This is a genomic window from Bacillus sp. FG16 (assembly GCF_057809515.1).
The window spans coordinates 1-57671 of sequence record NZ_JBMDKC010000007.1; the positions used below are offsets into that span (position 1 = coordinate 1).

Here is a 57671-nt window from a genome sequence, read left to right on the forward strand (position 1 = left end):
CCATCTTATAAATGATGGTCTTATTTTTTTGTCTTTCTATCTTTTATTTAAAACTTCCTCTCTCTTTCACTCTATGTTCACACAGAGGTCACATCTCCCTTTTATAGTATATGTATCGAAGTTGTTCCTCCCTAATTTACAAGACATTCCCCAGTGTCTTTGAACAGCTTCCATCCCTAATTAAATTGACATAAATTGTCCCCTTCCTTGACCATCTTATAAATGATGGTCTTATTTTTTTGTCTTTCTATCTTTTATTTAAAACTCCCTCTCTCTTTCACCCTATGTTCACATGAGAGTCACACCTATCTTTTATAGTATATGTATCGAAGTTGTTCCTCCCTAATTTTTAAGACATTCCCCAGTGTCTTAAAGCAACTTCCATCCCTAATTAAATTGACATAAATTGTCCCCTTCCCTAGACCATCCAATGTGATGGTCTATTTTATTTTCCAAACACAAAATCAATCTATCTGTACTTAAATAAAAAAACGAAAAATTCAGAAAATATTGTCAAATTAGGTATTTTTTCGGTATAATTACTTTAGGAAGGAATTTCGCAAAAACAAAAGGGGGGATTTTATTGAAACAAACAAAAGCAATCTTAATCGCATTATTTCTAGGTCTAGTTGTCGGACTCACTCTAAATTTAGCCGCTCCATCTATCTTTGAGCCACTAAATCAATATGTGTTCAACCCAATTGGTCAATTGTTTATTCGACTTATTAAAATGCTAGTTGTTCCTGTTGTGTTCATTTCTATCGTACTTGGTGCTGCCGGCCTTGGAGATCCGAAACAACTTGGAAGAATCGGTTTAAAATCAATTTCATTCTTTCTCGTAACAACTGCGGTTGCCATCACTATAGCGGTTACATTTGCACTTATTATAAAGCCAGGAGCTGGCGGTAATTTTAAAACAGAAGGTCTTAAGTATGAAGGGGCAAAAACTGAAACATCTTTCGTCGACACATTGCTAAATATCGTACCAGATAACCCAGCAAAAGCGATGGCTGACGGAAACATGTTACAAATCATTGCCTTTGCCGTATTGATTGGACTCGGTATAGCTATTTTAGGAAAACGAGTTCAAGGTATCCATTCATTACTTGAACAGGGCAACGAATTAATGATGTATCTTGTTAATCTCGTTATGAAATTAGCCCCAATTGGAACATTCGGTTTGCTCGCTTCATCCGTTGGTAAAATGGGTCTTGCAGGCGTCGCTGCGATGTTCAAGTATATGATTGTCGTTATGTTAGTACTCATTATTCACGGGGTCTTTGTATATGGCGGCTTATTAAAGGTATTAGCAAAAGAAAGTATTGTTCGTTTCTTTAAACATTTCGGACCAGTAATGGCAATTGGATTTAGTACATCTAGCTCTAATGCATCGCTTCCTTTTGCAATGAAAACAGCACAAGATAAGCTTGGCGTTCCAAAAGCGATAAGCTCATTTGTACAACCACTAGGGGCAACTATTAATATGGATGGTACTGCCATTATGCAAGGGGTAGCCACTGTATTTATCGCTCAAGTATACGGAGTTGAACTTACATTACCGCAATTAGCTATGGTCGTATTAACTGCTGTACTAGCTAGTATCGGTACTGCTGGTGTGCCAGGTGTTGGACTTGTAATGCTTACAATGGTTTTAAATCAAGTAAATCTACCAGTAGAAGGTATCGCTTTAATTATCGGTATTGACCGTATTCTAGATATGTCTAGAACAGCTGTAAACATTTCTGGTGATGCAATTTGCGCAATGATTGTCGCAAAATCAGAAGAAAAATATAATACTGATCAATCGGCAGCATCGTAAATCAAAAAAGGAGTGAATATATTCACTCCTTTTTTGATTTACTCCCTTTTTTAGAACGATATTCTTTCCCTTTATTATCATTACCAGTTTCAAATTCAGTGCTAAATTCCTGATTAAACTGGCCGGACTTTGGTGACCCTTGATTACCGCTCCCTTTACTACCGTTACGATTCGTCATACTTCTCCCCCCTTCCTTGTATTAGTAGTATGGCGCTCTATCTTTTTTCATACACATTTTATTTTTTAACATCTATTACACACGAAAGAAGACCTTCCATATATAAGGAAGATCTTCTCTTTCATTACGTAAGCGTTTTCTTGTTTATTATCACTTAAATAAGTTTTTTGGAAATCGAAATCATTACATTCATTTCATCTTCTGAAAGTGTAGAGAATCTTTCTTGTAAATATTGTTTTTTCGCATCTTCCATTTTCGCAACTAAATCTTTCCCTTGTTCTGTAATCTCTAAATACACAACTCGGCGATCTGATGTAGAACGTGAACGAGTTACAAAACCTTTATTAATTAATTTTTCTGTAACAGCTGTAATATGACTATTCGACACATTTAATTCATTTGCTACACGCGATACCATTTCTTTATTCGTACGATTTAATATTCTCAGGACGATGAATTCATTCCACGGTATGTAACCACCGAATATTTTTCCGATATCATTACGCAATGTGCGAAACATAGCAAACACATTTGTCGATAGTTCTTCCATTAATTGCTCTCGATTTTGAGACAACTTTGACAGCTCCTTTTATTTCATTTAGTTAAATAAAAACCTTATTAATAATTTTACATGAAATCTTACTTTTTGTCACCTTATTTTCCCATAATTCGTAGTTTTTTAATATGTATTTCATGATAAAATGAAGTTAACTTCCAGAAAAAGGGGGTATTTTAATGCATGAGGAGGAGAAATTCTCAAATCTCAGCCTAAAAGATAAAACGATTATCATTAGTATTATCGCTCTTTTTCTCATTATAATTTTTGCATTTATATTTTTTGTATATGTAGGAATCTTTCAAATTACAGGTATAGAGTATAGTTCACGTACTGCGTTACTTCTCTTTTTTTTATTAATCACTTTCTTAGACAGTATTACATTTTTCATCTTCAGTTTCTTCAAAGCGCTGCTATATCCACTGACACAAAACATGCCAAATTGGATTTCTATTACTCTTTTCTCATTCATTGAAATTACACTAGATTGGTTCGTCATTCATACTGCTGATGATTGGATAGAAAGCGTACAAATGTCCAACATAGCTGAATTATGTGTCGTACTATTCTTTTTCCTCTTAAATAAATTATTAAGTGACGAGAAAGAGTAAGAATACAAGCTTTTCTATATAAAAATTGGTACAATGAAAGCAAATCTTACTAAAGAGGTGTTAATTATGAACTTACAACAATGGGCTGATAAAGGTATGTCCTTTGATACATATGTGAATGAAATGCAAGTAAACCAATACGAGCTACTACACATTTACAATAACTTTTTAATTCCAAATGAATTACTTCCTGTATTAGAAGAACGTCAAAATGACGGCTGGCGTGTTATCGTATTAACTGCTGATTGGTGTGGCGATGCTCTTTTATGCGTACCTGTTATGAAACGAATTTCTGAAGTTGCAAATATTGAAATGAGTTTATTAATTCGCGACGAAAACTTAGAATTAATGGATCAATATTTAACAAATGGAACAGCACGTGCGATTCCAATCTTTATTTTCATTGATAAAGATGGAAATGAACAAGCCGTCTTTGGACCACGCGCTCCAAAAGTACAAGAATTAGTAACTTCAATGCGCGCTACATTACCTGAAAAAGAAGATCCAACATTCGAAGAAAAACAAAAAGAAATGTATGCTAATTTCCGTGCTACATTAGCTGATGATACTTCTCTTTGGGAGCATGTAATGGAAAATATAGTGGAAAAAATAGTAAAATAAAAAAACCTGCCGAGCTCGGCAGGTTTTTTTATTACATAATGAAGAAATAGAATACCGCAGCTAAAATGAAACGATAATAAGCGAACGGTGTTAGTTTCACACGAGATAATAATTTCAAGAATGAAACAATTGCAAGCATCGCAACAACGAATGCAGTTATAAACCCTGTTACAAATAGCGTTATATCTGCTGAGCTTAATACATCCCAGCTTTTAATTAAATCTAATCCACTTGCAGCTACCATCATCGGTACCGCTAAAATGAACGTATATTCAGCTGCCGCTGTATGCGACACGCGAGCTAATAAACCACCACTGATTGTAGAACCAGAACGAGAGAATCCTGGCCAAAGAGCTAAACATTGAAACATTCCAATTGTAAATGCCTGTTTATATGTGATTTCATCTAACGTTCTTGCTGTACTTGGTTTTGAAAACTTCTCAGCAACAATCATTAAAATACCACCGGCTACTAAGCTAATAACAACTGGTCCTGGACCAAATAAAACCTCTTTAATAGTGCTATGGAATAATACGCCAAGTATCCCGGCAGGAATCATCCCGATAATAATATGTAATAAATTTAACGATGGTCCGTCTGTTACTTTACCTATTCCAACTAACGACCATAGACGCTTCCAAAATATAACAACAACTGCTAAAATCGATCCCAATTGGATAACAACTTCAAAAACTTTCGCTCTCTCATCGTCAAATCCAATTAAATGTCCTGTTAAAATCATATGTCCTGTTGATGATACTGGTAGAAACTCTGTTAACCCTTCAACAGCACCCATGATTAAACCAATTAACCAATCAGCCACAAGTAGTGCCTCCTTAATAACAAATAATATGTAATTTTTTCACACCTTATCATAATACCTTATCCCTTTTCAAAGTGCATCCTTTTTTTATTGGTTTCATATGTTGTAGGCGCGTATTTCTTTTCTAATCTTTGATTAAATTGTATGATAGTAAGAGTTTGTTTTTTTATATGGAAAGGGGATTTTATGAAAGAAACTACTTCATTTTCACAAAAGTTAAAGCAATTTGTATTACTATTTTTTCCGATTTTCGTAACGCAAATGTCATTATTTGCGATGAGTTTTTTTGATACAACAATGTCAGGACATGCAAGTCCAACTGATTTAGCAGGTGTTGCAATTGGAACAAGTATATGGCTTCCAGTTAGTACGGGATTAACAGGAATTTTAATGGCTACTACTCCCATTGTTGCACAACTCGTCGGATCCAAGAAAAAAAAGGACGTTCCCCACGTTGTCATACAAGCAGTTTATTTAGCAATTTGTGCTAGCTTCGTTGTTATCCTCATCGGTTTCTTCGTCGTTTCACCTATTTTAAACGGCATGCGCTTAGAAGAACCTGTGGAACGAATTGCAGCTCAATTTTTAAGTATTATCGCAATAGGAATTATACCTTTATTCACTTACACTGTTTTACGTGGATTTATTGATGCATTAGGAAAAACTCGCACAACGATGATTATTACATTACTATCATTACCAATTAACGTAATATTAAATTACCTATTAATTTTTGGTAACTTCGGTTTCCCAAAGCTTGGTGGTGTCGGAGCAGCAATTGCTTCCACTGCAACATATTGGTGCATTTTAATTATTACAGTCATTATTATTCAGACGAAAGAGCCTTTTGCCTCTTTCAACATTTTCAAACAATTATATCGCCCTTCTCTTTCGAGTTGGACAACATTCTTAAAGCTTGGCGTTCCTATCGGATTTGCTATCTTTTTTGAAACGAGTATTTTCGCTGCGGTAACGCTCATGATGAGTAATTTTAGTACGACAACTATTGCAGCTCACCAAGCAGCTATGAACTTTGCTTCCTTGTTATATATGACTCCGCTAAGTTTAGCAATGGCAATGACTATTGCAGTCGGATTCGAAGTTGGAGCAAAACGTTACGATAATGCAAAACAATACGGACTGATTGGAATTGGATTAGCCCTTGCCTTTGCTTTATTATATTCAATTCTTCTCTACTTCTTTGATAATCAAATTGCTTCTATTTATACGACAGATGCAAAAGTTCATCATTTAGCAAAAGAATTTCTTATCTTTGCGATTTTATTTCAAATTTCAGATGCAATTGCAACCCCTGTACAAGGAGCTCTGCGTGGGTATAAAGATGTAAATGTTGCTCTAATTATGACTTTAATTGCTTATTGGATAATAGGTCTACCACTAGGTTACATATTAGCAACATATACAGAATGGGCCGCAAAAGGTTATTGGATCGGTCTTATTATCGGTCTAGCATTTGGCGCTGCCTTCCTCCTTATCCGTCTCTTTCAAGTACAACGAAAATATACAACACAAAACAGCCGCTAATAATAAAGCGGCTGTTTTCTTTATGCATATTTTTTCTTGTAACGTATAATATAATGAAAAAGAAAGGTGGGTACATATGGACGACAAAGAAAAAAAGCAATCATTCAATGAAGAATTTGCCCCTGAAATTTCACCTGGATATCGGCAAGATGTACATAAGCCACCTAAATATAAAAACACTTCGTTTTTAATGGGCATTACCATTTTCGCCGCTGTATTACTCATACTTATCATTTTCGTTTATTTTTGATGAAAGGTGGCCTATTATATGAAGAAACAAAATTCCAATCGTTCCAAAAGAACTGTTAAAACACAAAAAGGATATGCAGGCGATTCTGTTCATACACTTAAACAAGTGGAGCAAGGAAATTTATATATTGCTCAAAAAGAACTTGGTCAACAAAATGAAAATCTTTAAAGGTCCTTGATTCCTTGAGGGCCTTTTTATTCCGCATTAAGTAGTACACCCCCAAATGATCTATTGAGCAATGAATTTCCTTTATTGTACGCGCTGCTTTTGTTCTAGCACCATAAATATATTATTAACCTTTACAATTTTCACTTCATAATTCAATTTCATTTCGCTTCTCTTACCATTTTCAGTACCCGCAACGTACGCTACAGCTTGATAGAGAAAACTCTCATCTGTCTCTTCACGTATCTCCTCGTTTGTAAATTTATACTCTAAATCTTGAAAACGATTGGGATAATAATTTTCTATTAATTGTTCATACCCTCTATTTAAAAATAGTTCTTCACCTTTTCGTTTCACATCTTCTTTATTATTAAACTCAAACACGGATAGTTGCTCGGTCACAAAATGCTCTCCTACCTTTTTCATTTCATTATGAGTTAAATTTTCTATACTTTTGTTCTTTAATTCCTTATTTAACTCGTACTGATCAATCGGTTTAAAGGTAGCAAAAACCTCCTCTTTATATGACCAAAACAATACAAAAGCGATACATAGAGAAATGATTAACAGTCTTTTTTTCGTAATACTCCCGCCCTTCTTCATAATGATAGCTATATTTTAACATATAGAAAGAAGATTCTGATATCATAAAATAGAATAACTTAACTCAGAAACGAGGAACAATTATGGACTCTTACAAACATTATATAAAAGAAGCTTTGCCTAATCTTTCTATACATTCATATAAACAAAATGAAGAAGGGTGGGATAATGTAGCAGTTATAGTAAATGATGAGCTACTATTTCGTTTCCCGCGAAAACAGGAATATGCAATGCGAATTCCGTTAGAAAAAGAACTATGCACAATTCTCACTCAATCACTACAAGAAATCAAGGTTCCACAATATCACCTAATTTATAAAAATGAATCTGATGAGATTCCTCTTTGTAGTTACTATACTCTCATTCATGGTGAACCATTAAAAACAGAAACAGTTGCCAAGCTGGAGGATACAGAGCTGAAAGCAATTATTACACAATTAGCTACTTTCCTTGCGGCACTACATAGTATTCCTTTAAACGAAGTTACAACGCTATGTTTCCCTATTGAAAAAACATGTACCTACTGGAAAGAGCTACAAACAAAATTAAACCAATATCTTACTACTAACCTTACTTCATTACAGAAACTAGCCTTAAATCGCTTATTTGAAAATTTCTTTGCATGTTTAGCTACATCCACTTTTCAAAACACAATCATTCACGCTGATTTTACACATCATCACATTTTATTTAACAAGCAGAACAAAAGCATTTCAGGTGTTATCGATTTTGGTGATGCGCAAATTGGCGATCCTGCTTTTGATTTTGCAGGGCTATATTATGATTTCGGACATGAGTTTACTACATCTGTATATGAACAGTACAGTACACTTATTCCTCATCATGATCCATTACTCATTCACCGCATTACTACCTTTTATCAATACAGTCCTTTACTACATAATATTATTTATAACTTTGAATCAGAGAATGAACTCGAATTCATTACAGGTACAGAACAGCTAAAAACGATATTACAGGGATGAGATTACATTCTCTCCCTATATACTCTCTCCTCATACATCATTAACTTTTTATCCATTTCAACAATAACTTTATACAATTGAAATGCCTGTAGGATTTGCAGTTGAATTTCAAAAGGAGCATTTTGTTCTTTTAACCATTGAAATACTTTCGTTTCATCTTTCATTGATTATTCCTCCCTTTATCCCGCTATTTGCGGGTAGCCCGATTGACCCCCACTGATTAAAGTTTCACTTTATTAAAATCTGCTACAAATATACCGTAAATGATGAAAAGCTTTTCATGTCAATAACAAAAAAGGATGCAAAATTGCATCCTTTAATGTACTATATTTTTCTTCTGTTTCGCTTCTTTCTTTACTTCTTCCCCTTGGCATTCACTACGAAACGCACAACTTATACACTCAGAACGAAAATGACGCTCTGTATAATGCTCAGGTTGCTGTAACATTTCTTTCATTCTAGATAAATCAGCCATTCCAGTTATAATATCTTCCTGTTTCGGAATGTACTCATACTTAGTTCCTTCTATTAAATTAATAACTTCAATTTTTCCTGGAAGAACGCCGAAAGCTTTATAACTGAATACTGTCATTAGCTTCTGACAAAGAGCAAGCATTTCCTCATCCGCATCGACAACATACTTTTTAATTACAAACGACTCAGCATTCCACTCACCAACTTCAAATGTCAATGACATGTGGACACCTAACTCTTCCATATATTTTTGAAACTTCTCGTATAAAAACAATGGTGGTGTCTGACTATCATCCCTTTCAACAAACTGTAATAAGTGATCCGTTAGCTTCGCTAATACAATATAGTACTCCGTCTTCGAAGCAAACATATTAATCCTTACTTTTTTCCAATACTTTTCTATTAATATTAAAAGTACAATTTTCGTTTGTTGACCCGCAGGTAGCGTGTAATACTCGTTAATAATTTGATTCACAATCATTTGCGCTATTTGTTGCCATTCAAATGAAGAAGGTTCTCTTCTTTTTATATGACGAAAATAAAATTTATGCGGACACCGCATAAAATCATACAAATGATAATCTGTCATCGTTTTGATTGAGATTTTCTCATGCACTTGCTCTTCAGCTCCCTTCTGCCATTAAGAAAGGTGTTTTACAAATTCAGCTCCAAACTGTAAACATTTTTCTACATCTTCATCTTCTGGCGTTAATTCTACTTTTAGTCCTTCTAACACAACTGCTGCCCCGCGCTCTTGTAGCTTTTCTATTAAAATGTCAACCGCCACTCCGTATTTCGGATAAGCCGAATCACATGATCCGAATACTGCCGCTTTTTTCCCAGTTAAATCAATAGAATCCATTGCATCATAAAAATCTAAGAAATCATCAGGAAGATCACCATCTCCCCAAGTGTATGCACCTAAAATAATTCCATCATACTGTTCCAATATAGAAGCTTCTGGTGAATCCATAATATCAATAACTTCAATTTCATTTTCTGTTTCACGAATTACGCCGGCAATATGGTCAGCCATTTCCTCTGTATTTCCACTCATACTTGCAAAAATCATTACTAACTTACTCAACTGAACCTCTCCCTTTACTTTGTATCTCTTTTTCTGTTTGAATGCTCTTCTTCTCATCTACATATTCAGACCGAATTACATTTCGTTGCCATTCCATATGCTGATCAACATCTTTATTTTTATCTTTTAATCCCCTCCGTAGAAGGTGAAATTTTTTTCTCATTAACATGTCGCATCCATCCTATTGATAATAATTATCAATTTCAACTATATTTAGATTAATTGACATTGATTATCAATGTCAACAACTATTTTTAAAAAAATGATTAAAATGTACAAGCTTGTCCGTTAGCTATTCATATACTATGAATGAGCATAGTTCTTTCTCAGCCCTCTCTGACGGAAAGAAATAAAAGCAACTGCGATAGAGCGCAGTTGCCTTTTTTTGTTTTTCTATGATTTTAGTAATCTTATAGTAGTCTCTAAAAATAGCTCCACTCCACAAATTAATGCTGATTCATCCACGTCAAATTTCGGATGATGATGTGGATAACAAGTATATATATTTTCATTACCTGTTCCTAATTTAATGAAACAACCGGGTGCTTTTCTTAAATATGCTGAAAAATCTTCCCCACCCATAGAAGGTTCAAGCTTCACAACACGCTCATTCCCAAACAAATGTAGTGCACTTTCTTCTACTATTTTCGTAATATATTCATCATTAATAACCGGATCATATCCATATCGATACGTATATGTATACGATCCTCCATGTGCTTCTGTAATTCCTTTCACAATTTTCTCGATTTTCCCTTCTGCTTCCACCCTCAATGCTTGATTAAATGAACGAACAGTTCCCATTAAAGTTGCTGTACTAGGAATAATATTGTCAGCCACTCCCCCATGAAACTGCGTAACTGAAACGACTCTTTGCATGAAAGCACTTGTATTTCTAGATACGATATGTTGTAGATTTGTAATAATCTGCGCTCCGATAGCGATAGGATCAATCGTTTCTTCTGGCCGCGCCGCATGCCCTCCTTTGCCTTGGATCTCAACTGTAAATACGTCTGGTGCTGCCATCATCGGTCCATATACAATTCCTACATTCCCACTTTCCAAGCCAGACATAACATGTAAACCTATTACATAATCAACACCGTCCATAACACCAGCCTCAACCATTTCTTGTCCACCACCAGGGTATACTTCTTCTGCATGCTGAAAGAATAGACGAATTTCTCCTACAAACTCTTCCTTCATATTATTAAGCACCTCTGCAGTGCTTAATAAAATAGCTGCGTGAGCATCGTGCCCACATGCATGCATCATTCCTTTTTTCACAGATGTATAAGATTTACTTGTCTCCTCTTGAATTGGCAAAGCATCTATATCAGCTCGAATCGCAATTACTTTCCCTTGCTTCACACCCCTTTTAATTGCTAGTACACTATACTTCGTCGGTCTCGTTACTTCAAAAGAAGAAAATGAGCATAGTGTATCATATATAAATTGCGAAGTTTCTTTTTCATGAAATGATAATTCCGGATACTTATGAAAATGCCTTCTCCATTTCACGATATTTTCTTCCGAAATTAGACTCTTCCACACTCTATTCATGATAATTTCCTCCTTTTCAAAAGAACTAGAAATTTTAAATTTTACTCCGTCTTAAATGATTAATAAAAACAAATACTGCATTTTTACGTATTCTTATAGTCCACTTTTATGTATTCACACAATCCACTTTCTATTTACATGTCAAACCCATTACAAATTCATGCTGAATGTAATATAATTGCTAAGTTAGGGATTTTCTTTTTTAGTATTTAGTGCTAATATCAGAAAAGAGCCTTTTGACTTATTTTTACCTAAAATGTGGGATTTTGTTTTTTTCACAATAATGTAGGACATGATACCTACAAAGAGCTATTATTTCATTAAGAGAGGGAAAGACATGGAAAGATTAAAAGAGATATGGTCTCGACCACTCACACAATGGGTTGCAAAGACGGTTTATTATCTTGCAATTTTATTTGCATTACTTTGGTTGTATGGATTCCATGATACAAACACAAGTACATTTATTTACAATGAATTCTAGGGTGGGAACGTTATGAAGTTATTAGAACAAATTGAAAAGTGGGCTATTGAAACGCCTGATCAAACCGCTTTTGTTTGGCGAGATGCGAAAATTACGTACAAACAATTAAAGGAAGATTCTGATGCGTTAGCACATTGGATTTCTTCTGAGTATCCAGACGATCGTTCACCAATTATGGTGTATGGCCATATGCAACCTGAAATGATTATTAACTTTTTAGGATGTGTAAAAGCTGGACATGCTTACATTCCTGTAGATTTATCTATCCCAGCTGATCGTGTACAACGTATCGCTGAAAATTCTGGTGCGAAATTGCTTTTATCGGCAGCAGAAGTAACTGTAACTGATTTGCCAGTTCGCATCGTAAGTGAAGACAACTTAAAAGATATTTTCTTTACTCATAAAGGGAACACTCCAAATCCTGAACATGCGGTAAAAGGTGATGAGAACTTCTACATTATTTACACATCAGGAAGTACAGGTAATCCGAAAGGGGTTCAGATTACTTATAACTGCCTTGTTAGCTTTACAAAATGGGCTGTAGAAGATTTCAACTTACAAACAGGGCAAGTATTCTTAAACCAAGCACCTTTCTCATTCGATTTATCTGTTATGGATATTTACCCATCATTAGTAACAGGTGGTACGCTTTGGGCAATCGATAAAGATATGATTGCGCGTCCAAAAGACTTGTTTGCTTCTTTAGAGCAATCGGATATACAAGTATGGACTTCCACACCTTCTTTCGCAGAGATGTGTTTAATGGAAGCATCTTTCTCTGAGAATATGCTACCAAACATGAAAACATTCTTATTCTGCGGTGAAGTGTTACCAAATGAAGTAGCTAGAAAATTAATTGAGCGTTTCCCAAATGCAACAATTATGAATACGTACGGTCCAACAGAAGCTACTGTCGCTGTAACAGGTATTCACGTGACAGAAGAAGTACTTGATCAATACAAATCACTTCCAGTTGGCTACTGTAAATCAGACTGTCGCCTTCTTATTATGAAAGAAGATGGTACGATTGCACCTGATGGTGAAAAAGGCGAAATCGTAATTGTCGGTCCAAGCGTAAGCGTTGGATATTTAGGAAGCCCTGAATTAACAGAAAAAGCATTTACTATGATTGACGGTGAGCGCGCCTATAAAACAGGCGATGCTGGCTATGTTGAAAATGGTCTTCTATTCTATAATGGTCGTCTTGATTTCCAAATTAAGCTGCATGGTTATCGAATGGAATTAGAAGAAATTGAGCATCACCTTCGTGCGTGTTCTTACGTAGAAGGTGCAGTTATCGTTCCAATTAAAAAAGGTGAGAAATACGATTATTTATTAGCGGTTGTTGTTCCTGGGGAGCATTCGTTTGAAAAAGAATTCAAATTAACATCTGCAATCAAAAAAGAACTCAATGAGCGATTACCAAACTACATGATTCCACGTAAATTCATGTATCAATCTTCTATTCCAATGACACCAAATGGAAAGGTAGATCGCAAAAAATTATTGAGTGAGGTTACAGCATGACCGCATATGGATCATTTTATTTTTTCGCTATAGTGGGCATTTTATTAATACCTACTATCATAGCTGGATTAAAAGGTAAAATGTTGCGTAAATATAATGCCGTTTTAACATTAGTCATGCTTGCTATTATCTTCTCAGATAAACCAAAGCAAGCAATGATGTTAGCTGCATTTATTATTTGGCAATATGTCCTTATTAAAGGCTATTTAATTTTAAGAAAACAAAATAATAGTACATTCACATTTTGCATAGCTGTTATTTTATCGATTTTGCCTCTTATTTTGGCAAAAATCGCACCATTTGCATCGTTATTACCTGAGTTAAAACTTGTTGTTTTTCTAGGTATATCTTACGTAACATTCAGAGCAGTTCAAATGGTATTTGAAGTTCGTGATGGTTTAATTAAAGAGCTTTCTTTCTTTAACTTCTGGGAATTCGTTTTATTCTTCCCTGCGATTTCAACAGGACCTATCGATCGTTACCGAAGATTCCAAAAAGATATTCAAAAGCCACCTAGCGCTGAAGAATATCAAAATTTACTATATACAGGACTAAATCGTATTTTCCAAGGTTTCTTGTATAAATTTATTATTGCTTACTTAATAAAACAATATTGTATGGATCCAGCATTCGCTCAACACGATACAATCTTTTCAAATATGATTTACATGTATAGCTATAGCTTATATCTATTCTTTGATTTTGCTGGTTATAGCTCTTTTGTAATTGGTGTAAGTTATATGATGGGAATTAAAACGCCAGAAAACTTTAATAAGCCCTTCCTTAGTCGTAATATTAAAGACTTCTGGAACCGCTGGCACATGAGTTTATCATTCTGGTTCCGTGATTTTATTTACATGCGTTTCGTCTTTTTTGCAACGAAGAAAAAGTTAATTAAGAACCGTTACACAATTTCGTATATCGGTGCATTTTTAAATTTTTTCATTATGGGAATTTGGCATATCCAAGGAAGCGCTGTTGCGCAGTATATTATTTATGGTCTATATCATGCCGCACTGTTTATTTTATTCGATATTTTCGAACGAAAAAACAAGAAGCATAAGTTTTGGCCCAACAATAAATTTACACGCATCCTTGCGATTGTAATTACGTTCCACGTTGTATGTTTCGGTTTCCTAATCTTCTCTGGACACCTTAACAGATACTTTTAATGCACCCTTCTTATTCCATTAAGAAGTTGCACATATAATATATTTCGGATATAAAGGAGATTTTAAAAATGGCAGAATTCAAAGAGCAAGTATTAGATATTTTAGAAGAAGTATGTGAAAACGATATTGTGAAAGAAAACTTAGATGTTCAATTATTTGAAGAAGGTATTCTTGATTCTTTCGCTGTAGTATCTTTATTAGTTGAATTCCAAGAGCGTTTAGATATTGAAGTTTCTATTTCTGATTTTGACCGTGACGAGTGGGCTACACCAAACATGGTTATTAAGAAGTTGGAAGAAATCCGATGAACAAAGCAAAATTTGGTCCGATGCTTTTAGCATTGGCCCTTTTTGCTGTATTCTTACTTATTCCAACGCGCTTTCTACTTCCACTTTTAAGTGATGAAAAAGTAGAACAAGCTGCTACTTCTTTAAAAGAAGAAAAGATTCAAAGTATGATTTTACAGCAAAAGATGTTAGCAGATCCAAAATATCTTCCGATGTACGGTTCATCGGAATTCGCACGTATGGATGCTTTCCATCCATCTAATTATTTTAAAGTAAAGCCTGAAGGATTTACGCCATTCCTTCTTGGACGCGGCGGAACACAAGACCTTGTACATGTGTTAAACTTCGCATCTACAATGGATCAATTGAAAGATAAGAAAATGGTATTCGTTCTTTCTCCGCAATGGTTTGTACCACAAGGTATTGACGAGACGCACTTTGCACCTAACTTTTCAAAACAACAAGGTTACCACTTCATTTTCAACAATGATTTAAAACCTGAAATGAAAAAACAAATTGCAAAGCGTTTATTAAACTTTGAGATTGTAAAAAAAGAAACTTTATTAAAAATTTCGCTTGAAGGTATCGCTTATGATGATACGAAGTATAAAGTAAAAGCACTTGCTGCTAAACCTTTCGCTTATATTTATCGTAATATTTTAGATCGTAAAGATTTATTTACAGCTATGTTTAATATTAAACCGCACAAAGAAAAGCTTGATCCTTCATTAAAACAAATGAACTGGGAAGAGGCTCGTAAACATGCGGATCAAACAGGTGCAGTAGAATCTGGATCTAATGAATACGGTATTGAAGATGATTATTTCAATAGCAAAATTAAGAAAAAATTAAAGCAACGTGAAGGTTACTTAAAAAATGATGCTTATGACCAATCGCCAGAATATGAAGATTTACAAATTGTACTTGATTTATTAAAACAATCTGGTGCAAAACCACTCTTCATTTCTGTTCCTGTAAAAGGTCCTTGGTACGACTACGCTGGCTTCCCGAAAGAACGCCGCGAAGCATACTATAAGAAAGTTCATGAGCAAATTGAAAAAGCTGGTTATCCAATTGCCGACTTCTCAAATCATGAATACGATAAATACTTCTTAAAAGATCATATGCACTTAGGTTGGAAAGGCTGGGTTTACATCGACGAAGCCATCCAACAATTTTATAAAGCAAACTAATGAAAAGGCCACTTGAATTACTCAAGTGGTCTTTTTGTATATATTTTGTAATTGCTCGATTGCATTCTCCGCTTCTTTCATAACTCGCTCCACTACATGCTGAGCTGATTCGATTCGTGCCAACGATGCTGCCTGTCCTGCCCAAAGTGACATATATTCTTCCTTATTTTGCTTCGCTGCCTCTTGGCGTATTTTAGAAGTTAATACGTTTTGCACTGGATACATTGGAAGCCCTTCTTCTTTTCCTTCATGTCTCTCTATAAATTCATTCCGGATACCCCGTGCATATTTCCCGGAAAACGCACGAGTTACAGTTGTGCTCGTATCTGTACTATGTAAAACCGCTTCTTTATACACATCGTGCGTAACACTCTCTTCACTTGTTAAAAAGGCCGATCCCATTTGAACACCTTCTGCTCCTAGTGCCAATGCCGCAACAAGCCCTTGCCCGCTCATTACAGCACCTGCTGCGACAATTGGGATATGCGGAACAGCTTCTACTAACTGAGGTATTAACGCAAACGTACCAATCATAGCATCTCGTTCTTCCCCAATAAACGTTCCTCTATGCCCTCCTGCTTCGCTACCTTGCCCGATAATAATATCTACTCCTAGCTCAGCAAGTACTTTCGCTTCCTTCACATGGGTAGCTGTTCCGATAACTTTTATTCCACTTCTTTTTAAAGCATTTATTTCTTCTTTTTCTAACGTTTGAAATGCAAAACTAACGACCGGTACTTTTTCATCTAATAGCACTTGTAATTGTTCCTTATAGCTTTTTGGAAGCTTTAACGTCCCCTCTACTTCTATACCTAATTCTCTATTCACTCCACTTAGTAATACTTTCGCCTCATTTATCTTCTCTTCTTCTATTTGTATCTCTTTCGTTACAAGTAAATTAACACCGAAAGGCTTATCTGTTAGTTCTCTTATTCTATAAATCGCTTCACGAATTTGTTCTGGGCTCATATAGCCCGCTCCAAGCGTCCCTAATCCTCCGCTATTACTTACTGCTGCAACAAGTTCTGGCGTCGTAATCGCGCCTGCCATACCGGCTTGAACGACTGGATACTCAATTTTTAATATGTCTGTTACTCGACTTGTAAACATCATTTTCCCTCCTATTTCCTTTATATCTTCTTTATTTGATAAGCTTTCCCCTGCTTTTGCAAGGGTTGGACCTCAAATGAAGCGAATATATTGAAAGAGAAGGAGGCTGAGCTTAATGATTTATCCAAATGCATTAAAACAAGGTGATACAGTAATGATTATTGCACCATCTGGTCCACCTACAATCGAAAATGTATTAAAAGGTGTGAATGTATTACAAGAGATGGGGTTATCCGTAATAATCGGGAAGAGTGTTTACGAGAAATATGGATTTTTAGCCGGAAGTGATCAAGTTCGGCTTGACGATATACATGAAGCATTTACAAATAATGAAGTGAAGGCAATTTTTTGTGCACGAGGTGGTTATGGAAGTGCTCGTCTTCTTCCTCACATTCAATATGAAGTTATTAGGCAGAATCAAAAAATCTTTTGGGGATATAGCGACATTACAGCTTTACATACTGCTTTTTCACGTTATGCAAAGCTTATAACATTTCATGGTCCGATGATTGAAGAACTAGGAAAAGGTATTGATTCCCTATCTTTATCCTCTTTTAATCAGCTATTCCATCCGTATTCAACCATTTTATCTGCATCAGAATGTATCGTACCTAGCTCTCACAGTACAGTTACAAGTACGTTAGTTGGAGGAAATTTAGCTGTGTTAACAAGTATAATTGGTTCGCCCTACGAGATAAATACGGACAATACACTTTTATTACTTGAAGACATTGGTGAAGAACCGTACCGCATTGACCGTATGTTAAATCAGCTACTTTTATCTGGAAAGTTTAATGAATGCAGGGGCGTTATTTTCACAAGTTGTCACGACTGCACTCCTTCAAAGCCATCTCAATCATTGCAAACAATATTATATGAATATTTCGCGCCATATCATATACCTGTCCTATTCGATTTACCAATTGGACATATAAGTCCAAACATCGGTATTCCACTTGGAGCTACAGCGACAATAAACACGAATAATAAAACAGTCTCTATTTCTTCTGGTATAGCCACTCCATATTCAAATTAAAAAGGAAAAGCGATTACGCTTTTCCTTTTACTTATAATAATTAAAAATTCGTCCAGATGCGATATCTGCAATTTCTTCTGGAATAAATGTTTTACTTATATCAGTGCCAACATTTAATACAGCTGTAGCATCTTTCTCAATGCTACCAAATAACTCTTTCCCACGTATCGTAATAAGGGGCGTTCCTTCTGGCAACACATCTTTTACAAATTCCATTTGTGTAAAGAACGGAACGATCCATCTACCTTCTCCTTGGAAATGACGCAAACGAAGTATTCCTTCTGTTGCCCCGTCCTCTGCTTCTAGTGAACCAGCAACATAAAACTCAGTAGATAAGAGCAATTCATAAAATTCCTTTTGCTTCTGTTTATCATCCCCTGCTACAACAAGTACCTCTTCTAATTTCTTTACTGAAATTTGCTCCATATGATGCCACCCCTATTTTCAAAATGATTGTACTTAGATTATACGAAATATTCTTATTTTTTTCTACATAATTCGCAATTATTTTCTTAAAATAATTTTAATACTTCTTTTGTCTTCACAATCGTAGCAAACTCTTCATGTAAATTTACAAGTGTCATATTGTGAATATCCTCTGCACTATACTCCTTACCATCTAAACCTTTACGGTTAAAAGTAGCCGTTGCATCACTCACTAAATATGTTGTAAATCCTAAATTCCCTGCCATTCGTGTCGTAGTTTCCACGCAATGATTTGTCGTTAATCCTACAACCACTACTGCATTACATTTGTTCTTTCTTAATCGCTCTTCTAAATTTGTCCCAATGAACGCGCTGTTAACGAATTTCTGAATAACCACTTCACCAAGTAGTGGTTGCACTTCTTCTTTAAAGTTTACCGTTTCCGCTCTCTCATAAAACATTGACTGAGCATTTTCTTTATTTACATGTTGAATATGAAAAACTGGTCGTTTCCTTTTTCTCCATTCTTCTAACAAAATTCTCATGTTTTCTTCAGCAAAAATATTATTTCTCTCGCCCCAATCTGGTAATTGAAATGCCTTTTGTACATCGATCATGATAAGTGCTATTTGATTTGTCATCATTTCCCCCTTAATTTGGCTGTAATTGAAATAGAAAACCAAGTTGTTGTGACGCAGTAATAAAGCAAACATAGGCGCAAAGCTCTACAATTTCTTTTTCTGTCCAATATTGTTTTAATGCGTGAAACATAGTATCATCTATTGCTTTTCGGTCATGAACAAATGTATGCGCAAAAGTAACGGCTACACCAATCTCCTCTGCCTTTTGCACATCATCTGGTCTTCCCTTTGCCATACAGTACGGACATTCATTCCCATACGCTAATGTTCTTCTCACTTGCTCCTTCAACTCTGCTGAAAGAGTTCCTTTATTGTACAGTGTATCTTCTAACTTACTCCACGAGTGTAATATATCCGAATTATGCCCTAATAACTTTTGAAACTTTGTATCTCCTACATTTGATAATGAAATTCTCTCCATCATTTCCCCTCCTATTTCCTTCTGTTTTATTGTAAAATAAATAACGTTCACTTTACATTTCATATGAATCTTAATTTATATTTTCCCTTTACAAAAATCATTATTTTACTGGAGGTATATTTACAAATGCAATTAGACCGTGTTGATCGAAAAATTTTAAATGAATTATATAATGATAGTCGCCTTTCGATGCGTGAATTGGCTAAACGAGTAAACTTATCTGCTCCGTCTACTTCAGAACGTGTTCGTAAGCTCGAAAGCGAAGGTGTTATTCAAAAATACACAATTGATATTGATTATAAAAAGGCAGGACTAGTTTTAGATTGTATTTTAGAAATCACCTTAAAGAATGGTGATACAACACGTATGCAACAATTTATTCAGTCTTATCCATCTGCAAGTTTTTGTTACCGAGTAACAGGAAGCTTATGCTACATTGTAAAAATTTCTGTTCCTTCACTCGTTGAACTTGAAGAATTTATCAATGATGTTTCTTCATATGCAACGACAGTTTCTCATATCGTATTATCAGAAGTATCTCTTACTCCTGATATTGAACATATCTTCCCAGAAGATTAATTTATTTTTATTCATAAAATATAAAAAAACCCCTTACAATAAGAATAAAAATAATATATTATGTATTAAAATACATAAAGTTCGAGAAAGGGGCTTTACATTGAAAATCTGGTTTTATGAAAAAACGGCACAATTAGATGACTTGCTTGGTATTTGGGATAATGTTCCAACCATCCCGCGAATTGGTGAAAAAGTGGAGATTTTAAAGACGGTCCGCACTGTTACAGATATTAAATATGTAAAGAACGGTAATAATTTTCGTGTAGAAATTATTACAAATTAAAAAGTAGCTCCTAAGAGCTACTTTTTAATTATCTATTATGTGCTTTCTTTATAACGATTTTATCTTCTTCTACAGATACTGTTACATAATCACTTTCTTCTAACCGAAGCTTATTTACAGCCTCATCTGGTAACTCTATGGCCATCAATCTATCGGTTACGATCACTTGACTATACACTTCATTTTCATGTGATGCACTCTCTACTTTTTGCTCATTTATAAAACGTACTGGTGGCACGCCAACTTCTTTTACTATACGCCATTGTTTCCAAACATAAGGAATTAACCATAGTAATCCAACAACTGTAAGACCGATACCAATCCATAAATTACTTTGCACTTGTAATTCAGTAATTGAGATTGTACCACTTTCTTCTCCACCGAAAAATTGCATACTTGTTGCAATCAAATTATTTAGAGCGTGCACAGCTATATTCGTCCATATATTTTTTGTCTTTATGTATAAAAGACACATAACGACACCAAACATGAACGCACCAATAACATCAAAATGTCCTAGGCCAAAAATAATTGAAGATATAATTACAGCTTTTTTAATTCCCCATTTATGAGCCATTCGCTGTAAGAAAAATCCCCTAAAAATAACCTCTTCCATAATAGGTGCTAACACACATGCTGAAATGAAAGTAAATATCGTCATATATACGTTACTCGTATTAATAACATTTCCGTCTTCTAGCATAGTAACTAAGAAATTCGGTAACGTATGTGCTAATATGTAAAATTGAATCTGAGATATGCCAACTGAAAAAATCATCCCCATTATCGTTGCTAATACAATTAATCCCCAAGATAAACGTCCTGGCTTATCAAAAAAACTGTTAAATACAACATTATTTTTATTTGTTTTTACGTATAGCCAAAGTAACGGAAATACAAAAAATACAGTTATTTGTGAAATAACCTCCATCGTATTCTCAGAAACATTTGCTAGACTTAATGGAATCATTGTAAGGAACACCCCTATAATCATCCATCCAAAAAAACTACGTAGTCTTATACGTGAAAATGCATAGTGCATATGAAACACCCCCAAAGATAGTAAAAAATAAAGTAAAACTTGAATCAATATTTTATAGGCGTCCTTTCCTTATAAATAATTGGATAACTAAATTGCAATATGAATCTAGTTGAAATTCTTCCTATTTTTCTCAAATCATTTCAAACAGCATATCTCTTAAAATAACATATCGCTATTCTTCAAGTTGCAATCCAAGTGAAATTTATGTAATAAAAATCCCCGTTTTTACAAGCGGGGATTTCTTTTATTATAATACGTCACGTTTTTGGAATAATGCACTTGATGCTACAAGTAACACAACAAAGTATGCCGCTACAAGTAATAATGAAGTTGTAAACGTAAATTCTGTAAATGTTGGTTCCATTCCACCATTGATTAATTTATTGCTATCGTAAGCTCTTAAATCCAAATGGTTGAATACTACAAACTTCGCTACACCTTTTGCAAACATTATCAATACCATATTAATTGCACCTTGTAAGAAGAATAGGAACATCGTAATAATTAATGGTAATACAGACTTTCTAAAGACATTTGCTAGGAAAAATGCAAGTGTTGCAAAAAAGAACGGTGAAAGTAGTTGATATAAAGTGGACTTCATTACGATTCCTAACGTTAATTCTGTTTTACTACCATCCATTACAATACCGCCAATAATCATTGCAATTAGCATACCAGCTAATACGATAAATAACATTGCTAATAACACTGTAATATATTTAGAAAATAAAACTGCAAGTCTTTTTCTTGGACGGATTAACAATTGTTTAATTGTACCTTTTTGGAACTCATCAGTAATAGTACGGGCAGCAAGTGTAATCCCAAAAATCGTTGTAAATAAAACAATTAAGCCAATCTCTGAGTTTGCATAATCTAAATATGATCCCTTAAACTCATCACCTTTTCCCCACTTCAACATTGCTAAAGTACCTAAAATTTCGAGTGCCGCAATGACACCAATTAAAATATACATACCTTTTTTCGCATGCAACTTTAAAAATTCATTTTGAATTAATTTAAACATTACGCTTTCACTCCCCCAGTAATCGCTAAGAACTCATCCTCTAACGTTTTATTTTGAACAGTAACTCCGTATACAAGCACATCAGCATGCACAAGTTTTTTTACGAGTTGCGGAATGTTGTCTTTTGTTACAGATGCTACAATTACATTCCCTTTTGCTTTACCTTTAATGATTTCATTCGCTTTCTGAGCTTCATCTACTTCAAACGCTACAACGACTGCCTCATCATGTTTCACTTTTTCATGTAAGTTGTACTCTTGTACAAACTCGCCTTGTTTAATAATAACAACGCGATCACACATTAATTCAATTTCACTCAATAAGTGACTTGATACGATTACAGCAATATTCTCTTCTTTCGCTAAACGTTGTAAATAATCACGAATTTGGCGAATACCAGCTGGATCTAATCCATTTGTCGGCTCATCTAAAATTAAGATTTTCGGCTGATGAAGTAATGCCTGTGCAATTCCTAAACGTTGTTTCATACCAAGTGAATATGTTTTCACCTTTTTATGAATCGCATGCTCTAATTCAACAAGCTTTACAATCTCAGCAATCCGCTCTTTACTAATTGGAGTAATGGCCATGTTCGCAAAATGCTTTAAGTTTTGCATTCCTGTCATATAATCATATAGTTCAGGATTTTCTACAATCGCTCCAATTTGCTCTAGTGCCTTTTCACGCTCCGAGCGAATACTATGTCCACAAATTGTAATATCGCCCTCTGTCATTGAAATAAGACCTGTCATCATACGGATCGTCGTCGTCTTACCGCTACCGTTCGGTCCAAGGAATCCGTATACTTCTCCTTCACGAACCTCAAATGATAAACCACGAATAATTTCCGTTCCACCAATCCTTTTTCGAACATTCTCTAACTTTACTACTACGTTTCCCAATGCTGATTCCTCCTTTAGACTTCTAGTTTTTTATCGACTATGTGACCTGTAACTACTAGTAATATAATTGTTAATAAACAATTAAAAAATAGATTTAAAATTGTAACCTCTGTACCAGAATAAAATGATGTATTTAAAAAACCATTTTGATCTATAAATCCAATATTATTTATAGCAAACACATACTTTTCTATTTGCTGAAAAATATACGTTATTCCTCCATTAAATGCGGTAAAAATGACGAATAAAACTAAACAAGCAACTTTATTCATCGATGATTTCACATTTAATAGCTTTACAATTACTATAATAAAATAAATAGAAACTAGCATATTAAGAAAATCTAGTCCCCATAAGAAAATAGATAACATATGATGTAATATTCCATAATTATATAAACTGTGTATTGCTTGCTGAATACCTAAATTAGTTTTTCCATTGTAAATATTTAAAGAAAAATAGTATAGAAAAATGATTCCTATTCCTAGCAAAATCATAAAGAGTAGTACACAGAATAAAATATTTGCACATATATACTTTTTTGCTGAAATAGAAGTATAACGTAGCATAGAGTCTTTTAACATTTTCCGAAAAGACGATATACCTGTTAAAAGAATTGCAAATCCATTTATACCTAGTACGATAAAGAATATAATAATTATTATATCTTGCCTACCTGAAATTCTAACTCCTGAAACTCCTTTCATATTAAATAAAAGAATTAATGAAACTGTAATAAAACCAAAGTAAATAATGGCTATCTTTCTCTTATTACAATTATACAGATAAAGAAAAAGCTGACTCATTTCTCATAGGCCTCCTTAAACAGCTCATGTACTGCTTTACCCTTTTGAAATCGTAGTTCTTCCACATTTTCATGCAATATTATTTCTCCATCTTTCAAAAAGATTACTTCATCGAATATATTTTCGATTTCTCTTATTAAATGAGTCGATATAAGTAGCGTACAATCTTCACGATAAAATTTAAGTATTAGCTCAAGTACATGTTCTCTAGAAACAAGATCTATCCCGCCCAATGGCTCATCCAGTACGTATAGCTTCGCTTTTCGAGAAAATGTTAAAATAATTTGCAGCTTCTCTATCATACCTTTTGACAATGCTGTAATTTTTTCTTCTAACGGTATTTTAAATTCTGCAATCGTATCTACCGCTTTTTGAATATCGAAGTCTTTATAAAAATCTCGGTAGAAAAATAAAGCGTCTTTTACAGTCATCCAATCATCAAAGACTGGCTTATCGGACATAAATGAAACGATTTCTTTCGTCTGTAATCCTACCTTTTTACCATCTATTGTGATACTACCTTCAGAAGAGTGTTGCAAGCCTGCAATCATTTTCAATAACGTCGTTTTCCCGCTCCCGTTATCTCCAACAAGCCCAACGATTTTCCCTTCCGTAATCTCTATGTTTAATTCACGGATCACTGCTTTTAATCCGTATCTCTTCCATAAGTTTTCTATTTTTAATAGCTCTGTCATTGGCTCTCCTCCCTCTTTTCATGTAATGAAGAACGAAGAATTGTAAGAATTTCTTCTTCTGAAAAACCTAAATTGTCCATTCCATCTATAAAAGAATGAAGTAATTCTTTCGCCATCTCTTTTCGCAGCTCCATAATTTTCTCCCCTTCATTCGTTACATACCGTCCCATTCCTCTACGTGTTACAACAACTCCATCCCGTTCTAGCTCTTGAAATGTACGCTGAATCGTATTTGGATTCACTTGTAATTCACTCGCTAATTCACGGACAGAGGGAATTTTATCACCAGGCAATAAATGTCCTGTTACGATCTCTTTTTTTATGTATTCCATTACCTGAATGTAAATTGGTATATTTGGAGAAAACTCTATTTTCATTTCTTCCCTCCTTTTGTATCGGTGTACTAGTTAAATAATACACTGATACAAAAAGTTTGTAAATACCCATTTAATTACAAAAAGTTCTATCCGTTAACCGGATAGAACTTCCCAAACACAAATCGCTATATAGAAATAATAGTGTTATGTAAACAAAATTATAAAGAAAAGCTGTCTTATCAATGAATAAGACAGCTTTTCTTTATAATCCTATATTAAAAGTTAAACACGAAGTCATCGTCAGCTAACTTTTCAACGTTCGTTGCTTTTACGTAACCATTTCCTTTTACAGAGAAGAAATCATGGTTTTTCGTATCTGTACGTAAACCATTTAAAACGATTGGGTTAATTTCTTCTTCTTCAAACTTCGGCTCAAGTCCTAAGTTCATAAGCCCTTTATTCGCATTGTAACGAACGAAACGATTTACATCTTCTACAAGACCGATAGAAGTGTAAATTTCTTCTGTATAGGCCATTTCAATTTCATATAGTTCCATTAATAACTCTTGTGTTTCTTTTTGCACTTCTTGTTGCTCTTCTGCAGAAAGTTCTGCGAAGATTTGTTGTGCTAAAATACCGACGAATACGCCGTGAATTGACTCATCACGAATTATCAAGTTGATAATCTCACCACTTGCTGTTAGTTTTCCTTGACCAGCTAAGTAAAGCGGATAGAAGAATCCACTATAGAATAAATAACTTTCTAAGAACACACTTGCTACCATTGCCATATATAGCTCTTTTTTCGTTACTTCGGGCTTTAACAAACGACGATAGTAACCAGTAATAATACCGGCCTTTTTCTCAAGTAATGGATGATTGTCTACCCAGTCAAAAATATCATCAATTTCTTCTTCAGTAGCTAACGTTGTAAAGATATGACTGTAACTCTTCGCATGTACTTCTTCCATAGCTCCCATGAAAGCTAATACACTTTTAGCTTGTAAATTTTCAAGATGAACAAGTACAAGTGGCATTCCTTCGCCACCTTGTTTCGTATCTAAAAGTGTTAAACCACCTAATACACGCTTATAAGCAATTTGCTCTTCTTTCGATAATTGCACCCAAGTATTTTTGTCAGACGAAACCGCAATTTCTTCTTCTGTCCAAAACTGAGCGATGTTTTGCTTCCAAAACATTAAACTAAAATCATCTTCTTTTTTGTTCCAGTTTACCGCACGCATTAAATCGCCCCTTCTCTAAATATGATAACTAAGCATGAGCAGGGTTCAGAAAACCCTGCTCATCATGTCTCACTTTTTATATTAAACGGTACAAGCCACACACTCTTCCACGCTTAATTTACGTGTTCTCGTATAATACAGACTCTTTAAGCCTTTTTTATGTGCATAGATGTAGTAACGTGCTAATTCACGTGTTGAAATATCACTATTAACGTAAAGAATTGTACTAATTCCTTGGTCAATATGTTCTTGAATTTCTGCGATTAAATCAATTAATTTAAACTGATTCATATCGTAAGAAGATTTATAGTACCAGAACGTATCTTTTGATAAATACGGCATTGGATAATATGTTGTCGCGTTCGCATATGTTCTTGATTCGATTTGACTTACGATCGGCATTACGCTTGAAGTTGCATTTTGAACGTAACTGATTGATTGTGTTGGAGCAATGGCAAGACGATATGAGTTGTATAAACCATTCTTTTGCACTTGCTCTTTTAAACTTGTCCAATCTTCTTTTGTTGGAATATGAATTCCTTCAAATAGTTGCTGAACTTTTTCAGTTACTGGGCTGTAATCTGTCGTTTCATACTTTTCAAAGTATGTGCCATTCGCATAATCAGATTTATCGAAGTCTTTAAATGTCTCGCCTTTTTCTGTAGCGATTTCCATACTTTTCTCAATAGAGTAGTAATTTAACATCATAAAGAATGTACGAGCGAATTCTTTCGCTTCTGCACTTTCATAAGCGATTTTATTTTTTGCTAAATATCCGTGTAAGTTCATTGCTCCAAGTCCAACTGAATGAAGCTCGTCATTTGCTTTTTTCACAGTTGGTGCATTCGGAATAATCGTCATATCAGAAACAGCTGTTAAAGCTTCCATTCCCGCATGAACTGCTTCACGAATTTCTTTATTTTCCATTACGTTTACGATATTTAACGATCCTAAGTTACAGTTAATATCACGACGGATAATGTCATCTGTACCGTAATCATTTATTTCTGAAGTTTCTTGAAGCTGGAAGATTTCTGTACATAAGTTCGACATCTTCACAGTTCCAATATCCTTCAATGGATGTTGATTATTTGCATTTGATTTAAACATTAAGTATGGGTAACCAGACTCAAGCTGAATCATAGCGATTTTAATAAGCATATCACGTGCACTAATATCTAGTGGCTTCTTCTTCACTTTCGGATTGCTCATTAATTCATCATACATTTCATCAATGTCAATATCATCTAAATGCTTGCCATATTCTTTATAAACCGTATAAGGCGCGAAAACATGGAAAGGTTCGTTTTTCTCAGCAAGCTCAAAGAACTTACTTGGAACGATAATTCCGATTGATAGAGACTGAATACGGCTCTTCTCATCGGCATTTATTTTTTTTGTATCAAGGAATTCAATAATATCCCAATGGAAAATGTTTAAATATACTGCACCGGCACCTTTTCGTTGGCCAAGCTGATTCGCATATGAAAACGAATCTTCAAGCAACTTCATAACAGGTACTACGCCACTTGCAGCGTTGTCAATACCTTTAATTTGCTCACCGCGTGCGCGTAGCTTAGATAAGTTTAAAGCTACTCCCCCGCCGATTTTCGATAATTGCATCGCAGTATTAATGTTAAAGCCGATTGAATTTAAGCTATCGTCCATCTCTAACAAGAAACAAGACACCATTTCTCCTCTTCTGCTTCTTCCCGCATTTAAAAAGGTTGGTGTCGCTGGTTGGTAGTTTTGTTTTACAATCATGCTTGCGAATTGTCTTGCTTTCGAAACATCACCGCGTCCTAAGTATAATGAAACAATTGCTACACGATCTTCATAGCTTTCTAAGTATTGTTTTTGATCATTCGTTTTTAACGCATAATCTTTGTAGAACTTAGATGCTGCCATATAAGATTGGAACTCGAAGTTTTCACCATAAGCGATGTTATATACTTCCTCTACTTCCTCCAAGCTATACTCGTCCAGAACGTTGTAATAGTAATCATGTTCTTTCATATACTCCATTCGCTCTGCCACGCTATTAAAAGGAACGGTATTCTCTCTAGCTTCTTCCATAAAGACTTCTAATGCCTCTTTATCTTTATGAAGCTGATAAAAACCGTCCTGCATTTGCGTGATTTCATTATTCAGTTCAATGTGTCGCAATCTCCCGCACCCTTTCCTTAAAATATTCTACATCGTTATTTGTTCCAGATAACTCAAATTTTGATACAATAGGCACTTCATATTTAGTAGAAATCTTGTCAGCACTTGCACCGAACATGTCTCCCCAGTTACGATTGCCGCTTGCAGATACGCCTTTTAATTTTTCATTATTGCGCTCTAAAAAGTCTAAAACACGTTCTGGTACATTGCCAAAACCTGTTGTATACGTAATAAGAATAAAGTCTTCATCTATTACTAGATCTTCATCAATTTGAACGGCCGGCATATTTAATTTGTGAATGAAACGCTTCACGTTTCCTGTCATAGAATCATATGCAACTAACATTTCCGACCCTCCCTCTCAAATCTATATTCTCTATATGTTGTTCTTGATTTCTCTATATATTGTATTACGTTTCAAAATAAGACACAAGATATATGTATAAATTCTTTCTTTTTTTAAATTTTACTTTTCGACATGATAGCCGTTTTTTTTCAATACAATGACTATGAAACAACATTCTAAAACTCATGTCAATAAAGTGCTTTTCAAAAAAGTTGTCAACGAATTTAACCTTATTTTTAAAAAAGTTAACAATATATTTTGTCATAAAACGGTAGATGCTGGAGAAATATATTTCTCCAGCATCACGCAAAAAAGAACAGATATGAAACTATAATCTGCTCTAAAAAACGATTACATTTATCAAATTTACCTTATTAAATATATTATACATATACTTTCGTTTTTCGTTACATACTAAAAGATAACTATTATAGAAAAAGATTATTATTATGGAACTTCAATTTATTTATGAAAAGTTTATTCAGAGTGCTCAATACGCAAAATATCTTTTACAAATATGTGATGTGGATTTTCATCTTTATCAAGCATTGTACATACAGGAGCCTCTTCATCAAAGTATACAATCATTCCTTCTACGTACTGATATGTATGTTGAACTTGTACAGTTACTTTAATTTCTATCGCTTCTTCATATGCTCTTTTTATTTTCTGAAGCATTTTTGCTGAACATTTTCGTTTCTCTGGATACATAACCATTCCCATAAATCTATTGCCGGCTCTATCTTTCCACATATAATCCCAATGTGGTAAAATGCTTTGTTTAAAATCGCCCATAATTCCCCTCTCCTTTATCTTTTATTTATCCCACATTAAACGTCCGGTTGGTGAAGGCTACTAATTAGTGAAGGATGCCCTGCTGATCAAAATTCCCCTTTATGAACGTGGCGTTTCTGAATATGTATAAATCACTTGCCCGCCTCGCTGTGCGTTACCAATGAAATGCTTAAAGTCTTCTCTATTTACAACAACTTCTCTGAACGTATAAAATACATCTTTCGTAACAACATACTCCGTTATTTCACCATTTTTCAGCTGATCTAAAATTGTATTTGCTAATTCTTTATCCATGTATTTCACCTCTCTGCAATATTTTATTCTATCGTATATTCTATAGGTCAACAACTGTAAAATTATCCCGCTATTTGCGGGTAATCCGATTGGTGCTGACTACTAATCAGTCGTGGAATGAACAAAAAATCTTACTGATTAACATTTCACTTTATCTCGTTGTTATGCCATGATTTTATTTTCGTTATTTCGCAAACAATATCGTTTTACTATATGTCCACTAAATATCATATACTAACATAGCTACTTCTCTATATCAAACATTTCGGCATTCAATTATGCAAAGTTCCATACCACTATGCTACAATATACAAATAGAACTAGGAGGGATACTATGATTCGGAAAGCAAAAAAGACAGATGCAATGGCAATAGCTCCTTTATTGTATAATGCTCTGCATGAAATTGCTGAAAAAATCACAGGTAGCACAGTTGAAGCAGAAGTATTACTAGGACTTGAGACATGGTTCTCAAAAGAAAATAACCGTCTGAGCTACGAAAACTGTTTTATTTATGAACAAGACGAGAGTGCAGTTGGAATTATTGTCGCTTATCACGGTAGTGAAGCAACACAGCTTGACGCACCAATTGTACATCACTTAAGAGAATTACATAAAGATGAATCGATTACGTTAGAAAAAGAAGCTGAGCTTGATGAGTATTACATTGATACATTATCAGTTTCAAGTGCACACGGTGGAAAAGGTATTGGTTCTAAATTAATTGAAGCTGCCGAAATCTATGCAACTGAAAAAGGGCATGAAAAAATCGCTTTACTTGTTAATTTAGAAAACACACGCGCCTATTCACTATACGAAAAGTTAGGTTATAAAAAAGATGAAATTGTTATGCTAGTAGGCGAACCTTATGCTCATCTCGTAAAACCATTAAACGTCAAAATTTCTATATCTTAAAAAGAAAGCACACGATTTATATAAATCGTGTGCTTTTATGTTAAATTCGTATTTAATATATTTCCATCCATCGCCTCGTGAAACGTATATGTTGTACATCCCCATGGCTTTCTATGCAAAATAGGAGAACCAGACCATCCCATTGCCCTCAGCTCCGTTCCAATCATCGAATTAAAATAATTATGACCTACAAGAGCAATACTTCCATGTACGAGAGCATAACGATGTAACAGGTAAGCCGCTTGCCTTGCCCTCTCTCTTACTTCCTTATAAGACTCAACATCTTTATGGTAGCCAAGTATCCATAATGTGCGTCCAATGAACATCCATACCTTAATTGTGCATTTCAACCACTTCGGAGCAAAAAAGTATGAAGGAACTTCAGCTTCTCTAAAAAGAGAGTTTTGCATAAAAGATAAAGAATCCGTTAATTCAGCTGCTGATTGTACAGCACGCCTTTGATCACTTGTTAAGACAAATTTCGCTGCTTCAATTGCCTCTATTGTTTCTATCGGCATTTTAGCTTTTTGTATCATTGACTCGGAATCATACTGTTTCATCCATTCGTGAAATGAATTAATTGTCATCGGTTCTCTTATAAGACCTAAACAACCATGACGAATAAAAGAAATCTTCATTCTTTTCACTCTCCATTCATCACTTACGAACTCTATTATGCACTAGTTCTAAACATCATACCACGCAAGAAAAGAAAGTCATATACCTTTTACATCTCCCCACCACTATCATGTGTTATCGAAGCATGGATACTATCCATCCCATCAAAATATGTACTCGTATCATATTGACGAATCTTTTTTAAATGCATATAAGAAAATAAAAATAACATTAAAGCTATAACACTCCCCACAAATTCAAACATCATTTTACCGCCTCTAATTTCTCCCACTTCAGCAGGTTATTCTACTTTTTCATTATACCTCGATATAAAGATTCCCGCATTTTTGCTATTTTTTTCAAATAACATGGATTTTCTACATATTTTCTTACAAAAAGTGAATATTTTTCGAATTTTTACTTTGGAAACATTTACAAAGTAGGAAATATGGTTCAAAATAGGAGGAAATAAAAAAACCCAAATTTATTCTTTTTTTGGGAAAACTGTAACAAGGAGAGTTGCTTATGCAGATCGCAGAAACTGGAGATATCATCGAATTTAAAGGTGGAATGCAAGGCCGTGTTCAAAAAGTAAATCAAAACTCTGTTATTGTTGATATAACAATTATGAAGAATTTTAGAGAACTAGATATGGAACCTCTTACAGTTGTAAGTCATAAAAACTATACTGTCGTTAATCAAAATGCATAATATAATAGAAAGAAAGGGCCTGTATACTATACAGGCCCTTTCTTTCTATTAACGATTATCAATTGTTTCCGGATATAGATCGTGGTTCATCATGCGGTAGTCAGCCATTTGTTCATACTTTGTCCCTGGGCGACCGTAGTTGCAGTATGGATCAATTGAAATACCACCACGTGGTGTAAATTTCCCCCATACCTCAATGTAACGTGGATCCATTAATTTAATTAAATCGTTCATGATAACGTTCATGCAATCTTCGTGGAAATCACCATGATTGCGGAAACTAAATAAATACAACTTTAAAGATTTACTCTCTACCATTTTTTGCTCTGGAATATAGCTAATATAAATTGTTGCAAAATCTGGTTGTCCTGTTTTCGGGCATAAACTTGTAAATTCAGGACAATTGAATTTTACAAAATAATCACGGTTTGGATGATTATTATCAAATACCTCTAATATTTCTGGGCTATATTCAAATAAATATTTTGTATTTTGATTTCCTAGTAATGTTACATCTTTTAAATCTTCATCTAATCTTCCTGTCATTTTAAACATCCCTTCTCGTTATACGCCGCGTTTATTTCCCCATACTAACGCATGAAGCTGAGGCAATACTTTTGCATCATTCATCTCTTTACAATTTACAGCTTTATCAATCAGCCACTCATACTTATCTAATAATTTTTTAATAAGCATCGCATCATCCACTGTTTTTGTATCATCGTTTCCTACTTGCAGGAAAAATGGTACACCTGGATAACGTTCGTGCATCTTAACTGCATATTCAAAATCATGATCATCGAATACTACTACTTTTAAACTAATATCTTTTCCTGCTAGTTTCTGAATAATAGCATCTAACTTCTGAAAATCTGTTTTCATCGTCGAACTTGGTGGTTTTGGAGAAATTGTTACCTCATCAATTTGAAGTAACCAATCTTGCCATTTACTCCCTTGTGTTTCAATTGCCGTTCGCATTCCATTTTCTTTTAATATAGAAAGAAGAAACTCAATATTTTTCAGTAATGCCGGATTTCCGCCTGAAATCGTAACATGAGAAAAATTTTCTCCTCCAATTGCAACAAGCTCGTCCCAAATACCTTCTGCTGTCATCTGTCTAATTTGATCTTTAGCCGATCCATCCCACGTAAAAGCAGAATCACACCAAGCGCAGCTATAATCACAACCAGCTGTACGGATAAACATTGTCTTTTGTCCTACGACCATTCCCTCACCTTGAATAGTCGGACCGAATATTTCTAAGACAGGGATTTTACTCATCGAGCATCCACTCCCGTCTTACTTCCGCATAACTAGTCGGCGTCTCAAATAGACGAACAAATTCAACGCGAGCTCCTTTATATTCGTTCACTCGATTCTCTTTTGTTAGTGCTTCTGCCATTTTTTCATAAATCCAAACGACCATATTTTCAGCAGTCGTATTCATTGCTGGTAACGTTTCGTTTAAATAACGATGATCTAAATAAATTTCTATTTCATTCTTCCAAATTTCTTTTATATCTCCAAAGTCAATTGCAAGACCTATTTCATTTACATATCCACTAATTCCAAATACAACTTTATATGTGTGACCATGTAAGTTTTTACATTTCCCTTCATAACAATGTAAATGGTGTGCTGCATCAAATGTAAATTCCTTGCTGACCATTACTCTTTTATTATGATATTTGAGTTGTTTACGCTGAATATCCTTGTCCATTTTTTGCAAATTCTCTACGATGCGAAATCCAAAAAAGTTATCCATTAGTTGTTCGCTCCTTCGCGTTCTTGTAGGTACGTATCTAATCCTGCTTTACGAAGTTGACATGCTGGACATTCACCGCAACCATCACCAATGATTCCGTTATAACATGTTAATGTTTTTTCTCGAACAAACTCAAATGCTCCAAGTTCATCTGATAATTTCCATGTTTCAGCTTTATCAATCCACATAAGTGGCGTGTGAATGACAAACGGGAAATCCATAGATAAATTTAAAGTAACGTTTAACGATTTCACAAACACGTCACGGCAGTCTGGATAACCACTGAAATCAGTTTCACATACACCCGTTACAATATGACGTGCTCCAACTTGTTTTGCCAATACAGCAGCAAATGATAGGAAGAGTAAATTTCGTCCATCTACAAATGTCGACGGCAATTCACCTTCTTCATGTGTAATCTCCATATCCGTTCTCGTTAACGCATTTGGAGCAAGTTGATTTAATAGACTCATATCTAGTACCGTATGCTTTATTCCTAGCTCTTTTGCAATTTCCGCTGCACAATCAATTTCTAGCTTATGACGTTGATTGTAATTAAACGTTACAGCTTCTACCTCTGCAAACTGCTCTATTGCCCAAAATAAACATGTTGTACTATCTTGTCCTCCACTAAAAACAACAACTGCTTTTTCTTTTTTCATTTCACTCATTCTCCTTCTCTACTATAAATAAGAAGAAAGAACGTTCTTGAACTGTCACAATAAAAAAACAAAACAATACCTAAGGATATTGTTGTTTCCATAGTTTTTTATAGAGGGAGTTCGCGAACCTCTCCCGCGCGGTGCACGGAATTTCTTCTTTCATTGACACAGCTTATTGTAACATATTGTATACTAGCGTAAAAATTTCTGATTTTTCCGCTATTTATCATTTCATTTCTTTCATTTTATAGTATGATTAATTTAATATAAGCAGAGAGGAGGCATCCCACTGAAATCCTTTATTATTTATCTCTTTTTAAATATATTATTCATCCTTATTACAATGCTCGTATATCATTTATTTTGGAATCAAAAAGGGAAACGCTCTCCTAAATTAAATTCAGCTATATTCATTGTACTCTGTTGCCTCGCTACCGTACTCTGTATTACATTTGCAGCAAAAACAAATAATGGTTTTCAATTTGATATGCGCCATATTGTATTAATTGTCGGTACATTAACGGGAGGGCCTATTGCTGGTGGTTCTATCTTAGTTGTATTAAACATATATCGCTTATTATTAGGTGGGGTAGGTGTTTTCCCATCTCTTATCGGTTCTGTTATTCTATTTATTGTTCTATTATTAACATATAAATTTTTCAATCGAACTTCTAATCGTATAAAAATAACACTTGCTATTATCTACAGTCTCACATACGGATTTAGTTGGATACCCTTCTTCCTTTCAAAGGTTACAAATAAGGCTGATTATATACCGCATATTATTGTGTATGAGTTATGTTCAATGCTTGGTACAATCCTAATTTTATATTTACTACACATATTACAAACTCAAGTTCGTCTCCAAAACGAACTTATAAATGCTGAAAAATTTCATTTAATTGGTGAAATGGCAGCGTCTATCTCTCATGAAATTCGCAATCCATTAACTTCAACGAAAGGTTTTTTACAACTGTTACAATCAGATACATGCACTGAGCAGGAACGGAAATTATATATCGACATTGCCATTAATGGCATCGAACAAGCAAATCATGTTCTTACAGATTATTTAACCTTTGCCAAACCAAGCATTGAAAAAGAACAAACATTACAGTTAGAAGAAGAATTACTACATGCATTATCGTTAATTACACCACTTGCTAATTTAACAAATGTACGTACTCATTATATAAAGCAAAGCACTTCTTTTTTTATCGCTGGAGAAAAGCAAAAACTAAATCAATGTTTATTAAATATTTTAAAAAATTGCATTGAGGCTATGCCAAAAGGCGGTGATCTTTATTTCACATTAGTTCCTGATCATAAGCATATTCAGTTATATATAAAAGATACAGGAGTCGGTATGGATTCAGAACAAGTAAAACGTCTTGGCTCGCCTTTCTATTCAACGAAAGAAAAAGGCACTGGACTTGGAATGATGGTCGTATTCAGTGTTGTTCAAGCTATGAATGGAAAAATTGATATTATAAGTGAAAAAGGAACAGGTACAACCTTTTTATTAACTTTTCCACTCATACAAAAAACGTGATGAAATAATCATCACGTTTTTTCTGTTCCTTCAACTAATTCAGCAAAAGCTTTCACTTTTCCGTGCGGTTGTTGATTTTCTTTACGCGCTTTCCAGGCACGCTCTTCTTCTCGCTTCTTCTTAGACATATTTTTTCAACTCCTTCTTTTCTTTCTCCATGTAGTATTCCAAAATAAGAAAGAAAACTATGCACGTATCAAAAAAAGAAGTGGTTTCCCACTTCTTCCACTTTAGCGCTGCAAAATTGCATGTTTCGCCTCTTTTAATTGCGTAAGATGTCTTTGTTCATGCAAATCAAGAAATTGAATCCATTGATACAAATTCAGATCATTAAAAACAGGATGCTTTAATCCATTTTCAAATAGATCTTTTTCATCTATAACACTATGAAGCGCATGTAATAGTTCTTGTCGTGAATGTTCTAGTAATTGAATTCCTTGCTGTTTTTTCATTAAAGTTTCTGTTGGTTGCATTTGCTGAGGAGCTTCTCGTTTATGTGTGCGATCAAGCGTAAGTTGGAGGTCTTTAAATGGAGTCATGTTTCTTTCATTTTTTTGTAAAGCATATACAAGGGCAGACGTGACAGATTGTTCAACTAAATGCAAGTGGTGTAAAATTTGAATAATACTCCATTTATCACGGCGTGGCTTTACATTCACTTCTGTATCATTTAACATTTCAATTTCTGATAATAGCGTGCTTCGAGTAGACTGTAATGAGCTTACTAAACTTTCTAAACTCACATCCATATTAGATTGAAGCATACTTCTTTCCCCCCTTTTTGTTGGTGAAAAGAGGTGCTCCTTATTAGAAACACCTCTTTAGTATTCTGAATTTTCTTTTATTATCTCATCATTTTCCCATTATGTCGATGTTAAACATGTGAAAAAAAGCGCATGTTTTTTACAATTTTGTGTCGTCAATTGCATGTAACCATGCTTCAATTTCTGTAATAACACTTTTCACACAGCCTTCAGCAAATGGTGATGTTAAATTTGCAACTTCTACTAATTCTAAGAACGATTTACTTCCACCTTGTTGGCATAGATTCACATAATCTTCCCATGCCTCTTGTCTATTATCTCTTGCACGTTTCCAAAATTGTAGCGCACAAATTTGAGCAAGCGTGTAATCAATATAATAGAAAGGTGAACTATAAATATGCCCTTGACGTTGCCAAAAACCACCGCGCTCTAAATAATCATTATCCTCATAATCACGATGCGGTAAATATTTCTTCTCTATGTTACGCCATGCTGTCTTACGCTCTTTCGGTGATGCTTCAGGATTTTCATATACATAATGTTGATATTCATCAACAGATACACCATAAGGTAAAAATAGAAGTGCTGAACTTAAGTGAGAGAAGTAATATTTATCTGCATCTTCTTCAAAGAATAGCTTCATCCATGGCCATGTAAAGAATTCCATACTCATAGAGTGGATTTCACATGCTTCATATGTTGGCCAATTATATTCTGGAATTTCAAATTTACGACTTTCATATACTTGGAAAGCATGACCTGCTTCATGTGTTAATACATCAATGTCACCAGATGTTCCATTGAAGTTTGAGAAAATAAATGGCGCTTTATAATTCTCAATATATGTACAATATCCGCCACCAGCTTTTCCTTTTTTCGCAACTAAATCTAATAAATCGTTATCTAGCATGAAATTGAAAAATTCATCTGTTTCAGCCGATAACTCTTTATACATCGTCTTTCCATGATCAACAATCCAATCCGCATCTCCTTTTGGAGTTGGGTTACCTGTAGCAAACTCAAAGTTTTCGTCATAATAAGCTAACTTCTCTACACCGATACGTGCTTGTTGTCGCTTTCTTAATTCCGTTGTAACGGGAACGATATAATCCAGCACTTGCTGACGGTAATTAGCCACCATCTCCGCATTATAATCTGTACGGTACATTCTTGCATATCCAAGTTCAACAAAGTTTTTGAAACCTAAAGATTTTGCGATTTTCGTTCTCACTTTAACAAGCTCATCATAAATACGATCTAGTTCTTCCTCATTTCCAGCTAAAAATCCGTAGTATGCTTCACTTGCTGCTTTACGTTCGCTTCTTTCTTTTCCTTGCATAAACGGAATCAGTTGCGATAACGTTCTTTCTTCTCCAGCAAAGTCAATTTTTGCAGATGCTAATAACTGTGTATATTGCGACGATAATTTATTTTCTAATTGTAAATCTTTCACGACTTCATCTGAATATGTTTTTAAATCACATTCTGCTAGAGCAAATAATTGTTTTCCATAATACGCCTCTAATTCTTCACGAAATGGAGAATTAATGAGTGCCTTATAATATTTTGTACCATATCCCTGTACAACTGGAGAGAATTCATCAAAGAAATCCTGCTCCTCCTTATAAAAAGTATCCGTCGTATCAACAGAATGGCGAATGTAACAAAGGTTTCCCATTGTACCAAAATCGTTGCGAATTTCATTAATTGAATTAATGACTTGTTTTTGTTCTTCTACAGTTTTTGCGTTATCAAACTTCTCTAAAGCAACAGTAAATTTCTCTTTTAACTCTTCAATATTTGGGCGTTTATATTCATAGTCTTTAAATGACATGAACGAGCCTCCTCTCCATTACATACCTTTATTATAATTCAATACGTATTCTCGAATTCCCTCTTAATTTTCAACAAAATTCGGCAGTTACTACCCTGAGTTCATTGCAAACAAAAAAGCCTTGGATTTATTTATCCAAAGCTCCTTTGGAACATATTATTATTTTTCATACTTTCCAATTTTTTTTAATAGATCAAGTAATTCATCTTTTTCATCTTTCGTTAACATTTCAAAAGACTGATGTATAACTTTCTCATGCCCCGGAAAAATAGAAGCAATAAAGTTCTCGCCAGACTCAGTTAATTGCGCGTAAATAACACGTCTGTCATTCGGACATGGGATTCTCTTTACTAATCCTTTTTTCTCTAGCTTATCTACAACATATGTAATGCTGCCACTAGCTATTAAAATGCGCTCACCAATTTGCTGGAGTGGTTGACCGCCTTTATGATATAGCAGTTCTAATACAGCAAATTCAGTTGGATTTAACCCGTTACTTTGTATAGATTTATTTGTAGTATCCATAACAGAACGATGTACACGAGATAATGCAATAAATACTTTTAAAGATTGAGAAATATCTTCTCGTTCATTATTTGATGTCATACAACTTTCAACCCTTCACTTAAATTCTCAGCAATAAAAAGAAAATGCCACTTCATACTTCATGTGAATTCCGAATGAGCATTCACTCATCCATTTCCTCTCCCCTAATATATTAAGAATCATTCTTGAATAAAAACATGACAATTTTAACATAGTTTATATATAATGATAATAAAAAAAGAAGGAGTACCACATTTGAAAGTCAAATTCCAAAGCATAATTATATATATATTGCTTGTTATCCTACCGACAATAGGGATTGGTGCTACATTTTATTCGTATCATACATATAAAATGAAACAGGAAAACAAATTATCCGCTCATACAGTTCTCTTTTTATATAGAGATTATTTGGATCATCATCTTGGTGAAGCAATTTCTGCTTTAGACATGCTTGCAAAAGTTGTGGGCACCGAGACTGGTAATATAAATGGCATTAAACAAATTGTACATGATACAGATGGAAACGATGCACGCTTTTCTGGTCTATATTACGCTACACCAGAAGGGGTCATTACAATCGCATCTGAAGATGAATCAAAGCCTATAGATGTTTCAGACCGTAAATATATTCAAGACGTGCTACAAACTAAAAAAACCACTGTATCATCAGTCATTACTGATCGCGTTCTTGGACATAAAGCTATTATGATTGCTGCCCCCATATTCAATAAACAAAAGGAGCTCTCTGGATTATTATTAGCTAGTTTACGCTTTGATTACATTTCATCTTCTTTAAATGCCATTAAACCACAATACCATTTTGAGGTAACTGATAAACATGATGTAGTTTTTCTAACCGATGATAATACCGACACAAGTGATTCACATTCTAATATGCTTACTACCCCACTCCAAAGATTAAATTGGAAGGTCTCTGTTTCTCCATTACCTATTCATCAAAAAACCTTATACCAGTGGGTTGCAATAGAGTGTGTAGCTACTTTATTTTTAATGTCTATTTTATTTTTACTTGCTCAATATATGTTGTTAAAACGTCAAACAAAACTTGAAAGACAACAAAATGAACTACAGAAAATTGAATTAGTTGGAACTTTTGCAGCGAGTACAGCACACGAAATCCGTAACCCTCTTACTGGAATTAAAGGACTCGTCGCTCTATTAAAAGAGAAATATAAAGATGAACAAGATCAGTTCTACTTTTCCGTAATTGAACAAGAAATAGAGCGAATCAATGAAATTGTAAGTGAATTTCTTATTCTTGGAAAGCCAACCGCCATCATCGAACAAACATATGATGTAAGAACGATTCTCAATGAGGTAGCATTAATTATTCAATCTGAGGCGAATTTACATAACATTATATTCCATTTACATTTACCAGACCATCCTGTTCATATCCGTTGTTCGAAAGACCATATGAAACAAGTGGTTTTAAACATTACAAAAAATGCAATTGAGGCTATGACTTCTAGTGATACACTAACCATTGTAGTAAAAAACAATGAAACACACGCACAATTGCAGATTATAGATACTGGAAAAGGAATTCCACAACATATTCAAAAACACCTCTTTCATCCGTTCTTTACTAATAAAGATACTGGAACAGGTCTTGGACTTGTCATATGTAAACGAATTGTAGAGATGTATAATGGGCATATTTTTATTGACAGTACAGAAAACGAAGGAACGACAGTTCATATCGAAATTCCGTTACACATAGTATAATTATCCTTATCCTATAAGGGTAATTATACTTATCCTATAAGGGTAATTATACTTATCCTATAAGGGTAATTATACTTATCCTATAAGGGTAATTATACTTATTTCATAAAACCAGCGACAAGCATTCGCCAAAAATTATTTGATTTTCCTTCATACCCGATTTGGAAAATAGGTATTTTTATAATTGAAAACCATTTCGGTGTTTGTTTTTCTTTATAACACTGATATTGTAAAATAAGCTTGTCCAATTCTTGACTAACTTGAATTGTCTCCCTACTATTTAGCCCACTTGTTAATCCTAGTTGAATCATTTCTTCACGTTTCATATGAATATCACGTGAAAGCTTTTCTAATGTGTACTTCCTTTTTACAGTAAACATCCATATCCCCCTTATTATACTTCCATGCTCTCAACTTCACTTCTCCATTGACTTTTTTAACTACTTAATCATATGCAAATTTGAAGAATCAGAAAATTTAACATTTTCTCCCTGTAATTTACAAATCTTTACCCTCACTTTGAGAATTATTACAAATTATTCTATCTTTGTAAATACATTCGCAATAATAGACATTTTTTTCATCTTCTTTTTTTACAAATTCTACGTAAACCGGGGATTCTTAATTTTCCAACTACTTTTCTTCGACATTTTTTGTTTAATTTATATAAAAAAGCAAAACATAATGATGATTGATAAAGTGAAACTTTAATCAGTGTTTTTTGTTCAGCCCCCACTGATTATTAACATTTATCAATCGGGCGTTTATAGGCAGTGAATCTCCCACCTATCCAGCCCAATGTTGAGGTGGGAGTCTTACTACCCACAAATAGCAGGATAACAATAGAAAGGAAATATTTATATGCGAAAATATACGATTGCATTGTTCATCATTGTTTTGTTTTTACCGTCCTTCTTATTTCCTATTCAAGCAAATGCTCATACGAATAAAGTTGCTATTGTCATTGATGATTTCGGCAATAACATGAAGGGGACTAATCAAATGTTATCACTTCCCATTCCACTCACTGTTGCTGTTATGCCTTTTCTTCCTTCCACAAAAGAAGATGCAATAGCTGCCCATAAGAAAGGCCATGAAGTTATTATACATATGCCAATGGAACCTATAAAAGGGAAAAAAGAATGGCTTGGACCGAAAGCAATTACAACTGATTTAAGCGATGAAGAAATAAGCAACCGACTTGAACAAGCGATTCAAGAAGTACCGCATGCAATTGGAATGAACAATCATATGGGTTCAAAAGTAACAGCGGATGAACGAATTGTTCGCCTTATACTTGCTGCTTGTAAAAAACACGGTTTATTTTACTTAGATAGTAAAACCAATCCTAATAGTGTCGTCCCAAAAATCGGAAAAGAATTAGGAGTTCCTATTATTGAGAACCAACTATTTTTTGATGATGTGTATACAGCAGGACATATTTCAAAACAAGCCCAATTACTCATCAAAAAAATTCAAGAAAAACCTATTATGGTAGCTATCGGGCATGTGGGCCCCCCAGGTGAAATTACATCACGCGTTATCGAAACTTCTATCCCTAAAATTCGTGAGCATGCAGACTTTATTTTTTTATCTGATCTAGCATTATCTCCGCCTCCTGTTTCAAAATAAAGTTCATTACTCACATATAATCAGCCCTCACCAATCGAGCTTTTACGGGCCCCCATTTCTTTCGCTAAATTTTGAGGCGGGGATCTTACTGCCCACAAATAGCGGGACAAAAAAGTACCTATCTGTATATAACAGATAGGTACTTTTTTAACTTAAATATAATCTACATGACTCACTCTGAATCCTTTTTTCTCTATTTTTCCGATTAATTGCTTTAATCTTCTTTCATCTAACTCATCTGATATATTTACAATAACACGGCGGATATATTGATCACCGTTATCGAGTGTAAACAACCCACCGATATTATATGCTTTTAACAATGTCCCAAGCTCTTTAATCGTTCCCTTACAATCTTGTGTTGCAATTGTTAATATGTAACCACCTGTTCGCATACCAAATGAATCTTCAATAACATCAAATATATTCGAATGCGTTAACATACCGACAAATTCATTATAATCATTTAGCACGGCTAAAAACGGAAGTCGACGAATTACATAAAAGGCTCTGAAGAAGGAATCCTTTTCAAAAATAAATGCATTGGAATTGTCAAGCATATCTCCTGCACTTACATGATCTAATCCGCTATTGCATTTTTTTTCTAATAAATCTACTTTATAAATAATCCCCGTGAATTTCTTCTCATCTTCTGCTAATACCGGGATGGCTCGAAATCCCGTTTCGTTCATCATTTGCAGTGCCTCTTCACCAGAATCATTTATTTTACAAAATGTTACTTGCTGCTTTGGCAGAAAATGATATTTAACTCGCAAAATATGTTCCTCCTTACATGTCAACATGTAATCTATATATAATAAGGAGACCTATATTTTATGAGTGAAATTATTTTTAAAACGCTTTCATTTATTTATTAGCTTGTAGTCATATCACATACATTTTTATATAACAGAGCTCCTTGCACCCTTAATCATTAATAACTTTACATGATAGTTCATTAAATATTCTATACCCTCTAGCCATTTTTTCGCTTCTTCTGGCGTTTTCCCCCACACAATCATGCCGTAATTATGAACAAGAACTACTCCTCCACCTTCAATGAAATTTGGAACATTGCTTTCTAATAAATCAGCGAATTTTTTTTCATCTTCTACAATTGGAATTGTCATTTCTGTTATACCTTCTTTTCCGAAAACACGCTCCACACTGCGTTTATCGAACGTTACTTCTCCTTCTTCTCCATATAACTCTGATATTAAATGACTATCTACAGTCTGCACTTGTAAAATACATCCTGCACTACTTTTTTTATAAATATCCGCATGCATAAATGACTCTGCAGCTGGTTTTTCTTCATTTTCGAATACTGACTCGCACATGCAATTTACGACAATAAAATCTTCTTCCGAAAATAGCCCTTTATCTCTTCCCTCAACATTTACTAAGAATGTTAACGGCTCTTTTGAAGTACATAGCGATAAACTAATTTTGGTACCATAAAACCAATCACGAAGTGCCAATTCAGATTTCACATCTTTTAATTCATTCCATTTCTTCAGAAAAAATAACATTTCGTCACCCCCGGCATAATATTCATATAAGGTTCGAATCCTTTCTATGTAAAAAGGAATATTTTTTTGATTATTCTAAAAATTTAATTGAATTATCACATGAGAACGCTTTTTTGTCAATATAGTTTCGCGGTTCTTCTTTAAAATAGGCTATTCATATGTCTATACTCCTGTCTATTGCCTATTTCATTTTGTACATAAAAAATGCGCTATTCTTTACTTAAAGAATAGCGCATTTTCCTCATTTTTTATCCCGCTATTTGCCGGGCAGTAAGACCCCCACCTCAAAATTCAGCGAACGCAAAGAAGTTAGGTCGGGGTCGGGCTGCCCGTAAAATCCCGTTTGGTGGGGGGATGAACAAAACCCCCACTGATTAAAGTTTCACTTTATTTCTTTATTGCATTATATAAAAACTGTGCATATTGTTCACGTGTTACGAAATTATCTCCTAAAAAATTCCCTTCTCCGTCACCTTTTGATATTTTATTATCTACTAAAGCTTTCACATATCCTTTCGCCCAATGACCATTTGGTATATCTTTAAAATTCTCTGCACTATTTTCATTTTCTTTTAACTGAAATACTCTTTGTAGTACCACTGACATTTCATATCGAGTTAATACTCCATCTGGACGGAATATATCATTTCCATACCCTGTCATAATACCAGCTTGAACCACTGCATCAATAGCCGTTTCATACATATTCCCTTTCGTATCTGTAAATGCCGTTTTTGGTTCTAGATTATTTTCTAATTTTAAATACCTTTGTATTAGAAGCGCTACTTGTCCACGAGTAATGTTATCCCCAAATCCAAATTCACCATTTCCATAGCCTATAAATAATTTTTCTTTCGCTAAGTAATTAATTGCTTCTTCTGACCAATGTCCTTTTGGTACATCTTTAAATTCTACCACTTCTGTTTTCTCATCTTCTTTAGATGTATTACCTTCTTTACTTTCTACTACATTTTGAATAACAGACCCTGTAAAGAAGATTCCTGTATCCGCAAATGGATCTTTCACACCAAATTCATATACTTTCTCACCTGATGTACTCCATTTCACTACACCATTACTATACGTACCATTATCGCTCTTCAGACGGATTTTCGTAGAAACCTCACCATCTTTTTCATATATAGGTACTTTTACTTCTTTATTTACTTCTGTTTCCTCTAAAAATACTTTTTGATTTTGGACATTAATATAAGCCGTCTTACTTAGTTCTATAACTGGTCGGACATCACGGATTTCATTTGCAACAAAACTTAGAAATACTAATTTTTTCAAATTGCTGACGGGTGATAAGTCTGAAATATAATTCGCTTCTAAATCAAGTTTTTGTAAGTTTACTAGACTTGATAGTGGCGTAATATCCTTTAACTCATTGTTAGGTAAGTGTAATTGTTTTAACTGTGTCATCTTACTTAGAGGAGTAACATCTTTTATTTCATTTTTCCCGATCCACAATTCTTCTAATTGCTTCATTTGCTCAATGCCAGATAAATCTTTAACTTTATTACGTGTTACTACTAAGTCTGTTAAAGGTAATGAATATAACGGTTTAATATCTTCAATTTGATTACCTGCTAAAGTTAAGTATGTTACATTTTTCAAAGCGCTTAATGGAGCAACGTTCGTAATTTTATTATTTGCTAAATTCAAGTAATCTAGTTGTTCCATTTTCGCTAATGCTGTTACATCTTCTATTTGGTTGCCTGATAGATATAAACTTTTTACATTTTTCATTTCAGTTAGTGGTGCAACATTTGTAATTTTATTATTACTTAAATCAAGAGATTCTAAATTATCCATCTTAACAAGTGGCGTTACATCTGCAAATTCATTACCACGCAAAGCTAAATGATTTAATTGCTTTAAGTTCGCAAAGAACGACGGGTCTTTTATCTTCGCATTCGCAACTGTTAAAGATTTTAAATTTGGCATATATTTTAATGCACTATAATCAAGTATCTCATTTGTATTTAAAAATAAATCCTTTACTTGTAATAACTCTTCTTTCGTAATTGGTGTATTTAAATCTTTTCTATTAAATACTTTTTTATTAACAAGTTCTCTTAATTTGTTATCTGTTATCATATTTTGATTATCAACTGGATTATCCGTTTCCGTATTGCCTGAATTAGAGTTATCATCTGGTTTCTCTGTTTCTCTGTTTCTTTGTTACCTACAGTTGGATCTTTAATTTCAAATTGAACTTGATATTTGTGATCATATCCAATAGCCGGAATAAGTATATGCATTTGCATATTGTGCTTCTTCTCAAACTCGCCAATTTCAAATTGGACTACTTTCGTTCCGTTCTTCCTCTTATCTTCTGATAAAACCTTCACATCATGAAATACACCAGGCTGGTTTCTATCTTCTATTCTAAGATATTGAAAATAATCGCTATCTTGCATTGTTACAGTGACAATTTTTTTGCCAGCTGCAATCGTTACTTTAGGATCTTTTATATATTGAGAAACCATAGATGGCTCGTCTTTTTGGTCCTTATATATTTTAATTTCAGTATCATACGTGCGATCACTCGCTGCTGCTACCGATTGATTTGCTTCAACTTTTAATGCCGCTAATGCTGGAGTAGAATACGTAGCAAATGGAATTGCTAATGTTGTGGCTACTACTAGCGCCTTCATATAATTTTTTTTCAAAATAATATCCCCTATCATATATAATTTTTTATAATTGATAATTCTTATCAATTACTCACAAATAAATGATAATGAATCTCATTATCATTGTCAATGAGAATATTACATTAAATTTATATTTTTAAAGATAAAAAATAAAAAGCCCTTTATTCAAAGGGCTTTTTTACCTATCGTATGAAGAATTTCACTTTTTTCCTTCTCATTGATGACACCAATTTTTTGCAAAATATTCGCGTACAATACAAGTTTATTATATATTCGTTCTGACATGTTCTCCCTTCTTTCCTTCGACCAACTTTTTTTGTATTGGTAAATTATATGAAAGAGATGAGAAAATGTGTCCACTTTTTGCATAAATGCAAATCTTTTATTTTACGATTTGTAGACAATAAAACTCCTTCCTAAAAATTAGGCGGGAGTTTAGGTACTTTCACTTTATTTAACAAACTGTCCACTGAATATTATGCTTCATAAGTTCTTCTTCAAAACTATATGGCATTTTTTTATCACAAATTACATGTTGAATACGTGAAAATGCTGCTATACGATAATTCCCTTTCACGCCTACCTTCGTATGATCACATAAAATATATGTCTTCTCAGCTAATTTCATCATCGCCTCTGACAATTTCGCTTTCTCTAATTCAAAGCTGGAAACTCCAAAACTAGGTAATAGCCCATCAATCGAAACAAACGCTTTATGAAAATGGAATTGCTGTATTACTTGCTGCGAAATAGATCCCGATACACGCGAATGCTTTGGAGACACTTTTCCACCTATAAATAAAACTTCACCATGAAACATCTTTTTATTAATAGAAGAAATTAATTGTGTTGCGACCGGAAATGAACTCGTTACAATCGTTAAGTTTTTACGATGAACAAGATATGGAACCATTTGAAGCGGTGTACTTCCATCATCAATTGCAATGACATCACCATCTTCTACAAATGTCGCTGCTTTATAACCAATTCTTTTCTTCTCTTCTATATGTAGCATTTCTCTTTCTAACATTGGTGCCTCTATCCCAGCGCCTGGAAGTTGAACAGCTCCACCATACACTTTCTTCAGCTTCTTTTCACGATCTAATTCTTCTAAATATCGACGAATCGTTTCTGTTGATACAGCAAATTCTCTCGCTAATTCTGAAACCTTTACTTTCCCTTTAAATTCTACCTTTTCAAGAATGGTTCGCTTTCTTTCTTCTCCTACTACAGACATAGCTTCACCTCATTTATATCTCCCTCATAAACTTACTTATACAAAGTTATACTTTTCTTTGTAAGTGAAAACTTCTTCATGAATATGAATACCGCGCTTTGCTAGCTCATCAAAAATCAATTGTGGATTTTCAAAAGCTTCTTCCGGCGTAACAACACCCACCCTATTTACATTTCCATTTGCAATTAACTCTGCAGCAATCCCAAATGGAATACCGACGTTTCTCGTATACGCTCTTAATTTTTCCCATCCTACAACAGAACCATCAGATAACGGGTGTGTATGATATAACACATGTCTTTGCTTCTCATTATTTTTCATACCTATTACTTCTACATGAAGTGCATAACCATAAAGCTCTGTTTCTTGTCCTTCTTTCGATTGCAATAAATACTGCGAAATACAATCCATAATGCCTATTTCTTTCCCGTTTATTTCAATCTGATCATTACGCAATATGCCGTAATCATATAAAGCACGTACAAGTTGCATATTTTGCTTCGGCCAAGTTCCTCTCGTCTCTATCAGTTTAACACCTTTATTTTCTAATGCCTTTGCTAACGTAATCGTTTCAGAATGCGGAATGATATACTGCGTTGCCTTACCATAAGGCGCTGGCAATTCTATTTCTCTCGGACGCGCAAACGGAAGTACTTGCTTAAATTCACCATCTTCATACACTGTACGCGATGGTAAATGTGGATCATATTCATATGTCGTTGTCTCTGTAATTGATGCAGAAAAAGCAATCGGACGATACGAACCATGACTTACACGGACGGACTCTACAGTATCCAGTTGATTTGCTGCATGCATTGCCATCATTTGCGTTACACCTGGCGTCATGCCAAATCCAGGTAAACATGTTTTTTCATTTTGAACAAATATAGCATGCGATTCATTTTCTTCACCAAATCCATTTAAGTTCACACCGTGACAGCCTGCTTCTGCAATACAGCGGGTCGACAAACCGTTTAGATTTATCGTCGTACCGTCCATTACAATGTCATAATCTTTCATTTTTGCAACCGTATCCTCGTGATTCGTTACATCTACTTTTACAAAATCAACACGAGGATCATTGAGCCATTCTACTACTTTACGGCCCTCTTCCTCGTTAAAATCAGCTACTGTAATCGTCTCAAAAGATGAAAATTGAACTAAATCCAAAATAGCTTCACGACAAATTTTACCTGCTCCACCTAAGCAAAATACTTTCATCCAATAACAGCTCCTTTAGCAATACTATCAACTAAGCGATTAATATCTTCTTCATGTACATCACCGATATTTCCAATGCGGAACGTATCTACTTTCGAAATTTTACCAGGGTAAATAACAAATCCATAACGCTTTAATTCGTTATATAACTGTTGAAACTCGAACTCCTCTTTTGGATAAATAAAAGATGTAATAATAGGAGATTGATATTTCTCATCTACTAGTGCCTTAAATCCGATTTCTCCCATTCTATTCACTAGTAGTTTTTGATTGTTGTAATATCGATTGTAACGCGCTCTTACTCCACCCTCTTTTTCTAGTTCAAGTAGTGCTTGATAAAAAGCATGTACAACATGTGTAGGTGAAGTAAAACGCCATTTCCCATTTTGTTTTTCCATCGTTTCCCATTGATCATATAAATCAAGAGATAAAGAGCGTCCTTGCCCTTTACACTTCAATAATTCATCACGTTTTGCGATTACAAATCCGAATCCAGGAACCCCTTGAATACACTTATTCGCACTACTAATTAAAAAATCAATTTGTAAATCAGCAATGTCTATTTCAATCCCGCCGAAACTACTCATCGCATCAACAATTGTAACCTTTCCATACTGCTTTCCTAATTTACATACATCTACAATTGGATTTATAATGCCTGTCGTTGTTTCACAGTGAACAACTGCAATATGTGTAATCTCTTTATCTTCTTCCAATAACTTTTCTACTTCTACAATATTAGTAGGTTCCCACTCTTCTGTTTGACTGACCACTACATCAATCTGTAACATCTCTGCCATTTGTACAATGCGCTTACCGTACGCACCATTTGTACAAACGAGAAGCTTCCCATTTTCCTTAATAACAGAACCAATTACTGCTTCAACTGAAAACGTACCGCTTCCTTGCATTAACACTGTTGTATATTTCTCTTCTTCCTTCGTCGCTAGCGATACAAGTTTAGCTCTTACTTCTTGCACCATCGTATTATATTCAACATCCCACGTACACCAATCGTATAGCATAACTTCTTTTACTGATTTTGTTGTCGTTAATGGTCCTGGTGTTAATAATAAGTAGTGATTTTCATTCATGATCCCGTACCCCTTTTATGAAATAATAAGTTCTTGTTTCTCGATATGTTCCATTACGTTTTCGAGCTCCTGCATCGTTTCAATCGTAAAATGAGCCCCATTTTCAACAAACCGATTACGAACTATTTCTATTTTTTCACGAAGCTCTACCGAATCCATACTCTCCACTTCCTCTTCCGTTAAACCGAGCTCACTACTTCCAAGAATTACACCAACTGTCCACATTCCAGCATTTCTACCTTCTTTCATATCTGATACTGTGTCCCCTACTTTTATCATATGGTTCATCGGATACACACCAAGTTCCATTGCATTTTTATAGCACATCCATGGGTATGGGCGGCCTGCTGGAACATCATCTGGCGTAACAAGAAAATCAGGTTTATATCCTTGTAACGCTGCTTCCTTTGCTACAATATCCATCATTTCTCTCGTATAACCAGTTGTTGAACCGATTTTAATGCCTCTCTCACGTAAAGAAGCGATTACTTCTTTTACCCCATTAATCGGCGTGGCATAATTTGGCAAAATAGAAAAGAGAATTTCTTCAAACTCTTCATACATCTCATGAATGTCTGCTTCTGTTGGTAATTGACCGAAGACACGCTTCCACTCATCCGCAATACGAGGCATTTCTGTTAGTGCCCTTACATGATCTATTTTTAATAATCCCATTGGCTTACGTGCTTCTTCTGCTGTAATTTCAACGCCGCGTTTATGAAAAATCTTCACGAATACTTCTAGTGGTGCAAAACATCCGTAATCAACCGTCGTACCTGCCCAATCAAAAATAACTGCTTCAAGTTTCATTCTGTCCATCACCCTTCTTACTTATCTTTTTTGCCATTGTGAAGTTCGGTTACGAAGTGCTTTCGTTCCCCATTCATATACAACTCTCACTACAATATTTGTAACAACAATAAGTACACTCATTGCAGCTGCTGGCGCTACATTTCCTGCATCATCCATATTTACGATTGATACGGCAGCTAGTTTAAAATCAGCTGCATATAGGAACACAACTGCCGATACAGTTACCATTGAATTTACGAAGTAGTACATTACCATTTCTAAAATTGCTGGTAAACACATTGGTACTGTTACTCGGAAGAATGTTTTATAAAACGGAATACCCATCGACTGCGAAACAAGCTCAAACTCTCGGTCTAATTTCTTTAAGGCAGTCGTTGCCGTAACAAATGTTACAGAATAAAAATGAATGATATTTACTAGTACTAATACAGCAATTGTTCCGTATAAAGAATGAAACGGATTCGTTACTGATAGTCCAAGAATTTGAATCGTTGGTTGACTAAAGAAAAAGACATATCCTAATCCGAGTACTAAACCTGGTATCGCTAACGGCACTATAGAGAAAAAGTAACCTGTTTTTCTGAAAAATTGTAGCTGGTCTATTTTCTCAATTGCATATGCGAATACAAATGTTAAAATCGCCCCGATAACTGCTGTAACTGCTGAAACAATTACGCTATTTGTAAATGCTTCAAGTCCATCTCCTGTTAAACTTGAAAAATTAAAATGCTCAAATGTAAAACTCATATTATATGGCCATACTTTCACACTTGCAGCAATACCAACTGCAACAAATAATAGAATGATCATAAGGGTAATCACACTACAATATATGAATGAGATTACATCTCTTTTCTTATTAGCTATTATTCTGTATGGTACTGCCTTTGAAGATAAGAAATTCGCCTGCTTTCTTTGCGTAATACGATCAACTACAAATGCGAATATAGCTGGGATTAATAAAATCATTCCGACAGTTGCACCCATCGGCATATTTTGTTGTCCAATCACTTGTTTGTATACGTCAGTAGCAAGCACATTATATTGCCCACCAACAATTTTTGGTGCCCCAAAATCAGTAAAACTAAGTGTAAACACAACAAACATTGCACTAATTAATCCGTACTTTACACTAGGTAAAGTAACCGTGAAAAATTGCTTTGTTTTACTCGCCCCTAACATATTAGAAGCTTCATATAAACGATAATCAGATCCTTGAAAGGCAATTAGCAATATGAGAAAGGCTTGCGGAAATGTATACATAACTTCAGCTATTACAATTCCTACTGGTCCATATAAAGGGATTTGTATACCTTCAAATAAACCAAATATTCCTTTCGTTACTAGCCCTTGATTACCAAATAAATATGTAAGTGCTATACCGTGCATCATCGTTGGTGCGAACAATGGTAATAACGCTACATACTGAAATACGCGCTTTCCAAAAACATTCGTACGGGCAATTGCATATGCGTAAACAAATGCGATTGCAACTGAAATAATTGTTGTTACGCCCGAAATCCATACTGTATTTTGTAAAGACTGCACTAAAGTTGGTGTTGTGAAATATTTACTGAAATTCGCTAAACCAATGAAAACTCCATCTTTATTATAAAAAGCTTGTGTAAATAGTTGTAATAGCGGTAGTACAAGTATGATAAGGAAGGAAAGAATCATACCGATAATTACAAGCCTTTGGATCCATTCCTCTTTCCCTATACTTCTCTTAATCTTTTTTTTCGTACTTTCTACCTTATAGTTTTCTAACATCTCCATCTATACAATGACCTTCTTTCCATATGACAACATATGATTTTCTGAGAAAGAGATTTGAATCGGCTTTCCTTTTCTAATAGCCGTTGCTTCTACTTCTGATGCTAATATATCCACTACAATTTTCTCATTATAAAGGTGTGTGTTTTCTTCTACGACTCGAACTTCCGTCCGATATACAGATCCGCGAAATTCCATACTTTCCACAACTGTTTTAATACCGTCCTTTTGTACAATTGTTACATGTTCAGGACGAATTGCATGTTCTTCGTTATTTTTCGAAAAGAAATTAATAGAACCAATAAAATCTGCCACAAACGGATTGGCTGGTCTTTGATAAATCTCCTCTGGTGTTCCAATCTGCATAATTTCCGCATGATTCATTACAACAATTTTATCAGCCATCGTTAATGCCTCTTCTTGATCATGCGTTACCATAATCGTCGTTATTCCTATTTTCTCTTGCAAATCACGCATTTCCCTACGTAATTTTTCACGCACTTTTGCATCTAAAGCTGATAACGGCTCATCGAGTAACAAAATATCTGGAGACAGAGCGAGCGCACGTGCAAGTGCTACTCGCTGCTGTTGTCCACCAGACATTTGAGCAGGATATTTATCTTTTACATTCAGCAAATCTACAAGTTTTAACGCATCTAGCGCTTTCTCTTTCACTTCTGCTTTCCCATATTTTTTTGTCTTTAAGCCGTATTCAATATTTTCAAGTGCTGTTAAATTCGGAAATAAAGCATACGATTGGAAAACCATTCCGAAGTTTCTCTTTCCAGGAGGCAATTCTGTAATATCTTTTCCATTCACAGCTATACTGCCAGTCGTTGGTTCCTCTAGTCCCGCTAAAATGCGAAGCAACGTCGTTTTCCCACAGCCACTCGGGCCTAATAAACAAACAAACTCATTTTTGTTCACAGTAAAAGAAATATCTTTTAACGCTGTAAATGCATCAAACTGTTTTTGAATGTGTTGAATTGATAAATATTCGCTCATTTTTCTCTCTCCCACTCACTTACTTTTTCGGTTCTGCTTTTTGGCCAAACTCTTTTTCCCATTTTTCTAAAATCTTTTCACGATTTTCTGCTGCCCATTTAAAGTCATTCTTTTTATATAATTTTTCAGTAACATCTTTCGGGAACCCCTCTGGAAGTTTATAATCATTTTTAATTGTCGCAAATCCATTTTTCTCAAAGTATAACTTCATTACATCATCAGTAATTGCCCAATCTAAAAATGCTTGCGCTATTTTATCATTTTTCGCATTATCTTTCTTAATAAGTGCGTTCGCTTCTACTTCCCAGCCTAATCCTTCTTTCGGCAGTACAACTTCAACTGGTGCACCTTTTTGTTTCTCTTTTAAAGCACTATAAACCATTGATACACCGACTGGATATTCACCTGCTCCTGCTAATTTCGCTGGTTTTGATCCTGAATGCGTATAACTTGCCATATTATCATGAAGTTTCTTCATGTAATCCCAGCCTTTATCTTCACCCATGATTTGTAGCCATGCAGAAACTGTTAAAAATCCTGTTCCAGATGATGCTGGATGTGGCATAACAAGTGTTCCTTTATACTCTGGTTTCGTTAAATCTTCATATGATTCTGGCATCGGTAAATTTTTCTTCTTTAACTCTTCTTTATTTACAGCAATCCCCGTCATAAATGCAGTATTTCCTACCCATTTTTCAGGTTGCTTATCATCTTTAAATTGCGGAAGAACACGATCTGCTCCTTTTGGAGAGTATCCTTTTAACATATCTTTTTTATCTAAAGCTAATAGACTTGATGCCGCAGTTCCCCATACAACATCTGCTTGTGTATTTTTCCCTTCAGCTAGCAATTTCGCAGTAATAACTCCTGTTGAATCACGTACAATGTTCAATTTCACATCAGGATATTTCTTTTTAAAGGAATCAAGATAAATTGGTACAAGCTCTTCTTCAATTGCTGTGTAAACAGTTAATGATCCAGATAATTTGTCATCTTTCACTTTCGCTCCAGCACTTTCCTCCTTCTTTGCACCACACCCCATTAATAACGAAAATACCATTCCAGTTGCTACAGCTTTAAAGATTGTTTTTTTCACTGTCTCTCTCTCCTTTTACAAATCTTATGTACAACTCAAATATAAACAACTAGTGTAAAAGCAGTATTAAACCAACATTAATCTTTTGTTTGTTGTTTGTTTTTGTGTAATACGTTGCTACTTCTATGTTTTTTCGCATTTTTCTGCTAATAGAAAACACTAAATTTACAAATAATTTAAAAAACCTTTATAATCCCACAAAAAAATGAGGCGTTTGTAAAAAACGCCTCATTTTTGTTTCCCTTTTTTCGAATTACGATTAGCATACTTTGCGCTATTTTCTCCTTCATACTCTAATGCAAATTCTGCATCTGGTAAGCTTTCTTTCGGAGTTTTATTATTATTGATTGCCGCATTTTGTTTCACTTTTCTTTTTACCAATACATTCACCTGCTCTCAAGAAATCACTTTCTACTCTAGTTTGAAACAACTTAAAATAATTATTACTGGCAAGTGTTAACAAGTACATAAGAGGCGTTCGATAGAAATACTACGTATGAAGAAATCATTATAAAAAGGAGCGATGATTTTGAAGAAAAAAGAAAAGATTCAATCACCAATTTTAGACGAAACGCTCCCGCATCAAATGAATTTTCCATCTTTTAAAGGAACAGGAAAAACGATGCAACAACCTTTTGTGAATCAATATGATGTTGTAATTGGAGACAGTAAATATAATTCCGAGAACAGTCCGCTTAACAATTGGAGTGATGAAGTAGATCCTGCCATTATGGCTGGCGATGAGTGGATCCATCCTACAAATGATATTGGGTGGATTTCAGAAGAAAATCAAGAGTTGCTAAAAAACGAATCAGATAATAAAAATGAAGCTTTTATGCATCCACAATTTGGAATTAACGACTAAAAAACCATTCTACCTAACGTAGGTAGAATGGTTTCATACTATCCAATAATAATCCGCTCTTTCGGGTATTTATAGCGAGGTGGTTGTTCCCTTCCACCACTAGCTAAAATAAATGTTAAAATACCAACGCGTCCGATGAACATAAGCACAATGAGTACAAGTTTCCCAACAGTTGTTAAATCAGGCGTAACACCTGTTGATAATCCCGTCGTTCCGAAAGCAGAACAAACTTCAACAATTAAGCTCATAAGCGGTACATTTTCCGTAATAGATAAAATGAATAGCGCAGTAGCACATAACAAAATCCCCATCGTCATAACGACAGATGCTTTTAGTACATCCTCTTCATGTAGCTGACGTTTGAAGACTCTAACTGTTCTACCGCCTCTTGCAAAGGTGTATAGTGACAATATACTAACAGCAAATGTTGTTGTACGTATTCCGCCCCCAACCGAACTTGGAGATGCCCCTATAAACATTAATATACTCATAAATAAAAGCGTCGGTTGTGACAATTCACGTATATCCATCGTAGCAAGTCCACCACTTCGCGTCGTCACAGATTGGAATAATGTATAAAATACCGTTTCATGCCATGACTTTCCTACTAAAAAGTGATTTCTCTCCAGTAAAAAAATCATAATTGTACCAACAACAACGAGTGCAAAAAATGTTGTTGTCGTCAATTTTGTAAATAATGAAAAACGAAATAATTGTTGTCCTCTTTTACTAAGGAATTGTTTCACTTCCATTAGCACAGGGAAACCAATTGCTCCTAAAATAATTAGTAGCATATGAATCATTTGAACAATATAATCTTTTTTATACGGAATTAACGATTGTCCTGTTAAATCAAATCCGCCGTTCGTAGTCGCACTAACTGCTGCAAAGAAACCGTGAAAATAAGCTTCTTGCCAAGTCGGAAAGTAAAGTAAAAATCTTGTACCTAATAGGATTGCTCCAATAAGTTCTATCGAAATAATTACAATTAAAATAGAACGCATCAATTCTACAAGACCCGATAAATTTCCTTGATTATGGTCTGCCATAATTAATCTTCTTCTTTGCAAACCAATCTTTTTCCCCGTAATGATCCAAACAAATGTACCAAGCGCCATAATTCCTAAGCCGCCTAATTGTAAAATAAGGGCTAAAACAATAATTCCTGCTGTAGTAAACGTATCTGAAATCGTAATAACAGACAGTCCCGTAACACTTACCGCACTAACCGATGTAAAAAGGGCATCTATAAATGTCCATTTCACACCAGGTTTCGTAACAAACGGTAAACTAAGCAAGATTACCGATACAACTACTGCTAATAAATAAAATAAAACAATGAGTTGTACTGGACGTAATTTTTGTAAAAACTTTTTTATATCTCTCATTCCATCACTTCGCTACCTTTTTTCTATCGATTAAATAAAGAAAAATCTTCCCTTTCTTTATTTGTAAATAACTGTTCAAATAATTTGGCAAAGACCATTCCATATACAGTTCCATTCCCCCCATACGGCAATGCGTAAAATAAATTATGTATCTTTTCGTCTTC

The 57671-nt window shown here is 34.5% G+C and carries 68 protein-coding genes, 1 pseudogene and 1 riboswitch (1 of these 70 running past the window's edge); of the genes and pseudogenes, 21 read left to right on the top strand and 48 right to left on the bottom strand.

Annotation, left to right across the window (positions count from 1 at the left end; genetic code table 11):
- The first annotated feature begins 583 nt into the window (after window positions 1–583).
- Window positions 584–1819: a dicarboxylate/amino acid:cation symporter gene (locus ACODS7_RS04335; protein WP_016082345.1), complete on the top strand. Its 1236-nt coding sequence runs from the start codon at window positions 584–586 to the stop codon at window positions 1817–1819.
- A gap of 22 nt (window positions 1820–1841) precedes the next feature.
- On the opposite strand, the gene ACODS7_RS04340 is transcribed toward ACODS7_RS04335, so the two are convergent.
- Both ACODS7_RS04340 and ACODS7_RS04345 read right to left on the bottom strand, forming a co-directional pair.
- Window positions 1842–1997, bottom strand: coding sequence for a hypothetical protein (locus tag ACODS7_RS04340; protein ID WP_000184928.1), 156 nt, complete (start codon window positions 1995–1997; stop codon window positions 1842–1844).
- A gap of 154 nt (window positions 1998–2151) precedes the next feature.
- Window positions 2152–2571: a MarR family winged helix-turn-helix transcriptional regulator gene (locus ACODS7_RS04345; protein WP_000081434.1), complete on the bottom strand. Its 420-nt coding sequence runs from the start codon at window positions 2569–2571 to the stop codon at window positions 2152–2154.
- 161 nt (window positions 2572–2732) lie between these two features.
- On the opposite strand from ACODS7_RS04345, the gene ACODS7_RS04350 reads away from it, so the two are divergent.
- Both ACODS7_RS04350 and ACODS7_RS04355 read left to right on the top strand, forming a co-directional pair.
- Entirely contained in the window at window positions 2733–3164 is a 432-nt protein-coding gene (locus ACODS7_RS04350; protein ID WP_000544072.1) for a YrvL family regulatory protein, read from the top strand.
- 33 nt (window positions 3165–3197) lie between these two features.
- A complete protein-coding gene (locus tag ACODS7_RS04355; RefSeq protein ID WP_140163930.1) occupies window positions 3198–3785 on the top strand; it encodes a thioredoxin family protein in 588 nt (195 codons plus the stop codon).
- 31 nt (window positions 3786–3816) lie between these two features.
- On the opposite strand, the gene uppP is transcribed toward ACODS7_RS04355, so the two are convergent.
- Window positions 3817–4608, bottom strand: a complete 792-nt coding sequence (gene uppP, locus ACODS7_RS04360; RefSeq protein ID WP_029441801.1) for a bacitracin resistance undecaprenyl-diphosphatase — start codon at window positions 4606–4608, stop codon at window positions 3817–3819.
- Between the two features lie 186 nt (window positions 4609–4794).
- On the opposite strand from uppP, the gene ACODS7_RS04365 reads away from it, so the two are divergent.
- From ACODS7_RS04365 to ACODS7_RS04375, 3 genes are all read left to right on the top strand, one after another.
- Window positions 4795–6153, top strand: a complete 1359-nt coding sequence (locus ACODS7_RS04365) for an MATE family efflux transporter (RefSeq protein WP_029441800.1) — start codon at window positions 4795–4797, stop codon at window positions 6151–6153.
- Window positions 6154–6229: 76 nt separating this feature from the next.
- Window positions 6230–6403: a 2-isopropylmalate synthase gene (locus ACODS7_RS04370; RefSeq protein ID WP_029441799.1), complete on the top strand. Its 174-nt coding sequence runs from the start codon at window positions 6230–6232 to the stop codon at window positions 6401–6403.
- Between the two features lie 18 nt (window positions 6404–6421).
- Window positions 6422–6571, top strand: a complete 150-nt coding sequence (locus tag ACODS7_RS04375; RefSeq protein ID WP_000744623.1) for a hypothetical protein — start codon at window positions 6422–6424, stop codon at window positions 6569–6571.
- A gap of 81 nt (window positions 6572–6652) precedes the next feature.
- Here ACODS7_RS04375 and ACODS7_RS04380 read toward each other — a convergent pair whose 3' ends face one another.
- Window positions 6653–7171, bottom strand: a complete 519-nt coding sequence (locus ACODS7_RS04380; RefSeq protein WP_029441798.1) for a hypothetical protein — start codon at window positions 7169–7171, stop codon at window positions 6653–6655.
- Between the two features lie 83 nt (window positions 7172–7254).
- Here ACODS7_RS04380 and ACODS7_RS04385 point away from each other — a divergent pair, with 83 nt between their 5' ends.
- Window positions 7255–8157: an aminoglycoside phosphotransferase family protein gene (locus tag ACODS7_RS04385; protein WP_029441797.1), complete on the top strand. Its 903-nt coding sequence runs from the start codon at window positions 7255–7257 to the stop codon at window positions 8155–8157.
- A gap of 2 nt (window positions 8158–8159) precedes the next feature.
- On the opposite strand, the gene ACODS7_RS04390 is transcribed toward ACODS7_RS04385, so the two are convergent.
- From ACODS7_RS04390 to ACODS7_RS04410, 5 genes are all read right to left on the bottom strand, one after another.
- On the bottom strand, window positions 8160–8321 hold the full coding sequence (locus ACODS7_RS04390) for a hypothetical protein (protein ID WP_000651086.1): 162 nt from the start codon (window positions 8319–8321) through the stop codon (window positions 8160–8162).
- A gap of 152 nt (window positions 8322–8473) precedes the next feature.
- Window positions 8474–9247, bottom strand: coding sequence for a hypothetical protein (locus ACODS7_RS04395; protein WP_029441796.1), 774 nt, complete (start codon window positions 9245–9247; stop codon window positions 8474–8476).
- Window positions 9248–9271: 24 nt separating this feature from the next.
- Window positions 9272–9718 (bottom strand): flavodoxin, encoded by a 447-nt coding sequence (locus tag ACODS7_RS04400; RefSeq protein WP_000041153.1) that lies wholly within the window; start codon window positions 9716–9718, stop codon window positions 9272–9274.
- Complete coding sequence (locus ACODS7_RS04405; protein ID WP_000929009.1) at window positions 9711–9887, bottom strand: hypothetical protein; 177 nt, start codon at window positions 9885–9887, stop codon at window positions 9711–9713. The genes ACODS7_RS04400 and ACODS7_RS04405 overlap by 8 nt, the downstream gene beginning before the upstream one ends.
- Before the next feature lie 224 nt (window positions 9888–10111).
- Complete coding sequence (locus tag ACODS7_RS04410) at window positions 10112–11281, bottom strand: amidohydrolase (protein WP_043936097.1); 1170 nt, start codon at window positions 11279–11281, stop codon at window positions 10112–10114.
- 337 nt (window positions 11282–11618) lie between these two features.
- Here ACODS7_RS04410 and ACODS7_RS04415 point away from each other — a divergent pair, with 337 nt between their 5' ends.
- From ACODS7_RS04415 to dltD, 5 genes are all read left to right on the top strand, one after another.
- On the top strand, window positions 11619–11765 hold the full coding sequence (locus ACODS7_RS04415; protein ID WP_000440293.1) for a teichoic acid D-Ala incorporation-associated protein DltX: 147 nt from the start codon (window positions 11619–11621) through the stop codon (window positions 11763–11765).
- A 12-nt stretch (window positions 11766–11777) separates the two neighbouring features.
- A complete protein-coding gene (gene dltA, locus ACODS7_RS04420) occupies window positions 11778–13292 on the top strand; it encodes a D-alanine--poly(phosphoribitol) ligase subunit DltA (RefSeq protein ID WP_016082352.1) in 1515 nt (504 codons plus the stop codon).
- Window positions 13289–14464: a D-alanyl-lipoteichoic acid biosynthesis protein DltB gene (gene dltB / locus ACODS7_RS04425; protein WP_029441794.1), complete on the top strand. Its 1176-nt coding sequence runs from the start codon at window positions 13289–13291 to the stop codon at window positions 14462–14464. Before dltA ends, dltB begins: the two co-directional genes overlap by 4 nt.
- Before the next feature lie 68 nt (window positions 14465–14532).
- On the top strand, window positions 14533–14772 hold the full coding sequence (dltC, locus tag ACODS7_RS04430) for a D-alanine--poly(phosphoribitol) ligase subunit DltC (protein WP_000807310.1): 240 nt from the start codon (window positions 14533–14535) through the stop codon (window positions 14770–14772).
- Window positions 14769–15944: a D-alanyl-lipoteichoic acid biosynthesis protein DltD gene (dltD, locus tag ACODS7_RS04435; protein ID WP_001030272.1), complete on the top strand. Its 1176-nt coding sequence runs from the start codon at window positions 14769–14771 to the stop codon at window positions 15942–15944. Before dltC ends, dltD begins: the two co-directional genes overlap by 4 nt.
- Before the next feature lie 21 nt (window positions 15945–15965).
- Here dltD and ACODS7_RS04440 read toward each other — a convergent pair whose 3' ends face one another.
- Window positions 15966–17054, bottom strand: a complete 1089-nt coding sequence (locus tag ACODS7_RS04440) for an NAD(P)H-dependent flavin oxidoreductase (protein ID WP_043936094.1) — start codon at window positions 17052–17054, stop codon at window positions 15966–15968.
- 115 nt (window positions 17055–17169) lie between these two features.
- On the opposite strand from ACODS7_RS04440, the gene ACODS7_RS04445 reads away from it, so the two are divergent.
- A complete protein-coding gene (locus tag ACODS7_RS04445; protein ID WP_029441793.1) occupies window positions 17170–18090 on the top strand; it encodes a S66 peptidase family protein in 921 nt (306 codons plus the stop codon).
- Between the two features lie 27 nt (window positions 18091–18117).
- Here ACODS7_RS04445 and ACODS7_RS04450 read toward each other — a convergent pair whose 3' ends face one another.
- From ACODS7_RS04450 to ACODS7_RS04460, 3 genes are all read right to left on the bottom strand, one after another.
- Window positions 18118–18516, bottom strand: coding sequence for an SseB family protein (locus tag ACODS7_RS04450; protein ID WP_000435265.1), 399 nt, complete (start codon window positions 18514–18516; stop codon window positions 18118–18120).
- A gap of 86 nt (window positions 18517–18602) precedes the next feature.
- The gene (locus ACODS7_RS04455; RefSeq protein ID WP_029441792.1) at window positions 18603–19157 is read right to left on the bottom strand and encodes a cysteine hydrolase family protein; all 555 of its coding nucleotides are present in this window, start codon (window positions 19155–19157) and stop codon (window positions 18603–18605) included.
- Window positions 19158–19167: 10 nt separating this feature from the next.
- Window positions 19168–19578: a carboxymuconolactone decarboxylase family protein gene (locus ACODS7_RS04460; protein ID WP_016082359.1), complete on the bottom strand. Its 411-nt coding sequence runs from the start codon at window positions 19576–19578 to the stop codon at window positions 19168–19170.
- Window positions 19579–19704: 126 nt separating this feature from the next.
- Here ACODS7_RS04460 and ACODS7_RS04465 point away from each other — a divergent pair, with 126 nt between their 5' ends.
- Window positions 19705–20157, top strand: coding sequence for an Lrp/AsnC family transcriptional regulator (locus ACODS7_RS04465; RefSeq protein WP_001175505.1), 453 nt, complete (start codon window positions 19705–19707; stop codon window positions 20155–20157).
- Between the two features lie 100 nt (window positions 20158–20257).
- Complete coding sequence (locus ACODS7_RS04470) at window positions 20258–20440, top strand: DUF3913 family protein (protein WP_000707107.1); 183 nt, start codon at window positions 20258–20260, stop codon at window positions 20438–20440.
- A 28-nt stretch (window positions 20441–20468) separates the two neighbouring features.
- On the opposite strand, the gene ACODS7_RS04475 is transcribed toward ACODS7_RS04470, so the two are convergent.
- From ACODS7_RS04475 to ACODS7_RS04525, 11 genes are all read right to left on the bottom strand, one after another.
- On the bottom strand, window positions 20469–21482 hold the full coding sequence (locus ACODS7_RS04475; RefSeq protein ID WP_243168083.1) for a CPBP family intramembrane glutamic endopeptidase: 1014 nt from the start codon (window positions 21480–21482) through the stop codon (window positions 20469–20471).
- Window positions 21483–21729: 247 nt separating this feature from the next.
- Window positions 21730–22506 carry an ABC transporter permease gene (locus ACODS7_RS04480; RefSeq protein ID WP_016082360.1) on the bottom strand — a complete coding sequence of 259 codons (777 nt, stop codon included), beginning with the start codon at window positions 22504–22506 and terminating at the stop codon, window positions 21730–21732.
- The gene (locus ACODS7_RS04485; RefSeq protein WP_016082361.1) at window positions 22506–23408 is read right to left on the bottom strand and encodes an ABC transporter ATP-binding protein; all 903 of its coding nucleotides are present in this window, start codon (window positions 23406–23408) and stop codon (window positions 22506–22508) included. The genes ACODS7_RS04480 and ACODS7_RS04485 overlap by 1 nt, the downstream gene beginning before the upstream one ends.
- 14 nt (window positions 23409–23422) lie before the next feature.
- The gene (locus ACODS7_RS04490; protein ID WP_029441790.1) at window positions 23423–24214 is read right to left on the bottom strand and encodes a hypothetical protein; all 792 of its coding nucleotides are present in this window, start codon (window positions 24212–24214) and stop codon (window positions 23423–23425) included.
- Window positions 24211–24909 carry an ABC transporter ATP-binding protein gene (locus ACODS7_RS04495; protein WP_243168082.1) on the bottom strand — a complete coding sequence of 233 codons (699 nt, stop codon included), beginning with the start codon at window positions 24907–24909 and terminating at the stop codon, window positions 24211–24213. Before ACODS7_RS04495 ends, ACODS7_RS04490 begins: the two co-directional genes overlap by 4 nt.
- Window positions 24906–25286, bottom strand: coding sequence for a GntR family transcriptional regulator (locus ACODS7_RS04500; RefSeq protein WP_016082363.1), 381 nt, complete (start codon window positions 25284–25286; stop codon window positions 24906–24908). Before ACODS7_RS04500 ends, ACODS7_RS04495 begins: the two co-directional genes overlap by 4 nt.
- 215 nt (window positions 25287–25501) lie before the next feature.
- Window positions 25502–26470, bottom strand: coding sequence for a class 1b ribonucleoside-diphosphate reductase subunit beta (gene nrdF, locus ACODS7_RS04505; protein ID WP_001203025.1), 969 nt, complete (start codon window positions 26468–26470; stop codon window positions 25502–25504).
- A gap of 81 nt (window positions 26471–26551) precedes the next feature.
- Entirely contained in the window at window positions 26552–28636 is a 2085-nt protein-coding gene (nrdE, locus tag ACODS7_RS04510) for a class 1b ribonucleoside-diphosphate reductase subunit alpha (protein ID WP_001215839.1), read from the bottom strand.
- Complete coding sequence (gene nrdI / locus ACODS7_RS04515) at window positions 28623–28982, bottom strand: class Ib ribonucleoside-diphosphate reductase assembly flavoprotein NrdI (RefSeq protein ID WP_000959447.1); 360 nt, start codon at window positions 28980–28982, stop codon at window positions 28623–28625. The genes nrdE and nrdI overlap by 14 nt, the downstream gene beginning before the upstream one ends.
- Window positions 28983–29459: 477 nt before the next feature.
- Window positions 29460–29777 (bottom strand): hypothetical protein, encoded by a 318-nt coding sequence (locus ACODS7_RS04520; RefSeq protein WP_016082365.1) that lies wholly within the window; start codon window positions 29775–29777, stop codon window positions 29460–29462.
- 99 nt (window positions 29778–29876) lie between these two features.
- Entirely contained in the window at window positions 29877–30071 is a 195-nt protein-coding gene (locus ACODS7_RS04525; protein ID WP_000356686.1) for a hypothetical protein, read from the bottom strand.
- Between the two features lie 334 nt (window positions 30072–30405).
- Between ACODS7_RS04525 and ACODS7_RS04530 the strand changes: the two genes are divergently transcribed.
- Entirely contained in the window at window positions 30406–30984 is a 579-nt protein-coding gene (locus ACODS7_RS04530) for a GNAT family N-acetyltransferase (protein WP_000619547.1), read from the top strand.
- A gap of 35 nt (window positions 30985–31019) precedes the next feature.
- Here the strand turns inward: ACODS7_RS04530 and ACODS7_RS04535 are convergent, their stop codons facing one another.
- Window positions 31020–31622: a phosphoglycerate mutase gene (locus ACODS7_RS04535; protein WP_029441788.1), complete on the bottom strand. Its 603-nt coding sequence runs from the start codon at window positions 31620–31622 to the stop codon at window positions 31020–31022.
- 89 nt (window positions 31623–31711) lie between these two features.
- Window positions 31712–31867 (bottom strand): hypothetical protein, encoded by a 156-nt coding sequence (locus ACODS7_RS04540; RefSeq protein WP_029441787.1) that lies wholly within the window; start codon window positions 31865–31867, stop codon window positions 31712–31714.
- Window positions 31868–32127: 260 nt separating this feature from the next.
- On the opposite strand from ACODS7_RS04540, the gene ACODS7_RS04545 reads away from it, so the two are divergent.
- Window positions 32128–32313, top strand: coding sequence for a YkvS family protein (locus tag ACODS7_RS04545; RefSeq protein ID WP_016082367.1), 186 nt, complete (start codon window positions 32128–32130; stop codon window positions 32311–32313).
- 48 nt (window positions 32314–32361) lie between these two features.
- Here the strand turns inward: ACODS7_RS04545 and queF are convergent, their stop codons facing one another.
- From queF to queC, 4 genes are read right to left on the bottom strand one after another with little or no spacing between them, the layout of a single operon-like run.
- Window positions 32362–32859 carry a preQ(1) synthase gene (gene queF / locus ACODS7_RS04550; RefSeq protein ID WP_001986050.1) on the bottom strand — a complete coding sequence of 166 codons (498 nt, stop codon included), beginning with the start codon at window positions 32857–32859 and terminating at the stop codon, window positions 32362–32364.
- An 18-nt stretch (window positions 32860–32877) separates the two neighbouring features.
- The gene (gene queE / locus ACODS7_RS04555; protein WP_016082368.1) at window positions 32878–33594 is read right to left on the bottom strand and encodes a 7-carboxy-7-deazaguanine synthase QueE; all 717 of its coding nucleotides are present in this window, start codon (window positions 33592–33594) and stop codon (window positions 32878–32880) included.
- Window positions 33587–34078 carry a 6-carboxytetrahydropterin synthase QueD gene (queD, locus tag ACODS7_RS04560; RefSeq protein ID WP_000368414.1) on the bottom strand — a complete coding sequence of 164 codons (492 nt, stop codon included), beginning with the start codon at window positions 34076–34078 and terminating at the stop codon, window positions 33587–33589. The genes queE and queD overlap by 8 nt, the downstream gene beginning before the upstream one ends.
- The gene (gene queC / locus ACODS7_RS04565) at window positions 34078–34740 is read right to left on the bottom strand and encodes a 7-cyano-7-deazaguanine synthase QueC (RefSeq protein ID WP_029441786.1); all 663 of its coding nucleotides are present in this window, start codon (window positions 34738–34740) and stop codon (window positions 34078–34080) included. The genes queD and queC overlap by 1 nt, the downstream gene beginning before the upstream one ends.
- A gap of 93 nt (window positions 34741–34833) precedes the next feature.
- A riboswitch (PreQ1 riboswitch) is annotated at window positions 34834–34877 on the bottom strand.
- Between the two features lie 206 nt (window positions 34878–35083).
- Between queC and kinB the strand changes: the two genes are divergently transcribed.
- A complete protein-coding gene (gene kinB, locus ACODS7_RS04570; protein WP_043936091.1) occupies window positions 35084–36292 on the top strand; it encodes a sporulation sensor histidine kinase KinB in 1209 nt (402 codons plus the stop codon).
- An 11-nt stretch (window positions 36293–36303) separates the two neighbouring features.
- Here kinB and ACODS7_RS04575 read toward each other — a convergent pair whose 3' ends face one another.
- From ACODS7_RS04575 to ACODS7_RS04590, 4 genes are all read right to left on the bottom strand, one after another.
- Entirely contained in the window at window positions 36304–36420 is a 117-nt protein-coding gene (locus tag ACODS7_RS04575; protein WP_000038355.1) for a DUF6254 family protein, read from the bottom strand.
- Window positions 36421–36522: 102 nt separating this feature from the next.
- The gene (locus tag ACODS7_RS04580; RefSeq protein WP_029441784.1) at window positions 36523–37056 is read right to left on the bottom strand and encodes a DinB family protein; all 534 of its coding nucleotides are present in this window, start codon (window positions 37054–37056) and stop codon (window positions 36523–36525) included.
- Window positions 37057–37195: 139 nt separating this feature from the next.
- The gene (locus ACODS7_RS04585; RefSeq protein ID WP_016082370.1) at window positions 37196–38890 is read right to left on the bottom strand and encodes a M3 family oligoendopeptidase; all 1695 of its coding nucleotides are present in this window, start codon (window positions 38888–38890) and stop codon (window positions 37196–37198) included.
- A 159-nt stretch (window positions 38891–39049) separates the two neighbouring features.
- On the bottom strand, window positions 39050–39496 hold the full coding sequence (locus ACODS7_RS04590; RefSeq protein WP_000203336.1) for a MarR family winged helix-turn-helix transcriptional regulator: 447 nt from the start codon (window positions 39494–39496) through the stop codon (window positions 39050–39052).
- Between the two features lie 195 nt (window positions 39497–39691).
- Here ACODS7_RS04590 and ACODS7_RS04595 point away from each other — a divergent pair, with 195 nt between their 5' ends.
- Window positions 39692–41188, top strand: coding sequence for a DUF3149 domain-containing protein (locus ACODS7_RS04595; protein WP_029441783.1), 1497 nt, complete (start codon window positions 39692–39694; stop codon window positions 41186–41188).
- A 98-nt stretch (window positions 41189–41286) separates the two neighbouring features.
- On the opposite strand, the gene ACODS7_RS04600 is transcribed toward ACODS7_RS04595, so the two are convergent.
- The gene (locus ACODS7_RS04600; protein WP_000495536.1) at window positions 41287–41568 is read right to left on the bottom strand and encodes an aspartyl-phosphate phosphatase Spo0E family protein; all 282 of its coding nucleotides are present in this window, start codon (window positions 41566–41568) and stop codon (window positions 41287–41289) included.
- 481 nt (window positions 41569–42049) lie between these two features.
- Between ACODS7_RS04600 and ACODS7_RS04605 the strand changes: the two genes are divergently transcribed.
- Entirely contained in the window at window positions 42050–42820 is a 771-nt protein-coding gene (locus tag ACODS7_RS04605; protein ID WP_029441782.1) for a divergent polysaccharide deacetylase family protein, read from the top strand.
- A 152-nt stretch (window positions 42821–42972) separates the two neighbouring features.
- Here ACODS7_RS04605 and cbpA read toward each other — a convergent pair whose 3' ends face one another.
- From cbpA to ACODS7_RS04660, 11 genes and pseudogenes are all read right to left on the bottom strand, one after another.
- A complete protein-coding gene (gene cbpA / locus ACODS7_RS04610) occupies window positions 42973–43596 on the bottom strand; it encodes a cyclic di-AMP binding protein CbpA (protein ID WP_016082373.1) in 624 nt (207 codons plus the stop codon).
- A 126-nt stretch (window positions 43597–43722) separates the two neighbouring features.
- Entirely contained in the window at window positions 43723–44352 is a 630-nt protein-coding gene (locus tag ACODS7_RS04615) for a class II aldolase/adducin family protein (RefSeq protein WP_000896006.1), read from the bottom strand.
- Window positions 44353–44739: 387 nt separating this feature from the next.
- Window positions 44740–47048: pseudogene (locus tag ACODS7_RS04620) on the bottom strand (NEAT domain-containing leucine-rich repeat protein).
- 421 nt (window positions 47049–47469) lie between these two features.
- A complete protein-coding gene (locus tag ACODS7_RS04625; RefSeq protein ID WP_016082375.1) occupies window positions 47470–48252 on the bottom strand; it encodes a DeoR/GlpR family DNA-binding transcription regulator in 783 nt (260 codons plus the stop codon).
- A gap of 36 nt (window positions 48253–48288) precedes the next feature.
- Window positions 48289–49473: a saccharopine dehydrogenase family protein gene (locus ACODS7_RS04630; protein WP_029441781.1), complete on the bottom strand. Its 1185-nt coding sequence runs from the start codon at window positions 49471–49473 to the stop codon at window positions 48289–48291.
- Entirely contained in the window at window positions 49470–50567 is a 1098-nt protein-coding gene (gene phnW / locus ACODS7_RS04635) for a 2-aminoethylphosphonate--pyruvate transaminase (protein ID WP_029441780.1), read from the bottom strand. The genes ACODS7_RS04630 and phnW overlap by 4 nt, the downstream gene beginning before the upstream one ends.
- Before the next feature lie 15 nt (window positions 50568–50582).
- Complete coding sequence (gene phnX, locus ACODS7_RS04640; protein WP_043936087.1) at window positions 50583–51377, bottom strand: phosphonoacetaldehyde hydrolase; 795 nt, start codon at window positions 51375–51377, stop codon at window positions 50583–50585.
- Between the two features lie 21 nt (window positions 51378–51398).
- A complete protein-coding gene (locus tag ACODS7_RS04645; RefSeq protein WP_043936086.1) occupies window positions 51399–53156 on the bottom strand; it encodes a putative 2-aminoethylphosphonate ABC transporter permease subunit in 1758 nt (585 codons plus the stop codon).
- A complete protein-coding gene (locus ACODS7_RS04650) occupies window positions 53157–54158 on the bottom strand; it encodes a putative 2-aminoethylphosphonate ABC transporter ATP-binding protein (RefSeq protein WP_488826308.1) in 1002 nt (333 codons plus the stop codon). It lies immediately after the preceding gene.
- A gap of 19 nt (window positions 54159–54177) precedes the next feature.
- Window positions 54178–55254, bottom strand: a complete 1077-nt coding sequence (locus ACODS7_RS04655) for a putative 2-aminoethylphosphonate ABC transporter substrate-binding protein (RefSeq protein ID WP_043936084.1) — start codon at window positions 55252–55254, stop codon at window positions 54178–54180.
- Window positions 55255–55482: 228 nt separating this feature from the next.
- On the bottom strand, window positions 55483–55635 hold the full coding sequence (locus ACODS7_RS04660) for a hypothetical protein (RefSeq protein ID WP_000240799.1): 153 nt from the start codon (window positions 55633–55635) through the stop codon (window positions 55483–55485).
- A gap of 148 nt (window positions 55636–55783) precedes the next feature.
- Here ACODS7_RS04660 and ACODS7_RS04665 point away from each other — a divergent pair, with 148 nt between their 5' ends.
- Window positions 55784–56119, top strand: coding sequence for a DUF3905 domain-containing protein (locus ACODS7_RS04665; RefSeq protein ID WP_029441778.1), 336 nt, complete (start codon window positions 55784–55786; stop codon window positions 56117–56119).
- Between the two features lie 38 nt (window positions 56120–56157).
- Here the strand turns inward: ACODS7_RS04665 and ACODS7_RS04670 are convergent, their stop codons facing one another.
- Both ACODS7_RS04670 and ACODS7_RS04675 read right to left on the bottom strand, forming a co-directional pair.
- Window positions 56158–57507, bottom strand: coding sequence for a TrkH family potassium uptake protein (locus tag ACODS7_RS04670; RefSeq protein ID WP_001204706.1), 1350 nt, complete (start codon window positions 57505–57507; stop codon window positions 56158–56160).
- A 23-nt stretch (window positions 57508–57530) separates the two neighbouring features.
- A protein-coding gene (locus tag ACODS7_RS04675) for an NAD(P)/FAD-dependent oxidoreductase (RefSeq protein WP_029441777.1) crosses the window boundary here: on the bottom strand, window positions 57531–57671 show its final stretch. 1053 nt of this gene lie beyond the right edge of the window; 141 of the gene's 1194 nt are visible here — the last part of the coding sequence; the start codon falls outside the window, past its right edge — the gene reads right to left on this strand; it ends in the stop codon at window positions 57531–57533.

Coding starts and splice junctions, on each gene's coding strand:
- ACODS7_RS04340 (WP_000184928.1), bottom strand. CDS start 1,997: ATGACGAATCGTAACGGTAGTAAAGGGAGCGGTAATCAAGGGTCACCA.
- ACODS7_RS04350 (WP_000544072.1), top strand. CDS start 2,733: ATGCATGAGGAGGAGAAATTCTCAAATCTCAGCCTAAAAGATAAAACG.
- ACODS7_RS04355 (WP_140163930.1), top strand. CDS start 3,198: ATGAAAGCAAATCTTACTAAAGAGGTGTTAATTATGAACTTACAACAA.
- ACODS7_RS04365 (WP_029441800.1), top strand. CDS start 4,795: ATGAAAGAAACTACTTCATTTTCACAAAAGTTAAAGCAATTTGTATTA.
- ACODS7_RS04370 (WP_029441799.1), top strand. CDS start 6,230: ATGGACGACAAAGAAAAAAAGCAATCATTCAATGAAGAATTTGCCCCT.
- ACODS7_RS04375 (WP_000744623.1), top strand. CDS start 6,422: ATGAAGAAACAAAATTCCAATCGTTCCAAAAGAACTGTTAAAACACAA.
- ACODS7_RS04380 (WP_029441798.1), bottom strand. CDS start 7,171: ATGAAGAAGGGCGGGAGTATTACGAAAAAAAGACTGTTAATCATTTCT.
- ACODS7_RS04385 (WP_029441797.1), top strand. CDS start 7,255: ATGGACTCTTACAAACATTATATAAAAGAAGCTTTGCCTAATCTTTCT.
- ACODS7_RS04390 (WP_000651086.1), bottom strand. CDS start 8,321: ATGAAAGATGAAACGAAAGTATTTCAATGGTTAAAAGAACAAAATGCT.
- ACODS7_RS04405 (WP_000929009.1), bottom strand. CDS start 9,887: ATGTTAATGAGAAAAAAATTTCACCTTCTACGGAGGGGATTAAAAGAT.
- ACODS7_RS04410 (WP_043936097.1), bottom strand. CDS start 11,281: ATGAATAGAGTGTGGAAGAGTCTAATTTCGGAAGAAAATATCGTGAAA.
- ACODS7_RS04415 (WP_000440293.1), top strand. CDS start 11,619: ATGGAAAGATTAAAAGAGATATGGTCTCGACCACTCACACAATGGGTT.
- dltA (WP_016082352.1), top strand. CDS start 11,778: ATGAAGTTATTAGAACAAATTGAAAAGTGGGCTATTGAAACGCCTGAT.
- dltB (WP_029441794.1), top strand. CDS start 13,289: ATGACCGCATATGGATCATTTTATTTTTTCGCTATAGTGGGCATTTTA.
- dltC (WP_000807310.1), top strand. CDS start 14,533: ATGGCAGAATTCAAAGAGCAAGTATTAGATATTTTAGAAGAAGTATGT.
- dltD (WP_001030272.1), top strand. CDS start 14,769: ATGAACAAAGCAAAATTTGGTCCGATGCTTTTAGCATTGGCCCTTTTT.
- ACODS7_RS04440 (WP_043936094.1), bottom strand. CDS start 17,054: ATGTTTACAAGTCGAGTAACAGACATATTAAAAATTGAGTATCCAGTC.
- ACODS7_RS04445 (WP_029441793.1), top strand. CDS start 17,170: ATGATTTATCCAAATGCATTAAAACAAGGTGATACAGTAATGATTATT.
- ACODS7_RS04450 (WP_000435265.1), bottom strand. CDS start 18,516: ATGGAGCAAATTTCAGTAAAGAAATTAGAAGAGGTACTTGTTGTAGCA.
- ACODS7_RS04455 (WP_029441792.1), bottom strand. CDS start 19,157: ATGACAAATCAAATAGCACTTATCATGATCGATGTACAAAAGGCATTT.
- ACODS7_RS04460 (WP_016082359.1), bottom strand. CDS start 19,578: ATGGAGAGAATTTCATTATCAAATGTAGGAGATACAAAGTTTCAAAAG.
- ACODS7_RS04465 (WP_001175505.1), top strand. CDS start 19,705: ATGCAATTAGACCGTGTTGATCGAAAAATTTTAAATGAATTATATAAT.
- ACODS7_RS04475 (WP_243168083.1), bottom strand. CDS start 21,482: ATGCACTATGCATTTTCACGTATAAGACTACGTAGTTTTTTTGGATGG.
- ACODS7_RS04480 (WP_016082360.1), bottom strand. CDS start 22,506: ATGTTTAAATTAATTCAAAATGAATTTTTAAAGTTGCATGCGAAAAAA.
- ACODS7_RS04490 (WP_029441790.1), bottom strand. CDS start 24,214: ATGAGTCAGCTTTTTCTTTATCTGTATAATTGTAATAAGAGAAAGATA.
- ACODS7_RS04495 (WP_243168082.1), bottom strand. CDS start 24,909: ATGACAGAGCTATTAAAAATAGAAAACTTATGGAAGAGATACGGATTA.
- ACODS7_RS04500 (WP_016082363.1), bottom strand. CDS start 25,286: ATGAAAATAGAGTTTTCTCCAAATATACCAATTTACATTCAGGTAATG.
- nrdF (WP_001203025.1), bottom strand. CDS start 26,470: ATGCGTGCGGTAAACTGGAACAAAAAAGAAGATGATTTTAGTTTAATG.
- nrdI (WP_000959447.1), bottom strand. CDS start 28,982: ATGTTAGTTGCATATGATTCTATGACAGGAAACGTGAAGCGTTTCATT.
- ACODS7_RS04520 (WP_016082365.1), bottom strand. CDS start 29,777: ATGGGCGATTTTAAACAAAGCATTTTACCACATTGGGATTATATGTGG.
- ACODS7_RS04525 (WP_000356686.1), bottom strand. CDS start 30,071: ATGGATAAAGAATTAGCAAATACAATTTTAGATCAGCTGAAAAATGGT.
- ACODS7_RS04530 (WP_000619547.1), top strand. CDS start 30,406: ATGATTCGGAAAGCAAAAAAGACAGATGCAATGGCAATAGCTCCTTTA.
- ACODS7_RS04535 (WP_029441788.1), bottom strand. CDS start 31,622: ATGAAGATTTCTTTTATTCGTCATGGTTGTTTAGGTCTTATAAGAGAA.
- ACODS7_RS04540 (WP_029441787.1), bottom strand. CDS start 31,867: ATGTTTGAATTTGTGGGGAGTGTTATAGCTTTAATGTTATTTTTATTT.
- ACODS7_RS04545 (WP_016082367.1), top strand. CDS start 32,128: ATGCAGATCGCAGAAACTGGAGATATCATCGAATTTAAAGGTGGAATG.
- queF (WP_001986050.1), bottom strand. CDS start 32,859: ATGACAGGAAGATTAGATGAAGATTTAAAAGATGTAACATTACTAGGA.
- queE (WP_016082368.1), bottom strand. CDS start 33,594: ATGAGTAAAATCCCTGTCTTAGAAATATTCGGTCCGACTATTCAAGGT.
- queD (WP_000368414.1), bottom strand. CDS start 34,078: ATGGATAACTTTTTTGGATTTCGCATCGTAGAGAATTTGCAAAAAATG.
- queC (WP_029441786.1), bottom strand. CDS start 34,740: ATGAAAAAAGAAAAAGCAGTTGTTGTTTTTAGTGGAGGACAAGATAGT.
- kinB (WP_043936091.1), top strand. CDS start 35,084: ATGCTCGTATATCATTTATTTTGGAATCAAAAAGGGAAACGCTCTCCT.
- ACODS7_RS04575 (WP_000038355.1), bottom strand. CDS start 36,420: ATGTCTAAGAAGAAGCGAGAAGAAGAGCGTGCCTGGAAAGCGCGTAAA.
- ACODS7_RS04580 (WP_029441784.1), bottom strand. CDS start 37,056: ATGCTTCAATCTAATATGGATGTGAGTTTAGAAAGTTTAGTAAGCTCA.
- ACODS7_RS04585 (WP_016082370.1), bottom strand. CDS start 38,890: ATGTCATTTAAAGACTATGAATATAAACGCCCAAATATTGAAGAGTTA.
- ACODS7_RS04590 (WP_000203336.1), bottom strand. CDS start 39,496: ATGACATCAAATAATGAACGAGAAGATATTTCTCAATCTTTAAAAGTA.
- ACODS7_RS04600 (WP_000495536.1), bottom strand. CDS start 41,568: ATGTTTACTGTAAAAAGGAAGTACACATTAGAAAAGCTTTCACGTGAT.
- ACODS7_RS04605 (WP_029441782.1), top strand. CDS start 42,050: ATGCGAAAATATACGATTGCATTGTTCATCATTGTTTTGTTTTTACCG.
- ACODS7_RS04615 (WP_000896006.1), bottom strand. CDS start 44,352: ATGTTATTTTTTCTGAAGAAATGGAATGAATTAAAAGATGTGAAATCT.
- ACODS7_RS04625 (WP_016082375.1), bottom strand. CDS start 48,252: ATGTCTGTAGTAGGAGAAGAAAGAAAGCGAACCATTCTTGAAAAGGTA.
- ACODS7_RS04630 (WP_029441781.1), bottom strand. CDS start 49,473: ATGAAAGTATTTTGCTTAGGTGGAGCAGGTAAAATTTGTCGTGAAGCT.
- phnW (WP_029441780.1), bottom strand. CDS start 50,567: ATGAATGAAAATCACTACTTATTATTAACACCAGGACCATTAACGACA.
- phnX (WP_043936087.1), bottom strand. CDS start 51,377: ATGAAACTTGAAGCAGTTATTTTTGATTGGGCAGGTACGACGGTTGAT.
- ACODS7_RS04645 (WP_043936086.1), bottom strand. CDS start 53,156: ATGGAGATGTTAGAAAACTATAAGGTAGAAAGTACGAAAAAAAAGATT.
- ACODS7_RS04650 (WP_488826308.1), bottom strand. CDS start 54,158: ATGAGCGAATATTTATCAATTCAACACATTCAAAAACAGTTTGATGCA.
- ACODS7_RS04670 (WP_001204706.1), bottom strand. CDS start 57,507: ATGAGAGATATAAAAAAGTTTTTACAAAAATTACGTCCAGTACAACTC.